Below are 56,852 nucleotides of genomic sequence, written 5' to 3'. Positions count from 1 at the left end.
GCCCGCAGCGCCGCCGTCCACTCCGGTGGCACGGGCCGGCCGAGGCGGTGCCGCACCTGTGTCACGAGCCGCTCGGCCGCCGCGTTCCCGTGCCCGCCACGGCCCGGCCGGTGCCCGTCGCCACCGATCGGCGACCTGTGTTCCTGCTGCCGCTGCGCGGCCGGCTCTGGCATTGGGAAGCTCCCCCGACTCGACTGAACTGGACGCTACCCATCACTTTGTGTGTTCAAAACGATGCGCAGAGTCGCCGGGTGGGCGCCCCTCCGGGCTGAATCGTTGCTGCACCGGCCGGTGGCGACCCGCACGGGGGCAAGGCCGGGAAGGGGGGACAATGGGGCCATGACCGCACCGCTGCTGCGGATCGGGCCGCACACCGTCGATCCGCCCGTCGTCCTCGCCCCCATGGCCGGGATCACCAACGCGCCCTTCCGCACGCTCTGCCGCGACTTCGCGGGCGGGCGCGGCCTGTTCGTCAGCGAGATGATCACCTCGCGCGCCCTGGTGGAGCGCAACGACAAGACGATGCGGCTCATCCACTTCGACGACGCGGAGAAGCCCCGCTCGATCCAGCTGTACGGCGTGGACCCGGAGACGGTCGGGCGCGCCGTGCGCATGATCGCGGACGAGGACCTGGCCGACCACGTGGACCTCAACTTCGGCTGCCCCGTCCCCAAGGTCACGCGGCGCGGCGGCGGTTCGGCCCTCCCGTACAAGCGGCCCCTGCTGCGCGCCATCCTGCGCGCCGCCGTGGGCAACGCGGGGAACCTGCCCGTCACCATGAAGATGCGCAAGGGCATCGACGACGACCACCTCACGTACCTCGACGCGGGCCGCATCGCCGTGGACGAGGGCGTGACGGCGATCGCGCTGCACGGCAGGACCGCCGCGCAGCACTACGGGGGCGAGGCGGACTGGTCGGCGATCGCCCGGCTGAAGGAGGCCGTGCCCGAGATCCCGGTGCTGGGCAACGGGGACATCTGGTCGGCCGACGACGCCGTCCGCATGGTCCGCGAGACCGGCTGCGACGGGGTCGTCGTGGGGCGCGGCTGCCTGGGGCGGCCGTGGCTGTTCGGCGACCTGGTGGCGGCGTTCGACGGGCGGGGCGCGGACGGGTACGCGCGGCCGTCGCTGCGGGAGGTCGCGGAGGTGATGGTGCGGCACGCGCGGCTGCTGGGGGAGTGGCTGGAGGACGAGTCGCGCGGCGTCATCGACTTCCGCAAGCACGTCGCCTGGTACACGAAGGGCTTCTCGGCCGGTTCCGAGCTGCGCCGGAGGCTGGCCGTCGCCGCGTCGCTGGACGAACTGGCCGCGCTGCTCGGCGAACTGGACCTCGACCAGCCGTGGCCGGCCGGCGCGGACGGCCCCCGGGGGCGTACGTCGGGCCGCAACCGCGTCGCGCTGCCGGACGGCTGGCTGGACGACCCGCAGGCGTGCCCCCTGCCGGGCGAGGGCGCCGAGGACGACACCTCGGGCGGCTGAGCACGACGCCACCGACCGCCGCTCGACACCCACGGGGCTCCGGCATGTGGCGGCGCGCCACGGCGTGGGCGCGGCCGACGGCGGACGGTGTCCCAGCCGGCTCCCTGCCGGTACCGGAGCGTCGCCCGGCCGTGTCCCGTGGACGAGCGGTTCTCAGGACCGGCGCCGGGGCTGTCGGGTCAACGTCCTGCCGGGGGCACGGCGCTCCTTGGGGCAACAGGTCTGTGGCATGCGGTGGTTCGGGCTATGGGTGAGGAGGTGATCCCTCTTGTCCTGGCATCGGACGGGCCCGGCCGTATCCAGGGGGTGACGGGGCTGTGGCTCGTGCCCGGTGCTCCGGGGTGGTGTCCGCCGGGATCAGAGGCGGTCGGCGCGTCCCCGCCCCCGGTGGGGCGGGGGAGAGGCGGTTGCCGTGACCTTTCTGCGCCGTTGCCCGTGCGTCCGTCAGGTCGCGTCCCCGCCGGTCAGCGCCGTCGCCAGGGCGAAGGGCGACGCCGCCGCCCACGCCTGCGGCCGGCACGCGTGCGGGTACGGCACGGGCTGCGCGTGCTCCGCCCGCGAGTAGCCCGCGATCAGCTCCGGCAGCCGGTAGCCCGTCCGCGCCGCCAGGTCGAGCAGGCCGCCGACGACCGTCTCCGCCTCCTCCCGCAGCCCGTACCGCGCAAGACCCAGCGCCGCCACCGCGCTGTCGTGCGGCCACACCGTGCCCCGGTGGTACGCGAGCGGGTGGTACGCGGGCTGGTCCGCCGCCAGCGTGCGGATGCCCCAGCCGGTGAAGAAGTCGGGCTCCAGCAGGCGCCGCCCCACGCGCGCGCCGCGCTCGGGGTCCAGGATGCCCGTCCACAGCAGGTGCCCCGCGTCCGAGGCGAGGGCGTCCACCGGCGTGCCCGAGCCGTCCAGCGCGAGCGCCGGGAAGTCCGCCTCGGGCAGCCAGAAGTCGCGGGCGAAGCGTGCCGCGAGGCCGTCCGCCGCGCCGTCGAGCCGGTCGGCGTACGCGGCGTCGCCCCACGCCGTGCGCGCCAGGCGTGCCGTACGGCGCAGCGCCGCGTACGCGTAACCCTGCGCGGCGGCGGCCGTGATGAGGCCCTTCGCGGTGCTGCCGTCGCGGAAGCAGATGGCGTCGGGCGAGTCCTTCCAGCTCTGGTTCGCGAGGCCGCCCTCGTCCGCGTGGTAGAGGAGGTAGCCGCGCGCGTCGAGGCCGCCGTAGGCGAACATCCAGTCCACGGCCGCCCGCGCCTGGCGCTCCAGGCGGCGCGCCGGTTTCTCGTCGCCGGTGCGCGCGGTGTAGGCGCCCAGCAGCATGAGGAACAGCGGCGTGCTGTCCACCGAGCCGTAGTACCGCCCGTACGGCACCTGGTCGAAGTGCGCCAGCTCGCCGGAGCGCAGCTCGTGCACGATCTTGCCCGGCTCGCCGATCCTGGCGGGCTCCTCGTCCGTGGCCTGCGCGGCGGCGAGCGCGAGGAGCGTCGCGGCGGCCTGCTCCGGGTGGCTGTCCAGGGTGAACAGGGAGGTGATCAGCGCGTGCCGCCCGAGGAGGGTGACGAACCAGGGGACGCCCGCCGCCGGTACGCGCAGCGCCTCGCCGTCGGGGCCGGTGGCGGGGACGAGGAGGGAGAGCAGGTCGGCGTGGCCGCGTTCGCAGGCGAGGGCCAGCTCGGGGCGGTCCGCCGGGGCGGGAAGGACCGGGGGCGTGGCGGGGCGGTCGCCCGCCGGGGCGGGGGCGCCGTGCGGCACGGCGGTCACGCGCAGCGTCAGCTCGGCCGAGCCGTGGGGCGGCAGCGCGACGCGCCAGCACAGGCGGCGGGCGCCGCTGCCCGTCTCCTGCACCGCGTCGGGCGCGGGCTCGGCGCTCACGGCGGTCCGCGCCCGCCACTCGCGCCGCCGGTAGCCGAACTCCACGCCGTCCTCACGGGTGGCGCGGGTCCGTACGGCGTGCGGCTTGTCGTACCAGCGGTGGTCGGCGCGCAGCTGGAACTGGTCGGCGAAGTCGGCGTCGGCGGTCAGGGCGACGAGGACCTCGGCGGCGTCCCCGGTGTTGCTGCTGAGCACCAGCCGCTCGGTCAGGCCCGCGCCCGTCACGGTCTGGGCGCGGAAGACGGTGAGCGCCGGGGCGTCCGTGCGTCCGCCGGGGGGCGTGAGGACGGCGGTCGCCGTGTCCGCGCCAGGGCCTTCCGGCGTGGCGGGCACCAGCACGGCGGGCGTGCCGCCGTCGAGCGTGAGCTGCCAGCGGCTGAGGTGGCGCGCGTCGCGGGCGAACAGCCCGTACGGCCACGCCCCGCGCTCGCCGGTGATGTCGCCCGCCGGCCCCACCGCGACGAAGGTCCCGTCGCGGACGAGCAGACACTCCTGGTTGGTCGTCACTGCGTCTCCCCTGTTCACCCTGTTCACTTTTTCTGCCCCCCGGCGCGGCTCCCGGCCGCTCAGCGCGACCGGACGGCCAGGTCCATAACCAACGCGGCGGTCCAGCTGAAGTCACGGCTGCCGCGCGCCTCACCCGAGACCGGATCGACGTACTCGGCGAAGCCGGAGGACACCGCCGTCGCCAGCATCGTGTCCGCGAGCGCGTCCGCCGCCGCCGTCGCGCCGTGCTGCCGCAGGCCGCGCTCCAGCAGCCAGTTCACGTTGAACCAGGCGGGTCCGCGCCAGTACCTGGCCGGGTCGAACGCGGCGCCCCGCAGGTCGTAGCTCGGCGCCATCCGGGTCGTCGTGCCCAGGCCGAAGTGCTCCCCGCCGAGGGTGGTGACGAGCGACGACACCACCTCGTCCGGCAGTCCCGGCAGGATCAGCGGCAGCAGGCCGCAGGCGCCGCGTTCGCGGATCGGCTCGTTGCTGATCACGTCCTGGCACAGGAAGAGGCCGGCGTCCTCGTTCCACAGGCGCTTGATGAACGCGGTGGTGAGCTGCTCGCCGCGCACGAGGTGGTCGGAGGGGTCGGCGCCGATGGCCGTGGCGATTCCGGCGAGCGCGTGCTCCGAGGCGATCAGCAGGGCGTTGAACGCCGGGTCCTCGACGGCGAACAGCGCGGTGTCGGGGCCGTCGGCGTAGCCCTGGTCGCGGTAGGCCGCGGCCAGGCGGACGTAGCGGCAGTAGTCCAGGTCGGTGGGCCGGTCGGCGGGGCAGCCGTGGTCGAGGTCGGCGCGCTGGAACGTGCCCCTGGCGGCCGGTTCGACACGGGACAGCGGCGCGTCCCAGCACGGGCTGTTGTCCATGCCGGACTCCCACGGGTGGACGATCGACGCGAGGCCGCGCCCGCCGAGGTCGCGGCGCTCGGTGAGGTACCGCTGCCAGGCGACCAGACGTGGGTAGACATGGGGGAGGAAACCGCGGCGTTCGGACTCGGCGGGGTCCGCCTCGTGCACCAGCAGTGCGGCGAGCGCGTGCACGGGGGGCTGGACGATGCCGGACGTCTCCACGGCGGTGGGCGCTCCGGCCAGGTCACCGGCGGAGGAGGAGCGCCAGAAGTCGGGGCTCGGGAAGTAGGCACCGAGGGGGACTGTGGGATTGAACACGATGTGCGGGATACGGCCGTCCGCCCACTGGGCGGTCAGCAGCGTCTCCAGCTCGCGCTGGGCGCGGACCGGCGCGTGGTGCCGCAGGCCGATGGCGATGAACGCCGAGTCCCAGCTCCACTGGTGGGGGTAGAGGGCGCGGGACGGGACGGTGGAGGAGCCCGTCCAGTTGCCGTCGAGCACGCGCCGGGCGCCGTTGTATGCAGCGTTGGAGGAAAGTTCGTGCGTACTGGGGGGTTGATCAGCGCTTTCCACGTCAGCTCCGAGTGGACGTCTGCCTTGTCGCCGCACCGCCACGGCGCCGTTTGTTTTGTCGAAGGTACCGCAGGGTTACGTCTGCTTAACACGCAAAACTACCGCTGTAATATCTACCGCACAAGCTGAAGGAGGCGTGAAATCCGGCACCGGGAAGGCGAGTCGGCATGAACCAGGCGAGCGCGGGACACCTGCTGTCGCTGATCAGGAGCGGTCAGGCCGGCACCCGGGGCGAGCTCCAGCGTGTGACCGGTCTCTCCCGTTCCACGGTGGGCCACCGCCTCGACCAGCTCTTCCGCGCGGGCTGGGTCCGCGAGACCTCGCCCGACCCGGTGGAGGCCACCACCGGCGGCCGGCCGCCCGTACGGCTGGAATTCGACGCGGCGCACGCCGTCGTGCTGTGCGCCGACCTGGAGACACGGCACGCCCGCGCCGCCGTCCTCGACCTCGACGGCACGCTGCTCGCCGAGCACAGCGGCTCCCTGCTGATCAACCAGGGCCCCGACCAGGCGCTCGACCGGCTCGGGCAGTGGTTCGCGCTGCTGCTGGAGAAGGCGGACGTGCCCGTGTCGGCCGTGTGCGGCATCGGCCTGTCCGTGCCGGGCCCGGTGGACGCGCCGACCGGCATCGTCGTGCAGCCGCCGATGATGCCCGGCTGGGACCGCTACCCCATACCGGAGGGCATGCGGCGGGCGTTCGCCGCGCATGTGAGCCATGACACGTCGGCCCCGCCCGTGCCGGTGCTGGTGGAGAACGACGCGAACCTCATGGCGTACGCCGAGCAGCGCGACGGGTTCGCCGGCTGCCCGGCGTTCCTCCTCGTCAAGGTGTCCACCGGCATAGGGGCCGGGGTGGTCGTCAACGGGGAGATGTACCGGGGCTTCGACGGCGCGGCGGGTGACATAGGGCACATCCGGCTCAGCGGGCACCCGCACGCGCTGTGCCGCTGCGGCTCGTACGGCTGCCTGGCGGCCGTCGCCAGCGGGCGGGCGCTCGCGGAGCAGCTGACGGCGGCGGGCGTGCCGACCGCGTCGGGCTCGGGCGTGCGCGACCAGTTGTCGATCGGGCAGCCGGACGCGGTGCGGCTCGCGCGCGAGGCGGGGCGGCTCGTCGGCGAGGTGCTCGCCACCGTCGTCACGCTGCTCAACCCCGGGGTCCTGATGATCGCGGGCGACCTCACCGGGCCGCCGTTCCTCACCGGGGTGCGGGAGCTGCTCTACCAGCGGGCGATGCCGCGCACCACCGCGTACCTCCAGGTCGTCTCCTCGCGCCTCGGGGACCACGCCGGGCTGCGGGGGGCGGCGGCGATGGTGGTCGAGTCGCTGTACGCGCCGGAGCACGCGGACGCGCGGCTCGCCGCCGCCGTGGCGGGCGCGGCGCACGCCTGACGGAGGGGGCGCGGGGTGCGGGCTAAGTACGGGCGCGCGGGGGCGCGTTCGCGGGTGCCGGCCGGGGTGGGGCGGGGAAACATGCGTTTCAGGACGTTTTGCGGCGCTCTGTGCGCGTGACGCCTGCCACCAATGATGCGTGGAATGCTCAGATGAGCGATCGGCGGGGTAGTCTCACTGCCGCAGCGGACTTCCCGCCGCCCGGCCACCCGTGGCACGGGCGGCAGCGGCGGTGCCGGGTCCCACCCGGCCACCGCCGCCTGGCCGCCGGGGTCTCCCCCACCCCGACCCTCACCGGGGGAGTACCCAGGCCGCCAGGGGACACCGAAGGGGCGGCGCCTTGTGCGGAGGCGCCGCCCCTCTTGCGCGTCCACGGCGCGCCGCCGGTCAGTCGTACTGCCACTCGCCGCGCGCGTACTCCAGCACCGCCGGGTCCATCAGCGTGCTCGCCCGCACGTCCTCGTGCCGCCGGTCGAGCGGGAAGACCGTCGCCGCGTCGAGCACCGCGTCATCCAGGAAGCGCAGCGGCGGCACGTCCGCCGGCAGCCGCAGGGCCGGCGGCGCGTCGCCGGCGGCGGCCAGCACGAAGCCCCAGTTGCCGAAGCTCGGCACGTCCACCTGGTACGGCGTCGTCGCGAAGCCCGCCTCCGCGAGCGACGCGTCCACCGACCAGTACGTGCGCGGCGCGAAGAACGGCGACCCCGACTGGACGACCAGCCGCCCGTCGGATGCCAGCACGTTCGCCAGCATCGCGTACATCTCGACCGAGTAGAGCTTCGCCGTCGCCGTGTCCTCCGGGTCGGGGAAGTCCACGATCACCGCGTCGTACGGGCCCGGCGCGTCCCGCAGCCACGTGAACGCGTCGGCGTTGACCACGTCCACGCGCGGGTCGCCGAACGCGCCGTCGTTCAGGTCGCGCAGCGGGCCGTACGTCCTGCCCAGGTCGGTCATCGCCGGGTCCAGCTCGACCAGCGTCACGTCCGCCACGTCCGGGTAGCGCAGCACCTCGCGCAGCGCCAGGCCGTCGCCGCCGCCCAGGATCAGCACGTGCTCCCTGCTCCCCGCCAGCACCGGGTGCACCAGCGCCTCGTGGTAGCGGTACTCGTCGATCGACGAGAACTGGAGATCGCCGTTGAGGAAGAGCCGCAGGTCCGTCTCCGAGGTGAAGCCGATCGACTCCGTGAGCACGATCTCCTGGTACGGCGTGCGCTCCGCGTGCACGATCGGGTCGCGGTAGAGCCGCTGCCGCGCGGAGATCTCGATGTCGTCGGCCAGCACGTACGCGCCGACCAGCACCGTCAGCACCGCCGCCAGGCCCAGGGCGAGGCCGCCCGCCACCAGCCTCCGCATCCTGCCCCGGAAGATCCACAGCACGCTGACCACACCGGCCACCGCGTTCACCACGCCGACGACCAGCACGCCCTTCAGCTGCCCGAACGTCGGCAGCAGCAGGAGTGGGAAGCACAACCCGCCCACCAGCGCGCCCAGGTAGTCCACCGCGAACACGTCGGCGACCGCCCCGCCCGCCTCCTGCCTGCGGATGCGCTGGAGCATCGTCATCAGCAGCGGGATCTCCGCGCCGATCAGCAGGCCGACGGCGAACGCGATCACCGTCATCGCGGGCGTGTACACACCCACCCACGCGAACAGCACGTACAGCACGAGCACCGAGAGCCCGCCGACCAGCGCCAGCAGCCCCTCCACCACGGCGAACGCGCCCACGGCGCGCCGCTGGAGGGGCTTGGCCGCCAGCGAGCCGATGCCCATCGCGAAGACCATGATGGCCAGCACGAGGGACGTCTGCGTGATGGTGTTGCCGATCAGATAGCCGCCGAGCGCGACCAGCGCCAACTCGTACACCAGACCGCAGGCCGCGCACAGGAAGACGGTCAGGAGCAGGAGGAAGCGGGCCAGCCGGGGGCGGTGGATCACGAGAGTGCCGCGCCGACCATCAGTGCGGTGCCGACGTACATCGTGCCCTGCACCCAGGCGATCGGGTGCGGACGGCCGTCCTCGTCGTCCTCCAGCACCGCCGCGCCCATCCTGCCCGGCGTGACGATGCCGACGATCGCGAAGACCACCGTCATCACCACGACACCGGCCAGCCCGTACACGCCGGTGCTCACCAGCCCGTAGCCGAGGCCGTCCTCGGACTCGCTGGCCAGGATCGCCTGCTGGATCACGATGCCGACGCCGAGCATCTGCCCGGCGAGCACGATGGCCGCGCCCTTGTTGCGCCGCGCCACGATCTTGGCGAGGTGGCCGGGCGTCACCAGGTCGAGCGCGCCGAACGCGACGGCCATCACCAGGAGGCCGACGCCCCCGTAGGCCAGCGTCTGCCCGGCCGATTCGAATATGTCCCCCACGCCGAAGTCCTCTCGCTCTGATCTGGGTTGTCGGTACGGTCGCCGCGGACGGCGGTGGTGTGGTGCGCCCGGCTCACTTGCCGGAGCCGGGGCCGCCGCCCCGGAAGTCGCTGCCGCTGCGGCTCTGGGCCGCGGGCCAGTGGGAGCCGACGTACGAGCTGTACCGGGACCGGCCGGACGCGTACGTGTCCACGTCGATCCGGCTGCCGTGGTCGGGCGCGGTGCGCGGCTCTATGGCGACGAGGTGGTTGTCGTAGCGCAGGAAGACCATGGAGTCGCTGACCAGGCGGTCCATGGCGGCGCGTTCGCCCTCGATCTCGTCGGCGACGATGGACGGGGTGTCCCGCTCGTCGATGTAGTAGTCGGGCGACCGGTCCGGGTCCTCCGGGTAGTGGTCCTTGATCCACGACATGGGCAGGTCGGGGTCGCTGTCGCCGCCGCAGCCGGTGGCCAGCAGCGCGCCGGCCAGCAGGGCGGCGGCGGCCCGTACGCGGGTACGGGCGCTCACGCGTCACCGCCCGGGTAGATGGTGAGCGTGCCGTTGGGGACGCGTTCGCCGAGCGACGCCTCCCAGGAGCCCGCCGCGCCGCCCGCGCCGGGGAAGCGCTCGAAGGAGAGGGAACGGCCGTGCGGGCCCTCATAGTCGGCGTACTCGACGCGGCCGGTGGCGGCGAGACCGGTGGTGCCCTCGGAGCGGTATGTCGCGGTGCCGTGCTCGGTGCGGTGGTACGTGACGCCCTCGACGGTCAGGGTGCGCTCGCTCGGCCTGAGGCCGGCGCCGGTGTACTCGGTCCAGAGCACGACCTCCAGGTCCGGGTCCTCCTCGACGGAGATCCAGCGGCGCCCCGCGCCGGTCCCGTTCATGGCGTCCACGAAGTGCTCCGACCAGCTGAAGCCGCCCTCCGACAGCCGCAGCGAGCCGCGGACGAAGAGCTGTTCGCCGAGGTACTCCACCATGTCGCCCGCCTTCAGCGTGCGCGGGTCGCCGCCGGTGTCCTGGTCGGGGGCGAAGGGGTCGCGCGGTGGCGGCGGCGCCTTCGGGGCGGCTCTGCGGCGTGACCGCAGCAGCACGACGACGGCCGCGGCGAGCGCGGCCAGCCCGACTATGGCGAGGGCAAGCGCCATGAAAATCCCCCCGGTTGTACGGATCTCAGCGAACGGCGCAGAGTATTGCACGCGTCGGGGAGATCCGGCCCCGGGGGGAGGAAGTCCGTGCCGGGCCGCCCGTGACGGCCCGGACGCGGTGTCAGAACGGGGGCGGCGGCGAGGCCGGGGGCTGCTGCCCCGGCTGCTGCTGGGGCTGGTGCTGCGGCTGGGACTGCTGCGGGAAGCCCGGGTACGCGCCCGGCCGCGGCCCGGCGGGCGGGCCCGCGTACATCCCGGGCGTCTGCGTCCAGGGCTGCGGCCCCTGCGCGTACTTGACCAGCTGCCGCTGCGTCATCTGCCGCACGACGATGATGGCCAGGATCGCCGCGGCGACGCCGACCAGCCCGTTGACGATCGTGATGATCGCGTCGACGCGGATGTCGTCGTACTCGTCCGGGTCGATGCGGCCGTCGTCGTCCGGGGAGAACGTCGAGAAGCCGGTGACCCAGGTCGCCACCCACAGGAGCCACCACGCGGTGAGCACGCCGAGCCGCGCGTGCCCGCCCCAGGGGGTGCTGGAGCGCCAGGCGTCGTTCGCGATCTGCTTGGGGAACCAGAAGAAGATCACCGGCACGAACCAGGAGCCGATCGCCCAGCCGCGGCTCAGGCGCTGCCCGGCCGGGTCGAACAGCTCGGCGTTCACCCGCACCCGGTGGAACCAGATGACGAACACGATGCCGATCGCGATCGTCAGCAGGAGGCGGAGGACGCCCACGGCCTGCCAGCCGTCCAGCGTGTCCTGCGCGTCCTGGAAGTCGATGAAGAGCGCGTTCGGGCTCTCCAGGTCGTCCAGCGTGCTGAGCATCCCGGCGCCCGTGCCGAAGCCCGCGAACCAGATGACGATCGCGACGCCGAAGAGGGCGTACAGGGCGATGGCCAGGCCGCGCGGGCTGCCGAACTGCGGCGGCAGCTGCGGGATGCCACCCGGCTGGCCGGGGAACGGGGCCGGCCGGCCCGGGTACCCGTAGCCGGGCGCGGGCGGCGCGGCGAACGGCTGCGTCCCCGGGTGCGCCCCTGGGTATGACCCCGGCTGCGCTGCCGGCTGCGCTGTCGGCTGTGCTGTCGGCTGTGCCCCCGGCGGCGGCCCGGGGGCGGCCGGGGGCGGTGCCAGCGGCCGCCCGTCGGCCATGGTCGGCTGAGCGGCCACCGCGCCGCTCACGCACTCCCGGCACCTGCCGTCGGGCGCGGTGGCCGGCCGCTGACGGCAGCTCCAGCACTGCGCACTCATGTCGCCCCCCAGGGAAGTCATCCATCCGATCCGCTGACGATAACAGCGGGCGGGGGGTGGCGCGCCGGGCCCGTCAAGGGGAGGAGGGGGGCGCCGGGAAGTCGTAGGTCACCTGGGTCAGTTCCCCGGAGACCGTCCACAGGCGCGCGGTCATGGCGTCGTTCGTCGTCCAGGGGGCGCGCCAGGTCCTCCCCGCGCCGCCCCGGGTGGCCGCGCGCGGCCCGACGTACCCGTCGGGTGCGACGTCCGGCGCGGTCGCCGCGTGGAGTACCGGCGCGGCGCCCGCCTCGGGGGCGGAGCCGACGAGCGCGTTGAGGGCGCGGGCGGCACGTTCCTGCACGGCGCTGCCCGCCATCCGGGGGCCCTTGGTCTGGAGTTCGGTGGCGGCCCAGCCGGGGTGCGCGGCGGCGGCGACGAGGGCGGTGTGCCGGGCGCGGCGGGCCAGTTCGTGGGTGAACATCAGATTGGCCGACTTGGACCGGGCGTACGCGACCCAGCGCAGGTAGCGGCGTTCGGCGTGCGGGTCGGACAAGTCCACGTTCGCGGCGAGGTGCGCCATGCTGGAGACCGACACGACGCGCGGCGCCGGGGCGGCCAGCAGGGACGGCAGGAGCAGCCCGGTCAGCGCGAAGTGGCCGAGGTGGTTGACGCCGAACTGCGTCTCGAAGCCGTCCTCCGTCGTGCCGCGCGGCACCGCCATCAGCCCCGCGTTGTTCACCAGCAGGTCGAGCCGCTCGCCGCGCCACTGGGTGGCGAACGCGCGGACCGAGGAGAGGTCGGCCAGGTCGAGCAGCCGCAGTTCGGCGCGTGCCTCGGGGACCTCGCCGCGCAGCCGTTCCAGCGCCGCCCTGCCGCGCTCCCGGCTGCGGCAGGCGAGCACGGTTCCCGCGCCGCGGCGCGCCAGTTCGCGCGCGACGACGTAGCCGAGGCCGCTGTTGGCGCCGGTCACGACCGCCGTGCGGCCCTTGAGGTCGGGGATGTCGCGCACCGTCCAGGCCATGCTGCCCAGGGTAGCCCCGTCGGGCGCCGTCCGGCGGGGAACGGCGTGCGGCGGGGCCCCGGTACGCCGTTGTACCGGGGCGGTGGGCCTGCTCAGCCGTGCGGGTCCGCCGGGAGGGGGCTGACGTCCGTCTCCGTGCGCATCCTGCGGTCGTCGCCCGCCGTACGGGCGGGTCCCACGAGGGTGAGCGGCACGGTGCGCAGGATCGAGCCGCCGGAGGGGCCGAGGCGCAGTTCGACCGCCCCCGCGTCCACGACGCGACGGCCCGGCGCGAGGGTGTACGCGGTCAGGTCGGTGTGGAAACCGAACCGCACCTCGGCGGACGCGCCGGCTTCGAGGGGAACGCGGGCGTAGCCGATGAGGCGGTGCACGGGCCGCGTGGTGCGGGCGACCGGGTCGTGCAGGTACAGCTGGACGACCTCTGTGCCCGCGCGGTCACCGGTGTTGGTCACGGTCAGCCGTACCGTGGTGCCGCCGTCGGTGGGGACGGTGTCGTGCTCGGCCACGGCGTCGCCCCATGTGAACTCGGTGTAGGACAGGCCGTGCCCGAAGCTGTACAGCGGGGTGGGGTCGATGTTGCTGGCATCGCCCAGCTGGCCGAGCGGCGGAGCGAGGTACGGCGCGGGCTGGCCGCCGGGGTGGCGCGGCACGCCGACCGGCAGCCGCCCCGACGGGTTGACGCGTCCGGACAGTACGCCCGCGACGGCGCCGCCGCCCTCCTCGCCGGGGAAGAACGCCTGCACGCACCCGGCCAGCCGGTCCGCCCAGCGGCCCAGCGCGTATGGCCTGCCGGTGAGCAGCACCAGGACGACGGGCGTTCCGGTGGCCAGGGCCTCGTCGATCAGCTCGCCCTGTGCGTCGGGCAGTTCGAGATCGGCGGCGTCGCAGCCCTCGCCCGACGTGCCGCGCCCGAACAGGCCGGAGCGGTCACCGGCGACGACCACGCACACGTCGGCCCCGGACGCCCCGGCGGGGGATGTGTGTTCGACGGTGGCGCCGGGGAGTTCGGCGCGCAGCGACTCCAGCAGCGTGGGCACGGCGATGCCGAGGGGGAGTTCGGGGTGCTGCACGCCGACGTGGCGCGGGAAGGTGTAGCAGCCGAGCATGGGCGCGGGGTTGTCCGCGAGGGGGCCGACGACGGCGATGCGGGACGTACCGGCCAGGGGAAGCGCGCCGTCGGGATTCGCCAGCAGGACGACGGACTCCTCCGCGAGCCTGCGGGCGACGGCGCGCATGTGCGGCGGGTCCAGGTCCACGGCCGGGTCTTCCGCCTCCAGCGCGGGCGGTACAGGACTCCAGCCGGGGTTCAGCAGGCCCAGCTCCGCCTTCTGCGTGAGGACGCGCAGCACCGAGCGGTCCACCACGTCCTCGGGGAACTCGCCGGAGCGCACCGCCTTCAGCAGCGGCTCGCCGTAGCAGCGCTGGGCGGGCAGTTCGACGTCGATCCCGGCGGTCAGGGCGAGGGCGGCGGCCTCGGCGGGGGAGTCGGCGACGCGGTGGGTCAGTTCGAGGAACGACACGGCGAAGTAGTCGGAGACGACGGTGCCGGTGAAGCCCCAGCGGTCGCGCAGCAGTTCCGTCAGCAGCCAGCCGTCGGCCGAGGCGGGCACGCCGTCGATGTCGTGGTAGGCGCTCATGACGGACCGCGCGCCGCCCTCGCGCAGCGCCATCTCGAACGGCGGGAGGATCACGTCGGCCAGCTCGCGCGGGCCGATGGAGACGGGCGCGTGGTTGCGGGCGCCGCGGGAGGCGGCGTGCCCGGCGAAGTGCTTGAGCGTGGCGATGATGCCCACGGACTCCAGGCCCCGCACGTACCCGGTGCCGATGGTGGCGACGAGGTACGGGTCCTCGCCGATGGACTCCTCGGTGCGGCCCCAGCGCGGGTCGCGCAGCACGTCGAGCACGGGGGAGAGACCCTGGTGGACGCCGACGTCGCGCATCGACGCGCCGATGAGCCGCGCCGCCTCCTCGACCAGCCCGGGGTCGAAGGAGGCGCCCCAGGCGAGCGGCGTGGGGAAGACCGTGGCGCGCCAGGCCGTGAAGCCGGTCAGGCACTCCTCGTGCACCAGCGCGGGGATGCCGAAGCGGCTGATGCCGGCGACGCGCCGCTGCTCGTCGGCGAGCGCGCGCGCCTTCTCCAGCGGATCGACCGGGGCGGTGCCGAACGGGCGGGTGAGCTGGCCGAGTCCGTGGGCGATCACCGTGTCGGGCGCGGGCGTCGAGGCGGTGAGTTCCCCCTGCATCGGGGCGACGTCGGCCCCCTCCTCGCCGCCCGGCTCCTGCGCCGCGGCGGCCTCCCCCGGGTCCGACTCCGAACCGGGCCACACGCTGCCGAGCTGGGCGAGCTTCTCCTCCAGCGTGAGACGGGCGAGCAGGTCCGCCGCCCGGGTCCCCGCGGGGAGTGACGTGTCCTGCCATGGGTGGTGCTGCATGAGGCTCCTTTGTCTGCGCGTGGGCGTCCGCGCGGGTCCGCGTGCGGTCCTGGCCGGGCCGTTCAGCGTCCGCCGACGCCCATCAGCCCGTTGATGAGCTGGCGGCGGGCGAACAGGTACGCGGTGAAGATCGGCACGATCGACAGGACCACGGCGGCGAGCAGCGCGGGGATGTCCACGCGGAACTCGCCGACGAAGTCGTACAGGCCGAGGGTCAGGACCCGGGACTCCCGGGACTGGGTGAGGATCAGCGGGAACAGGAAGCCGTTCCAGGCGTTCAGCGCCGCGAACACCCCGGCCGTGGAGATCCCGGCACGGGCGACGGGCACGACGAGCTGCACCAGCATCCGGGCCGGGCCCGCGCCGTCCAGCGCCATCGACTCGTACATCTCCTCGTCGATGTCCCGCATGGTGCCCACCAGGATCAGCACGCTCACCGGGAGCGAGAACGCGGCGGTGGGCAGGATGACGGCCAGCAGGGTGTCGTAGAGCTGGAGTTCGGTGATGATCCAGTAGACCGGGATGATCACCGCCTGGGACGGGATGGCGAGCCCGAGCAGGAAGAGCTGGAACGTGCGGCGGGACCACGGGCTGCGGTTGCGCACCACCACGTAACTGACCGTCACGGCCAGCGCGATGACGATCGCGGCGCAGGAAACGGTGACGATCGCGGTGTTGAGCAGGTAGCGCGGGAAGTCGCCCTCCAGCACCTGCCGGTAGCTGCCGAGCCCGGGGTCGGTGGGCAGGGCGAGCGGGCCGTTGTCCAGGTACTCGGGCCGTGTCTGGAGGGTGGAGCTGACCATGGAGTAGAGCGGCACGACGACGATGACCAGCCAGATCAGCGCGCCGAGCGTTCCCGCCCAGTTGAACCGGCGCCACCGCGCGGCGCGCCGGACCCGCGGGGGGCTCACGGATGCGGTCGGTGTCACATGCCCTCCCGGGTGCTGCGCATCCTGCTGAAGCCGGTCAGGCGCACCAGCAGCAGGGACGTGGCGGTGGCGACGACGACCAGGGCGGCCGCGATGGCGCTGGCGTAGCCGAGGTCGAACGCGCGGAAGCCCTCTTCGTACATCAGGTACGGCACGATGGCCGTGGCGTCGCCGGGCCCGCCGCGCGTGAGGATGAGGACCGTGTCGAAGTACGTCAGCGCGCCGACGACCATCAGCACCGAGGACGTCACGACGGTGTTGCGCAGCTGCGGCAGCGTGATGCTGAAGAACTGCCGCACGGTGCCCGCGCCGTCGATGGACGCCGCGTCGTAGAGCGAGCGCGGGATCTGCCGTGCGCCGCCCTGGTAGATCAGCATGTGCAGCGGCACGAACTGCCAGCTCGTGACGAACAGGACGGCCGCGAACGCGCCGCGCGACGTGCCCAGCAGGTCGGCCGTGTCCAGGTCGAACCACTCGGCGACGTCGGCGGCGAGCCCGAGGTTCGGGTCGAACAGCGTGCGCCACAGCAGCGCGAGGGCGACGGACGAGGCCAGCAGCGGCAGGAAGAAGATCGCCGACATGACGGCCCTGTGCCGCTGGCGCCCGGCCGACCACACGCCGAGCAGCAGGGCGATCGGCGTCTGGATCAGCCAGGTCAGGGCGGTGAGCAGCAGGCTGAGCCAGACGGCGTTGCGCATCCCGTCGTCGTCCCACAGCCGCGACCAGTTGTCGAGGCCGGTCCACGACGGGTCGCTCAGGCCGTCCCAGTCGGTGAACGACAGGTAGGCCACCATCACCAGCGGCACGACGGCGAAGAACGCGAAGAACAGCACACCGGGGATCGCCCAGGCGAGGCCTGGGCGACCCGTACGGGGTGGGAGGGACGTACTCTCCTTCACCGGCTCCGCCTACAGTTCCTGCATCGCCGCGACGAACTCCTCGGGGCTGAGCTGCCCGCCGAAGAGCTGCTCGATCGCGTCGAGCATCGGGGTGGCCTGCCGGGCGGGGAGCGCCTGGTCCCAGGAGAGCGTGAAGCTGGGGGCGTTCTCGACCATGTCGTACTGGAAGCGCGCGTACTCGGGCTCGGGCGCCTCGTCCAGGAGCGCCTCGGCTCCGGTGGTGGTGGGGATGTCGCCGTTCGCGACGAGGGAACGGGCGTAGTCCTCGCCGCCGTGCAGCTTCAGGAACTCGATGGCCGCGTCGAGCCGTTCGCCCTCGACGTCCGCGTTGACCGACCAGTAGTTGGTGGGGTTGCCGACCAGGGACGCCGGGTCGCCCGCGCCGTCCGCGATGGCGGGGAACGGCGCCCAGGCGAGGTCGTCGGCGGCGAACTCCGGCTGGTTCGCGAGCTGGTTGGCGAACTCCCAGCTGCCCATCAGGTGCATGGCGGCGCCGCCCTGGGCGAAGAAGGTGGAGACGCCGTCGTTCGTGTACGCGACGGAGCGGAAGTTGTTGCCGAACGCGCCGTCGTCCACCAGCGAGGCGATCTCCTGCGCGGCGGTGAGGACGGCCGGGTCGCCCCAGGCCGCCGGGTCGCCGTTCCTGATGGCGTCGAACACCTCGGCGCCGCCGAAGCGGTCGAGCAGGTACTCCAGCCACATCAGCTCGGTCCACGTGTCGGCGCCGCCGAGGGCCACGGGGGTGATGTCGCGGTCGGCGAAGGTGCCGACGAGGGAGCGGAAGTCGTCCCAGTCCTGCGGGGCCTCGACGCCGGCCTCCTCGAACAGCGTGCGGTTCCAGAAGAGGATGACCGGCTGCACACCGCGCATCGGTACGCCGTAGTGCCGGCCGTCCACCGCGCCCGCGTCGAGGATGGCGGGGATGAACGCGCCGCCGAACTCCGGGTCGTCCGCGAGCACGTCGGTCAGGTCGACCAGCATGTCCTCGGCCACGAAGTCGCTGATGCTGCCGCCGCCCCAGTTGAAGAAGATGTCGGGGGCGTTCGGGCTGCCCATGGCGGTGCGCATGCGCTCCTGGTAGTTCTCGCCCGGGATCTGCGTCAGGTTGATGTCGATGTCCGACGTCTCGTTGAACTGCTCCACCAGCTCTTCCTGGAGCCGCGTCGAGCCGTCCTGGTAGACCCACACCTCCAGCGTGTCGCCGCCGCGGCCGCCGGGTCCGTCGCTGCCGCACGCCGCGAGGCCCGAGGCCGCGAGGACGCACGCGACGGCGCTGGTCAGGGTCGCGCGGAACCTGCGGCTCGCGCCGCCGGGCCGCAGGGATTCGAGGCTTTGCATCGTCGCATACCTTCCGGAAGATCACCGATAATTATCGGACCAGTGCCGAAGCAAAGTACGTCCGGGCGCGGTGCGCGTCAACGGTGTGCGCGGCAACAAGACGGTCACGGGCGTCCGTTGCCGCCGGGGCCGTCCGCGTGCGGGCAGGGCGGAGCGGGCCCCGCGCGGGGCCGTGACCTGGGAGGAGGCGGGCGCGTGCCGGACGAACCGGTGGGGGCGGCGGCGCGTGGGCGCGTACCGCCGCGGGGGCCCCGGTGTTGCGGATGCTTTCGGAAGAACGCTCTTTCGCCGGTGCCGGTGCCGGTGTGAGGGCGGGGGCGGGGGCGGGGACGGCCGGGGTCAGCGTGCGGCGGGCGGCGCCGTGGAGGCACGCACCACCAGCTCGGTCGCCAGCTCAAGGCGGGGCGAGTCGAGTTCCTCGCCGCGCGCCTGCCGCAGCACCGTGCGCGCGGCCACCTTCCCCATCTCCGCGAGCGGTTGCCGCACCGTCGTCAGCGGCGGCGCGGACCAGCGCATCTCCGGCAGGTCGTCGAAGCCGACGACGCTCACGTCCTGCGGCACCCGCAGCCCGCGCTGCCGCAGCGCCTCGATCGCGCCCATCGCCATCTGGTCGCTGGCCGCGAAGACGGCGGTCGGCGGCTCGTCCAGGTCCATCAGCCGTCCGCAGCCGTGGAAACCCGACTCATGGTAGAAGTCGCCCGGCACGGTGAGGCGTTCGTCCACCGGCACGCCCGCCGACTCCAGCGCGGCCCGGTAGCCGTCGAGCCGCGCCCGGCTGCACAGCAGGCGCGGCGGCCCCGCGATGAAGCCGATCCGCCGGTGGCCGAGGCCGAGCAGGTGCTCGGTCGCCGCCAGGCCGCCCGCCCAGTTGGTCGCGCCCACGGTCGGCGCGTCCAGCGCGGGCGACCCGGCCGGGTCCACGACGACCAGCGGCACCCCGAGGCGGTGCAGCTCCTTGTGCAGGCCGGGTTCGAGCACCGACGTCACCATGATCACGCCGTCCGACGCGCGCGCCCGCAGGTTGGTCATCCACTGCTGCGCCGCGCCCGCGCGGTCGTGGATGGCCGAGACGACCGTGCCCACGCCCGCGTCGTGCGCGACCTCCTCGACGCCCCGGATGATCTCGACCGCCCACGGGCTGTCGAGGTCGTTGAACACCAGGTCGAGCAGGGCGGCCCGGTCGCCGGGCGCGTGGGCGCGCCGCCGGTAGCCGTACTGCCGCAGCAGCTCCTCGACCTTGGCGCGGGTCTCAGGTGCCACGTCCGACCGGCCGTTGACCACCCGGGAGACCGTGGGCACCGAGACCCCGGCCTCCCGCGCGATGGCCGTGATCGTGACCTTGCGCTCCGCACTCATCCAAAACCCTCATCTTTCGCACCCGAAGACCCGGAAGTTTTTCAACATTATTCCGGAAGGGTTGACGGTGCCCAGGGGCGACCGTAGAACGGTCCCGTCAGCCTGCGGGGGCATGACAAACGAGAGGGGCACCACGATGATTCCCCTGGTGCGCAGAGCCGCGGTCGTCCTCGCGACCTCGGCGGCGCTGCTCTCCGGTTCCCTGGTGACCGGCGCCGCACAGGCCGCCCAGCCGCCGGCCGCCGAGCCGGGCGCCGCGGCCGCCACCCTGCGCGACGCGGCCGAGGAGCAGGGCCGTTTCGTCGGCACGGCCGTCGCGGACGGCCGGCTCGGCAACGGCACGTACACCGGCATCGCGAGCCGCGAGTTCAGCAGCGTCACCGCCGAGAACGTCATGAAGTGGGACGCGATCGAGCCGTCGCGCGGTTCCTTCAACTTCGCGCCGGGCGACCGCCTGGTCGACTTCGCGCAGGCGGGCGGCCAGCAGGTCTGGGGCCACACGCTCGTCTGGCACAGCCAGCTGCCCGGCTGGGTCGCCAACGGCGGCTTCAACCAGACACAGCTGACCCAGGTCATGAACAACCACATCACCACCGTCATGGACCACTACGAGGGCGACGTCGCGTACTGGGACGTGGTGAACGAGGCGTTCAACGAGGACGGGACGCTGCGCTCCTCGGTCTTCTCGGACACCCTCGGCTCCGGCTTCATCGGCACCGCGTTCAGGACCGCGCGCGCGGCCGACCCGGACGCCAAGCTGTGCATCAACGACTACAACACCGAGGGCGTCGGCGCGAAGAGCAACGGGCTGTACAACCTCGTCTCCTCGCTGTTGTCGCAGGGCGTGCCCATCGACTGCGTCGGCTTCCAGTCGCACTTCATCCTCGACCAGATCCCGTCCACCTTCCAGACCAACCTCCAGCGGTTCGCCGACCTGGGCCTCGAAGTGGTCATCACGGAGCTGGACATCCGGATGAACCTGCCGGCGGACAGCGCCAAGCTCCAGCGGCAGGCGGCGCAGTTCGCCTCCGTCACGCGGACCTGCCTCGCCGTCTCCGCCTGCCGGGGCATCACCGTGTGGGGCTTCAGCGACGCCGACTCGTGGGTCCCCGGCGTCTTCGACGGACAGGGCGCGGCCTGCCTGTACGACCAGAACTACCAGGCCAAGCCCGCGTTCGGCGCCATGCTCACCGCCCTCGGCGGCGAGCCGGGCGGCGGCGACCCCGGCGACCCGGACCCGCCCGCCGGGCCCTGCCAGGTCACCTGGCGGGTGACCAGCCGCTGGAACGCCGGCTCCGTCGTCGAGGTCGGCATCCGCACGACGGCGGCCGTCAACGGCTGGTCGGCCACCTTCGCCCTGCCGTCGGGGCACCGCGTCACCAGCGGGTGGAACGCCGTGTTCAGCCAGTCCGGCGCGACCGTCACCGCCGCCAACGCCCCGTACAACGGGAACGTCGGCGCGGGCGGCACGATCGGATTCGGCTTCCAGACGGACAACGGCGGTCAGTACACGCCGCCGACCGTCAGCCTGAACGGCACCGCCTGCACGGCGGCATAGGCACCCGCCCGCCCGGCCGTACGCCCCTCCCTCCGCCCCTTCGAAGGCGACGGGGGAGGGGCGTACCGCTCACGCCACCGTCCTCAGGCTGCCGCGCTCACTCCTCGGGGACCCCGCCGCGCGTGCTCGCCAGCCCGATGTCCGCGCCCAGGCGCCCCACCGCGTGCGCGAAGAACTCGTCGCGCGCCGTCACCACGCCCGTGTACTGCCCGAACACCTCGAAGCTCACCAGCCCCACCAGCTGCGCCCAGGCCGCCACCACCGCCGCCATCACCGGCGCGGGCAGCCCCGGCGCGTACTCCTCCGCCAGCTGCTCCGCCTCCGCCCGCACGTCCCGCGGCAGCGGGTCCCACGACGGCGGCGCGAGCAGCGCGTCCGCGTGCGCGTCCAGCGCCAGCGCGAGCAGGGCGAGCGGTACGCGGGAGCCCGCCGCCGATGTCGTCTGCGGCGCCGCGTAGCCGGGCACGGGGGTGCCGTGCACCAGCGCGAACTCGTGCGGGTGCGCGAGGGCCCACTCCCGTACGGCCGCGCACACGGCCACCCAGCGCGCCGCCGGGTCCTCGCGCGGCGCGGCGGCGAGGGCGCCCTCGGCCGCCCCGCCCATCGCGTCGTAGGCGTCCGTGATCAGCGCGGTCAGCAGGTCGTCCCGGCTCGGGAAGTAGCGGTACAGCGCGGACGACGCCATGCCCAGCTCCCGCGCGACCGCGCGCAGCGACAGCTTCGTGGGCCCCTCGGCGGCGAGTCCGCGCCGCGCCTCCTCCTTGATGGCCGTGCTGATCTCACGCCTGGCCCTCGCCCTGGCTCCTTCGATGGCACTCATGGCGGCCAGTCTGCCACCGCGCGGAGCGGTGCACCAAGACGTGAGCACTGCTCTTGCATTCGCGCCGCGCATGTGTCACTGTTGCTCCAGACCGAGAGCAGTGCTCACGAGAACAGTCACCGAGAGGCGTCCACCATGAGCGGCGAAGCCACCCCCCACCTGCGCAAGCCCGGCTGGTTCACCGTCCACGTGCTCAACCGCGCCGTCTCCTGGCTCACCCGCAGGGGCCTGAGCGTCTGGGGCTCCCGCGTCCTCGCCGTCAAGGGCCGCAAGAGCGGCACCTGGCGCCGCACGCCGGTCAACCTCCTGACGGTGGACGGCGCGCAGTACCTCGTCGCCCCGCGCGGCCACGTCCAGTGGACCCACAACATGCGCGCGGCGGGCGGCGGACAGCTCATCCTCGGCAAGCGCGCCACCGACTTCACCGCCACCGAGGTCGCCGACGACGACAAGCCGGAACTGCTGCGCGCCTACCTCACGCGCTGGAAGGCCGAGGTCGGCGTCTTCTTCGACGGTGTCGGCCCCAAGTCCTCCGACGAGGAGCTGCGCCGCATCGCCCCGAACCACCCGGTGTTCCGCGTCACCACCCCGTGAGGGCCGCGCGGCGTCAGTGCGGGATGGCGTCGATGACGTCCCGCGCCCCCTGCCGCAGCAGCGCCACCGCCACCGACATGCCCAGCGCCTCCGGGTCGAGCGGCCCCGCCCACTCGTGCGCGTCCAGCACCGTCTTGCCGTCGGGCGAGAACACCCGCCCCCACAGTTGCAGCCGCCCGTCGCGCTCCGCCCGCGCGTAGCCCGCGATCGGGCTGTTGCAGTGCCCGCGCAGCACATGCAGGAACGTCCGCTCCGCCGTCATCTCCCGCCACGCGCCCGGGTCGCCGAGACCCGACACCATCTCCAGCACCCGGTCGTCGTCCGCCCTGCACTGGAGGCCGAGCACCCCCGCGCCCAGCGGCGGGCACATCTCCTCGACGCCCAGCACCTGCGACGCCACCCCGGACCGCCCGATCCGCGCCAGTCCCGAGACGGCGAGCAGCAGCGCGTCGGCCGCACCGGCGGCGAGCTTCTCCAGGCGGCGGTTGACGTTCCCCCGCAGCGGCACGCACACCAGCCCGGGGTACGACGCCGCGAGCTGCGCGCGCCGCCGCACCGACGACGTGCCGATCCTGCTGCCGTCCGGCAGCTCCCCGAGGGCCAGCCCGCCGGGGTGGACCAGGGCGTCGCGGATGTCGTCGCGCCGCAGGTAGGCGGCGAACACGGTGCCCGGCGGCAGTGGCCGGTCGGCGGGCACGTCCTTCATGCAGTGCACCGCGAGGTCCGCCCCGCCCGCCAGGAGCGCGGCGTCCACCTCCTTGGTGAACGCGCCCTTGCCGCCCAGCGCGCCCAGATCGCCCGTCCACCGGTCGCCCGAGGTGGTCACCGGCACGACCTCCGTGCGCACCCCGGGGCGCAGCGCGGCCAGTTCGGCGCGCACACGCTCGACCTGCGCCAGGGCCATGGGAGAGGAACGGGACACGATGCGGAGGAGATCACCGGACATGGCGGTCACCCTAGCCGCGCAGCCACCGCCCCCTTGCGGAGTCGAACGGGTGGACGGATACGTTGCCCCCATGGCTGACGACTCCGTTCTGCTGGCCCGGATCGAGAACGACGCGGCGCTGTCCGCGTACCTGGAGGGCCCCTGCGCCTTCGACGTGACGCGCCGGCAGCCCGCCGAGGACCTGCACCTCTCGTCCGGCGGGCCCCTCACGCCGATCGCCGGCTGCGCCACGGGCGGCACGTACTTCCTGTGCGGTGATCGGGACGCGGCCGAACGCCCGGTCCTCTACACCTCCCCGGAAGGCCAGAGCGGGCTGATCGCGGACAACCTCCGCGAGGCCCTGGAACTGCTCGCCCGGGTCCCCTACTGGCAGGACTGCCTGCGCTACCTGCGGCCCGGCGCCCCGGCGACCCCGGGGGAGACCGAACTCGACGTGCTGGAGGACGACTTCCGCGATGTCGTGACCGGCTTCGACCCGGCGCGGCAGCGGGCCGCCGTGCGCGCCCTCGGCATCGATCCGCCGGACCGCGCGACGGTGCTGCGCCGCCTGCGCGACGCGACCGTGCGCACCCGGCCCGACTACGTCGTCCACACGACGGACGGCTGGCCGTACGACACGTTCTGACCACCCCGCCCCGCCCCGCCTCCCGCCCTCGCCGTTCACGCGCCGGGCGGCGGGAGGCACGACCACGCGTACGCGCCCTCACCCGTACGAGTTCACCCGCACGGGGGAACGCCGGAGGGGCCGGGCAGACCCTAGGCCGGGGGCAGCGGGCGCGTGGTGTCGCCGCCCTTGGCGCGGCGGTCCGCGCGGCTGAGGGCGTTCGCCTCGCGCAGCAGGTCCTCCAGCTCGGGACGGCGGTCGGGGTTGCGCTGCGTGGGGGACTGCTCGGTGTCGCTCATCGCCCGCACTCCCGCCGGGGACGCGCGGCCGGAGCGGCAGCGCGGTCGACGGTCCTGGTGTCCGCGCACGGCGTCGCTGTCGTGTTCACGTGACCTCACCTCTCATCATGGCTCTCATCACATGGTGTGGTGATCTCCCGTCATAGCGTGACCGCATGGCGTCCGAGGGCACAGTGGAAACGGGCCACAACCTTGGTGTGCGCCCAGCGCGTCCGGGGGGCGCACGGCCGGAAACTGACGGTGGATCACGCGCATGGCACCGCCGCGCCGGGGCAGCCGGACCCCGGGAACGCGCACGGTCCCGGCCGCCCGGCGCACGGGCGGGCCGGCCGACCGCGCAGTTCCCGGCACCTCGCCGCCCGCACCGCCGGGACGGGCGGCGGGTGGCCGTGCGGCACGGGCACCACCGGGGCGCCGCCGTCCCCATGGGTCCCCCGGGAATGGCTGACATTGCTCCGGGGCACTTGACAACCGCACGCGCCACCAGCACGGGACGCGCCCCGGCGCGCGTGTCCCGCGAGCCGGGTGAAGGCTGGGAGGAGCGCCGGTCGTCGGGCCGGCCGGGGGCGCCGGTCACGGAGCGGAGAGGTGGTCACCATGGCAGGCCGCGCAAGGCACGCACAGGGTACGGCGCACGGCGGCACGGGCACGGGTACGGGTACGCGCACCCACCGCGGTGACGTCGGCCGCCGCGTCGCCATGCGCCGCGAGGAACTCGGCCTCAGCCGCGAGGACGTGGCCCACCGCGCCCGCGTCGCGCCCCAGTACCTCCGCTACCTGGAGGAAAGCCCGGCGTCGCCGACACTCGACTCGCTCACCCGCGTCGCCCGCGCGCTCGACACGACCGTGGCCGACCTGCGCGGCGCCCGCCCCCTCGCCGGGGCCGCGCCGCACCCGGCGGGCGCCGTCGAGCTCGTCGCCCTCGACAGCGACGAGTGCTACGACCTCGTCGCCCGCCACTCCGTCGGCAGGGTCGCCGTCACGACCCCGGACGGCCCCGCCATCGTCCCCGCCGGCTACCGCCTGATCGAGGGCGCCGTCGTCTTCCGCACGAGCACCGACGCGCCGCCCTCCCTCGACAGCGACATCGCGTTCGAGGTGGACATGCTGGACGGCGCCGAGGGCGTCGGCTGGAGCGTCCAGATCCTCGGCCGCGCCACCCCGGTCACCGACGAGGACGAGACGGCCCGCCTCGCCGCCGCGACCGGCGGGCGCCGCTGGGTGCGCGGCGAGCGCGAGCTGTGGGTCAGGCTGCGCCCGGTCAGCGTGACCGGCCACCGGCTGCGGCTCGCGACCGGTTGCTGAGCCGTCGCCCGTTTGCGGGACGGCCGTGCCCGGGGTCCCATGGAACGAAGGCGACAGACCGACGTCCGGGAGGCGGTGTGGTGGCTGTGCCGGAGCTTTGGGACTGCCGGGCCGTGGTGTTCGACACCGATGGAGTGATCACCGATTCGGCGCGCGCGCACGCGACCGCCTGGAAGGAGGCGTTCGACACCGTACCGGGCGTCGATCCGCCGTTCGACCAGGAGGACGACTACCGGCGGTACGTCGACGGCAAGTCACGCCTCGACGGCGCCGCCGCCTTCTTCGCCGCGCGGGACATGGACCTGCCCTACGGGGAGCCGGACGACGAACCGGGCACGGACACTGTCTGCGCCGTCGCCGCGATGAAGGACCGGATCTTCATGCGCGTGCTCGACGAGGGCGTCCTGGAGGCGTACCCGGGCACCGTACGGCTGCTGCTCGCGCTGCACAGCGCCCGTGTGCGCTGCGCCGCCATCTCCTCCTCACGCCACGCGCGCGACCTGATCGCCCACGCCGGTGTCCGCTCCATGCTGGAGACCGTCGTGGACGGCAATGACGTGGCGCGCCTCGGCCTCGCGGGCAAGCCGGACCCGGCGCTCTTCCTGGAGGCGGCGCGCCGCCTGTCGGTCCCGGCCGGGGAGGCCGCCATCGTGGAGGACGCGCTGTCCGGCGTCGAGGCGGGCCGCCGCGGCGGCTTCGGCCTGGTCGTCGGCGTGGACCGCACGCGGAGCGCGACCAGCGCGGACGACCTGCGCGAGCACGGCGCCGACATCGTCGTCCGCGACCTCGGCGAACTCGTCGGCGCCGACGCGGGAGGTGGCGGCGGATGACGGACTCCGCGTGGGAATGGGCGTACGACGGCTACGACCCGGAGGCCGAGCCTCTGCGCGAGGCCCTGTGCACCCTGGGCAACGGCTATCTCGCCACCCGTGGCGCCGCCCCCGAGACGATCGCCGACGGCGTCCACTACCCCGGCACGTACGCCGCCGGGCTCTACAACCGGGCCCCCACCCTCCTCGCCGGCCGCAGGCTGGAGCACGAGGACATGGTGAACCTGCCCAACTGGCTGGTCCTGCGCTTCCGCGTCCGCCCCGAGGACGGCCCGGACGGCGACTGGTTCACCCCGGACGGCGCGGCCGGGGGCGAACTGCTGGAGTACCGGCAGTGGCTCGACCTGCGCAGCGGCACGCTGGAGCGCCGCTTCCGCTACCGCGACGCCCACGGCCGCCACACCCGCGTCGAGCAGTCCCGCCTCGTCCACATGGGCGACCCCCATCTCGCCGCGCTGCGCACCGCGTTCGTCGCCGAGGACTGGACGGGCGCGATCCAGATCGAGTCGGCGATCGACGGCTCGATCGGCAACACCGGCGTCCCCCGCTACAGCGACCTCGCCGACCACCACCTCACCTCGCTGCACACCGGCGGCGACGAGACCGACCCCGCGACCGTCTGGCTGCGCTGCCGCACGAACGAGTCGGACATCCGCGTCGTGGTCGCCGCCCGCACCCGCGTCGAGCCCGAGATCCGCCGGGAGGACATCAGGACCCACCGCTCCGACTTCCGCGTCGGACAGGTGATGGACCTGCCCATCGCGCCGGACCGGCCCGCCGCCGTCGAGAAGACCGTCGCGCTGCACACGTCCCGCGACCCCGCGATCAGCAGCCCGCAGTCCGCGGCGCTCCAGCGCGTACGCCGCGCCCCCGCGTACGCCGACCTGCTCGGCTCGCACCGCATGGCGTGGGACCGGCTGTGGCGGCACGCCGCGCTCGACGTGCCCGGCGAGCCGGGCCACATCCTGCGCGTCCACCTCTTCCACCTGCTCGCCACGCTCTCGCCCGCGCACACGGCCGAGCTGGACGTCGGCGTGCCCGCGCGCGGTCTGCACGGCGAGGCGTACCGGGGCCATGTCTTCTGGGACGAGCTGTTCGTCCTGCCGTATCTGAACCTCCACTTCCCCGACCTGTCGAAGGCGCTGATCAACTACCGCTACCGGCGGCTGCCCGAGGCGTGCCGCTCGGCGCACGCGATCGGCCGGGCGGGCGCGATGTACCCCTGGCAGAGCGGCAGCGACGGCCGCGAGGAGACGCCCGAGGTCCACCTCAACCCGCGCTCCGGCCGCTGGCTGCCCGACAACTCGCGGCTCCAGCACCACGTCGGCTCGGCGGTCGCCTACAACGTGTGGCGGTACGGGCAGGTGACGGGCGACGTCGAGTTCGCGCACTCGCGCGGCGCCGAGATGCTGCTCCAGATCGCCCGCTTCTGGGCCGACTCGGCCGTCTACGACCGGCAGCACGAGCGCTACCGCATCCTCGGTGTCCTCGGCCCCGACGAGTACCACGACGGCTATCCCGACCGGGACACGTCGGGCCTGGACGACAACGCGTACACCAACGTCACCGCGTCCTGGGTGCTGGCGCACGCCGTCCGCGTCGCCAGGACCCTGCCGGTGTCGCGGCGCGGCGAGGTGTTCGAGCGCATCGGCATGGCCGAGGGCGAACCGGACGAGTGGGACGAGATCTCGCGCCGCCTGTACGTGCCGTTCCACGAGGGCGTGATCAGCCAGTTCGATGGCTATGGCGACCTGGAGGAGCTGGACTGGGAGGGCTACCGCAAGAAGTACGGCGACATCCGCCGCCTGGACCGCATCCTGGAGTCCGAGCACGACACGGTCAACCGCTACAAGGCGTCCAAGCAGGCGGACACCGTCATGCTCGGCTACCTCTTCCAGCCGCGCGAACTCGTCGCCGTCTTCCACCATCTCGGTTACACCTCCTTCGACGAGGACACCTGGCGGGACACCGTCGCGTACTACCTGGACCGCACCAGCCACGGCTCGACGCTGAGCGGCGTCGTGCACGCCTGGGTCCTGGGCCGGTCCCGGCACGCGAAGGCGTGGTCCTATATGCAAGACGCGCTGGCGAGCGATGTTTGTGACATCCAGGGCGGCACCACCTCCGAGGGCATCCACCTCGGCGCGATGGCGGGCACCCTCGACCTCGTGCAGCGCGGGCTGACCGGCCTGGAGACGCGCAAGGGCGCGCTGTGGCTCGACCCGGCTCCGCTGCCCGAGCTGTCGGAGTACGCGTTCTCGGTGCGCTTCCGGGGCGTCGAGGTCCGGCTGCACATGCGCCCCGGCGAGGTGAAGGTGTCCGTCCCCGAGTGGGAGGAGGCACCGGCCAGGGTGCGGCTCGGCGAGCGGACGGTCGAGGTCGAGCCGGGCGAGGAGACGGTGCTGCCCCTGCCGGAGTGACCGCCGCGTCCCGGGGACCGCCCGCCGGCCCCGCCCCACCGGCCGGCACGCGGCCACGCCCCGGGCGTAGGCTCGCCGCGTGGGTGTGTGCATCGAGGTCCTGATCGCCGACTTCGCCCACCTGCGGGCGGCGCCCGCCGACCGCAGGGGCGAGCTGCTCGGCGTGGCGGCCTTCGGCGACCCGGACGACCCCGACTTCGATCCCCCCGAGGGGTGGAGCCGCCCCGAAGGGGCCACGTGGTACGAGCGCTACGAGTTCCGGGGCACGCTCACCTCGTACAAGCCGCACTTCTGGGCGGGGGAGCGCTGGGACAGGATGCGCCACGCCGTGGCACCCGGACTGCGCCTCGCCTTCGACGAGTTCAGCGCCCACCTGTTCTGGGGCGAGCACAACTGGGACGGCGAGGGGGCCGACCCGCCCTTCACCCCGTCCGTGCCGCCTCGGGCGGAGCGCTGGGGCACGGACACGCTGCTCTCGTGCCCACCCGGGGACGTGGCCGTGTTCCGCCGCCACTGGACCCGCGTCGAGCCGGAACTGCCCTCCCTGCGGCCCGCCTTCGACACGTACGCCGACGCCGATCCCGCGGGCTGGATACCCGACTTCGCCGCGTTCGAGGCACTGGTCGCCGCATGGGGCGACGTCGTCACCCGGGCCGCGGGGCGCGGCTGGGGCATCATCGGCCTGCGGTGCTGACCCCCGGCAACGGGCCCTACCCGCCGTGCCGCTCGTACGGCACCACGGCGACCGGCGACGGGGCGTGGTGCAGCGCCGCGTGCGCCACCGACCCGACGCGCATGCTCAGCAGCGACCGGTTCGTGCGCCGCCCCACCACCAGCAGCGCCGCGCTCACCGAGGCGGCGCGCAGCAGCTCCTCCGCCGCGTTCCCGAAGCGCACGTCCTCGATCAGCGGCACGTCCGGGTACTGGAGGCGCCACGGCGCGAGCGCCTCCACCAGCGCCGCCGTCTCCCGCGCCTCCGCGTCGGCGTACGCGTCGCGGTCCTCCAGGTTCTCCGGCAGGTCGGAGCCGAACAGCGACGGCGCCCCGCCCCACACGCGCACCGCCCGCACGGCCGCGCCGCGCGGCACGGCCGAGGCGAACGCGAGCCCGAGCAGCGCGTCCCCCGGCGGCCCGAGGTCCCGCAGGCCGACGACGACCTCGTCCCCCTCGTCGTCCGTCCCGGCGCGCACCAGGACGACGGGCCGCTTGCTGTGCGCCACCACGGGCAGCCCGACCGAGCCGAGCAGGAAGCCCATCACGGGCGTACGGCCGCGCGAGCCGAGCACCATCACCTCGGCGCCGTCCGCCTTCTCGATCAGCCCCGCCGTCGCGGTCTCCGCCAGCAGCTCGGTCGTGACGGCCAGGTCCGGGTGGCGCGCGCAGACCTCGCGCGCCACCTCCGCGAGCAGCCGCTCACCGTCCCCGCCGTCCGGCACCGTCCCCATGTACAGGGACTCGTCCACCCAGGCGTGCACCAGGTGCAGGCCGAGACCGCGCCGCCCTGCTTCGCGCGCGGCCCACTCGACGGCGGCAGCGCTCTGCGGACTGCCGTCCGCCCCCACCGTGATCGGCCGGACCATGGGCGCACCTCCCTCTCGTGACCGCTGACCGCTGACTGCTGACCGCTAGAACCACTGTGGCGCGGTTCGGCCCCGGGGGCGACCGGTGGTGCGCCCCCGGGGCGTACGGCTCAGGACCAGCCGTTGAGGACCAGCGGCTGCTGTATCCAGGGTGTCTCCGCGTCCGCCGTGGCGCCCACCACCGTGAGCCGCCCGTCGGGGTCGGCCGAGATGCCGTTGAACCAGCGGTGGCCGGGCCCGGCCGGCGGGAGGGCGGGCGTGCTCCAGCTGTCGCCCCGCAGCCGCAGCAGGAAGCCGCTGTGGTTGTCGTACCGCTCGCCCACGGCGGTGATGCCGCCGGCGGTCACCACGATGTCGTCGACGCGCCCGGCGGACGCGGGGGTGGCGACCCGTTCCCACGTACCGCCGGTGCGGCGCAGGACGAGGGCGCGGTCGCCGTTGTCGTCCGGCTGCCAGTCCACGTCGTAGGCGAAGCTGCGGCCGGTGGCCCACAGCGTCCCGTCGGGGCCCGCCGTCAGTCCGTACAGCTCGCCGTACTCGCCCGGCAGGTCGGGCAGGTCGGCGGACGTCCAGGCGCCGTCCTCCAGGTGCCGCACCGCGGGGTCGCCGTCGGCGTCCCAGCCGCCGATCCACAGCTCGCCGGGGGCGGGCGTGAGCAGGCTGCTCACGGTGAGGCCGGCGGCGTCCGGCAGGTCCGCCAGCCGCCAGGCGGTGCCGTCCCAGTGTTCGAGGACGGCCTCGACGTGCGAGGTGACGATCTCGCCGCCCGGCTTGCGCGGGTCGGGTACGCGGCTGTCGACGATCTCGGCCCAGCCGACCGCCCACACGTCGTCGGCGGCGAGCGCGGACACCGCCGAGAAGCCGCCGGACTCGGCCTTCGGCGGCAGTGGCGCGCGCAGAGTCTGCCAGGTGCCGCCGGACAGGTGCATGGTCAGGACGTCGGCGTCCGCGCCGAGGTCGGCGAGGCCCACGAGCCAGGCGTCCTCACCCGCGGAACCGGGGACGACGGCGGCGTCGTTGATCTCGTTGTTGCTGTCGCGGCCGCCGGCCGGAGGCAGCGCGACCTCCTCCCAGCCCTTTTCGGAGCGGGCGTCGTAACTGTAGAGGAGCGGGGTGTCGCGCGTACCTTCGCTGCGGTGCATGCCGAACGCCCAGGTGGTCCACGGGCCGACCTGCTCCGAGCCGAGCAACTGGCCGCCGTCGCCGGGCGGCAGGGGGGAGTCGGTGAAGACCGGGTCGATGCCCGTGGAGACGGCGGTGGCCGTCGCGGCGCCGGCGGCCGGGGCGTTCGCGACGGCCACGGCGGCGCCGGTCGCGAGGGCCGCCAGGGCAAGGGGTATGCGCATGTGCGTGTTTCTCCAGGGGGAGAGGGACGAACCTGAGGCTCCGCGATCCTAGGCCGCTGTGTCGCACAAGTGATCATTCGCAAAGCGAAGTTGTCGGAATGTTGGCCGAAGTGGGGAGAGGGTGTTCGCCGCGTCAGGTGACGGTCAGTCGGGTCGGGTACGCCGTGACGGCGCGGTCGGGCGCCGGGTCGTCCAGGCAGGCGCCCGTCGTCAGGTCGAAGCGCTGTTTGAGCAGCGGCGAGGCGACGAACGGGCCGCCGGACCCGCCCGTCGAGCCGAGCAGCCCGCGCGCCAGCACCCGCGCGCCGGTGAACGGGTCGCGGTTGTCGACGGCGTACGTCGCGCCGCCGCTGTCGCGGAAGACGGCGGCCTGCGTCCCGTCCGGCAGCAGCGCCGCGACGCCGCGTCCCGGCGTGAGGTCGGCGAGGGCGCAGACCGGGAGCCAGGAGCCGTCGGGCAGGCCGAGTTCGACGGTGGTGGTCGTGGCGGTGCCGGTCGTGGCCGTGATCGTCATGCGGTCACCTCCGGAGTGGAATGTGCGGAGAGAACGGTCAGGTCGGGTCGGATCTGGTCGCGTTCCGGTGTGAACGCGACCGTGGGGTCCGGGGTGTCCGGGGCGTTCACGAACGAGACGAAACGCCGCAGCCGCTCCGGGTCGTCCAGCGTCGCGGCCCACTCGTCGCGGTAGCCCGCCACATGGGCCGCCATCAGCGATTCGAGTTCGCCGCAGATGCCGAGCGAGTCGTGCACCACGACGTCCCGCACATGGTCGAGGCCCATGCGCTCCAGCCAGACCGAGGTCCGTTCGAGGCGGTCGGCCGTGCGGACGTAGAAGATCAGGAAGCGGTCGATCAGCCGGACGAGTTCGGCGTCGGAGAGGTCCTGGGCGAGCAGGTCGGCGTGGCGCGGCGTCGCGCCGCCGTTGCCGCCGACGTACAGGTTCCAGCCGTTGGCGGTGGCGATGACGCCGAAGTCCTTGCCCATCGCCTCCGCGCACTCGCGCGCGCAGCCGGAGACCGCCGACTTCAGCTTGTGCGGCGAGCGCAGCCCCCGGTAGCGCAGCTCCAGGTCGATCGCCATGCGCACGCTGTCCTGCACCCCGAAGCGGCACCACGTCGAGCCCACGCACGACTTCACCGTCCGCAGCGCCTTGCCGTACGCGTGCCCCGACTCGAAACCGGCCGCCACCAGCCGCGCCCAGATGCGCGGCAGCTGGTCCACGCGCGCCCCGAACATGTCGATCCGCTGGCCGCCGGTGATCTTGGTGTAGAGCCCGAAGTCGCGCGCCACCTCGCCGATCACGATCAGCTTCTCCGGCGTGATCTCGCCGCCCGGGACGCGCGGCACGATCGAATACGACCCGTTGCGCTGCATGTTGGCCAGGAAATGGTCGTTCGTGTCCTGGAGGGCGGCCTGTTCGCCCGCCAGGACATAGCCGTCCGCGCCGATCACCGGCGCCAGGGACGCGAGGACGGACGCGACCACGGGCTTGCACACCTCGCAGCCCTCGCCGCCGCGCGCCTCCGTGCGGCCGTACCCGTCGAGCAGCGCCCGGAACGTGGTGATCCGCAGGGCGCGCACGATCTCGTACAGCTCCTGCCTGGTCTGCGTGAAGCAGCCGCACAGGCCGCCGTCCACCAAGACCCCGGCCGCCGCCAGCTCCTCGTTCACCAGCTGCCCGAGCACCTTCACGCAGCTCCCGCAGCCGGTGCCCGCCCGCGTGCAGCCTTTCACCTCGGCCACCGACGCGCAGCCGCCGTCCGTGACGGCCGCCCTGACCGCGCCCTTGGTGACGTTGTGGCAGCTGCACACCACCGCCCCGTCCGGCAGCGCGGACGGGCCGAGGGCGGTGGGCGGCGCCAGCCCGGCGGGCAGCACGAGTTGCTCGGGCGCGGCGGGCGGCACGGAGCCGGTCAGCGGGCGCAGCATGCCGTACGACTCGGCGTCGCCGACGAGGACGCCGCCGAGCAGCGTCCCGTCGGCGCCGACGACGAGCTTGCGGTAGATCCCGGCGCGGGAGTCGGCGTACACGACGTCGAGGCAGCCGTCGGCGCGGCCGTGCGCGTCGCCGAAGGAGGCCACGTCCACGCCGAGCAGCTTGAGCTTGGTGGACGTGTCGGCGCCGGTGAACGGCGCGGCCCGCTCCGCCGCGCCGAGCGTCCCGGCGAGGTGGGCGGCGGCGGTGCCCGCCATCTCGTACCCGGGCGCCACCAGCCCGTACACCACGCCGTCCGCCGCGCGGGCGCACTCGCCGATCGCGTAGACGGCCGGGTCCGACGTGCGGCAGTGGCCGTCCACGACGATCCCGCCGCGCTCGCCGACGTCCAGACCGGCCTCGCGGGCGAGCGCGTCACGCGGCCGCACCCCTGCGGAGAAGACGACGAGCCCCGCCGCGACCGACGAGCCGTCCGACAGGGCGATGCCGGTGACGGCGCCCGCCGTGTCCGTGGTGATCTCCTGCCCGCCGACGCCCGTGTGCACGACGACGCCCAGGCCCTCCACGGCCCGGCGCAGCGCCGCGCCGCCGCCCTCGTCCACCTGCACCGCCATCAGGCGCGGGGCGAACTCGACCACATGCGTCTCCAGGCCGAGTCCGGTCAGCGCGCCCGCCGCCTCCAGGCCGAGCAGCCCGCCGCCGACGACCACCCCGGCCCGTACCGTGCGGGCGCGTTCCGAGATGGCCCGCACGTCCTCGACGGTCCGGTACACGAAGCAGCCGTCCGCGTCCCGGCCGGGTACCGGGGGGACGAAGGCGTACGAGCCGGTGGCCAGCACCAGCGTGTCGTACGCGACGGCCAGGCCGGACGCCGTGGTGACCGTGCGCGCGGCGCGGTCGATCGCCGTCACCGGGTCGCCGGTGCGCGCCTCGATGCCGTGCGTGGCCATGAAGGCGTCGGGGACGAGGGACAGGTCCTCGGGGGTGGCGCCGGCGAAGCAGGAGGTGAGGTGCACCCGGTCGTACGCCTGGCGGGGCTCCTCGCCCAGGACGACGACCCGGGCGGTGCGTGTGACGCCGAGGTCGGCGAGCCGTTCGAGGAAACGCTGGCCGACCATGCCGTGACCGACCAGCACGATGGTGGGTTCGCGTGCGGGGGACATGCTCCGGGGCCTCCGTGAGGGGTGTGCGGGTGCGGGTGCGGGTGGTCGTACGGCGGGGGGTCAGGGGGTCTCCGGACCCAGCAGGTGCAGGAGGGGGCCCGCGGGCAGGGGGTCGTCCGTCTGCCAGGCGCGTGCCAGGTGGCCGACGCCGCCCAGGTCGCCCACCAGGACCCCGCCGCGCAGGCGGTCGTCCCGGACGACGAGGGAGCGGTACGTGCCGCGCGTCGCGTCGGCGAGCCGCAGGGTGTCGTCCGGCGGGGCGGGCACGGGCAGTCCGAAGGCCGCCAGGTCGAACGGCACGGGACCGTCGGGCAGGGTGAGGCGTACCAGGGCGCGGGTCCCCGTGTAGCGGGCGGTGCGGTCGCCGTTCAGTGCGGCGGCCAGGGTGTCCGCCTGGTCCAGCGCGGCGCCCGCCAGGCCGTAGGCGACACCGGAGTGTTCGGCGCAGTCGCCGATGGCGTGGACGTGCGGGTCGGCGGTGGTCAGCAGGTCGTCCACCACGATGCCGCCCGCGTTCCCGATGGGCAGTCCGGCGTCCCGGGCGAGCGCGACCCGGGGGCGGACGCCGCAGGCCAGGACGACCACGCGGGCCTCTGCCTCGTAGCCGTCCGCGGGCCGCACGGCCCGGACGGCGCCGGTGCCGGGCTCGGTGCGCAGCGCGCTCACGGCGCACTCGGTGTGCACCTCCACGCCCAGCGCGGCCAGGTGCGCGCGCAGCAGGGCGGCGGCGGCCGGGTCGAGGTGGCGGTCGAGGAGGTGCGCGGCGCGCTGGGCCAGCAGGACGCGTGCGCCGCGCCGCGCGAGAGCGGCGGCGGCCAGGACGCCCAGCAGCCCGCCGCCGACGACCACGGCGGGCGCTGAGGGTGTGACGGCGGCGCTCAGCGTGTCGCAGTCGGCGAGCGTACGCAGCGCCCGTACGCCTGGCGGCAGGGCGGCGCCGGGGGAGTGCGGCCCGCGCAGGGGAGGCAGCAGGGGGTTGGCGCCGGTGGCGAGGACGAGGGTGTCGTACGGGTGGGAGCTGCCGTCGTGGCACAGCACGCGGCGTGCGGCGCGGTCGATGCGCACGGCCCGCAGTCCGGCGTGCCAGCGCACGGCGTCCGGGGGCCGGGGCAGCTCCATCACCTCGGCCGGGTAGCGCCCCGCGAGCACGTCGGCCAGCAGCACGCGGTTGTACGCCGGCCGCGGCTCCTCGGCCAGCACCGTCACGGACCGCGCCGCCGCCGGGCCGACGCGGCGCGCCAGGCGGGAGGCCGCGGGGCCGCCGCCGACGATCACCAGGCGGCGGTCCGCCGCCGCGCCGTTCGTTCGCATGCCCCGAGCGTGCGCGGGCGCTGTTACCCGGCCGCATCACGCCCGTTTCCCGGGGGGAACGCTGCCCTCCCCGTCCGCCGCGGCCCGCTGTGAGCAGCCCCACCACCCGGGAACATACGGCACTCATATAAGCGAGTGATATAAATGAATGATGGATTTCCCCCGGGAGGCAGTGTCCTCGCTCGAACGGCTCCTCCGGCTCTTCCGCCGCATGAGCACCCCGAGCGACCTGTCGCTGACCGCCGTCGCCACCCTCTCCACCCTGGAGCGGACCGGCCCACGCCGGCTCACCGAGCTGGCCGCCGCCGAGGGCGTCACCCAGCCCGCGATGACACAGCTCGTCTCCCGCCTCCAGGACGCGGGCCTCGCCGCGCGCGCCCCCGACCCCACCGACGGCCGGGTCGTCCTCGTCGGCATCACCGACGAGGGACGCGCCTTCCTCACCCGCCGCCGCGCACTGCGCGCCGAACGCCTCCTCGGCCTGCTCGACCAGCTGACCCCGGAAGACCGGGCGGCCCTCGAAGCCGCGCTCCCGGCCATCGACGCGCTCACCCGCCTGGCACTGGAGGAGCCCCGCCTCGTCCCCGACTCCCCGCACACCCCTGGAGCACGCTGATGACCGGCCCCGCCACAGGGCACACGGCGGCACCCGCCGCCAACCCGTTCAAGCAGCCGAAGGCCGTCTTCGCGGTCGCCTTCGCCTGCGTCGTCTCCTTCATGGGCATCGGCCTCGTCGACCCGATCCTGCCCGCCATCTCCGAGGACCTCGACGCCACCCCGAGCCAGGTCTCGCTGCTCTTCACGAGCTACCTGGTCGTCACCGCCCTCGCCATGCTCGTCACCGGCTGGGTCTCCAGCCGCATCGGCGCCAAGCGCACCCTGATCGTCGGCCTCGCCGTCATCGTCGTCTTCAGCGCGCTCGCCGGTGCCTCCGGCAGCATCAACGGCATCGTCGGCTTCCGCGCCGGCTGGGGCGTCGGCAACGCCCTGTTCATCGCCACCTCGCTCGCCGTGATCGTCGCCTCCGCCAGCGGCGGCTTCGTCGGCGCCATCGTGCTGTACGAGACGGCGCTCGGCCTCGGCATCGCCGTCGGCCCGCTGCTCGGCGGCCTGCTCGGCGACATCAGCTGGCGCGGCCCGTTCTACGGCGTCGCCGTCCTGATGGCCATCGCCCTGCTCGCCACCGTCGTCCTCGTCGAACCGCTGCCACTACCCGCACGGAAGACCCGCCTCAGCGAGCCCCTGCGCGCCCTGCGCCACCGCGGCCTGCTCACGCTGTCGCTGACCGCGCTCTGCTACAACTGGGCGTTCTTCACCATGCTCGGCTACGCGCCGTTCCCCATGGAGCTGAGCGCTGTGAAGCTCGGCCTGGTCTTCACCGGCTGGGGCCTGCTCGTCGCACTCTTCGCAGTGGTGGGCGCCCCGTGGCTCCAGCGCCGCCTCGGACTGGCCCGCACGCTCTACGCCAACCTCGCGCTGTTCGCGGTCGTCATGGCCGTCATCGCCCTGGGCGTGGACCACAGGGCGGTGCTCATCACGGCCGTCATCGCCTCCGGCATCTTCATCGGTGTCAACAACACCGTCACCACCCAGGCCGTCATGACGGTCTCGTCGGTGGAACGCCCGGTGGCGTCGGCCGCGTACGGTTTCGTCCGTTTCATCGGCGGCGGCCTCGCCCCCTACTTCGCGGGCAAGATGGTCGAGGCCAGCAACATCCACGTCCCGTTCTGGGTCGGCGCGGGCGCCCTGCTCGTCGGCATAGCCATCCTCGCCACGGCCCACGACCTGCTGGGCCAGGCCGAACGCGCCCAGCAGGAGGAGCCCGCCCCCGAGGCCGCCCCGCTGACGGTCGGCCCCGGCATCACCGCCACCACCGGACCCGCCCCGGCCGCCGGGGACGGCGTGATCGTCGCCGCCGTGGACAGCGGCCCGCTCGCCGCCGAGGTCACCAGGACCGCCGGACGCCTCGCCACCCTCAACGGCCGCGCCGTCCACGTCCTGCACGCCCACGAACTGGGCCTGGGCGACGGCACGGCGGCCGAGGCCGAGGACCCCGCCGCGGCGCGCGCGGTCGTCCAGCGCCACGTGGACGCCCTCGTCGGCCGCCACGTACCCGCCACGGGCCACGTCCTGGGCGAGGCCACCGACCACGGCGCGGTCGGCCGGATGATCGCCGCCTACGCGGAACGCACGTCGGCCCGCGCCATCGTCATCGGCGCCCCGACCCACGGCGGCCTCCCGGCCCTGATGGACGCGAGCGCGAGCCGCGAACTGTGGCGCACAGCGAACTGCCACATCATGATCGTGAACCCGTCACTCCCCGCACTCCCCACTCCCTGACACACCACACCCCCTCCCCTCGCGGCCCGCGCACAAGCACCACGCGCGGGCCGCTGGTTCACGCAGACCCGGGGTTCTTCCGGGGGAGGCGGAGGTGGGGGAAGAGGTGGGTCGCGTTGGTGGTGGTCAGGGAGCGCCATGTTGTGCCGGGGGGTTGGTCGGCCGTGTCCAGGGAGGCGAGTTGTGCGGCGACCGCCTCTGGGGGTGTCCAGCAGGAGTCGCTGCCGTAGAGCAGCCGTTCGCTGCCGAACGCGCGGACCAATGCCGGGATCTGGTGCGGGAACGGGGTGCCTGCCATGTCGAACCACACGCCGGACAGCTGCTCGGTGACGGTGGGGCCCTCGGGGCCCGTGCGGCTGAGGCGGGGGCGGAAGAGTTCGAGCCGGTCCGCGAGGAGCGGCAGGGCGCCGCCGCCGTGGGTGAAGATCCAGCGGATGCCGGGGTGGTGCAGCAGGACGCCGCTGAACACCAGGTCGGACGCGGTGCGGGCCGAGTCGAAGATGAACTCGGCCATGGGGCGTGGGCGGCGCAGTGACACCGCGTCGGCGCAGGGCGGTGAGGTGGGGTGGACGAAGACGATGGCGCGGCGCCGGGCGAGTTCGGCCCACAGCGGTTCGTAGCGCTCGTCACCCAGATAGACGCCGTGGGCGTTGGACTCGACGGTCAGTCCGTCGCTGCCCAGGACGTCCAGTGCGTGGGCGGCCTCGGCGAGGGAGCCTTCGGCGTCGGGCAGCGGCAGGGAGGCGAAGTGGCCGAAGCGGTCGGAGTGGGCACGGCGCAGTGCGGCGCCCGCCTCGTTCACCTCGCGGGACAGCGTGCGGGCGGCGTGGTCGTCGCCGAAGTGCGTGCCGGGGGAGGAGATCGAGAGCATGGCGGTGGCGATGCCGCCCTCGTCCATCCGCCGCAGCTGGTCGACGGGGTCGAAGGAGGGCCAGCCCGGCATGCCGTCGGGGTGCGTGTGGCCCGCGGCCTTCGCCGCCGTGACGTACGCGTCGGTGAGGAAGTGCGCGTGCGCGTCTACCAGGGGCGTGGGGGCGGGGGTGGGGGAGTCGTTCACGCGGGGCCTCCTGGGGCAGCCGTGTCCGGCTCCCACCATCGGCGCGGCACGTCAGGTCGGCAACCGGAGACCGTTACTGATCCGTGATCGAACTTTCTTGATCGCCCGATGATCAGACAAGGTGAGAGCGCGGAGAGGTCGTGGCCGGAGAGTGCATGGGTGACACACAGGACTTCGAGGAGTACGCGCGGGCGCGCCAGCACTGGCTGTACCGCACCGCCGTGCTGCTCTGCGGCGACCCGTACCGCGCGCAGGACCTGACGCAGACCACCCTCGTGAAACTCCTCCAGCACTGGGGCAAGGCGGCCCGCGCGGACAGCGTGGACGCGTACGCGCGCACCGTGCTGACCCGCACGTTCCTCGCCGAACAGCGGCGCGGACTCCTCGGGCGCCGCCTCCAGGCCGTGGAGGACAACCCCACCTCGCCCGGCGACCCCGCCCTCCGCGTCACCCTGTTCGCCGCGCTGCGCAGCCTGCCGCCCCGGGCGCGGGCCATGGTCGTCCTGCGCTACTGGGAGGACCTGAGCATCGAGCACGTCGCCGTCTCCCTCGGATGCAGTCCCGGCACCGTCAAGAGCCAGTGCTCGCGGGCGCTCGCCATGCTGCGCGAACGCCTCAAGGCCGACGAACGCATCACCGCCGAGTGCTGAACCGCCCGCCGCGCCGCGTGCCGGACCGAGTGCCCGAGGAGCACCGTGGACACCAACGAAACGCTTGACGCCGCCCGGCTGAGGGAGGCGATGGGCCGCGCGGTCGGGGACCTGGAGGCCGCGCCCGAACTGGTCACGGCCGCCCTCGTCCTCGGCCCGCGCCGCCGCGCCAGGGCGCGCGCCCTCAGGGCGGGCGGCGCGGTCGCCGCGACCGCCGCCGCGGTCGTCGCCGTCGCCCTCGTCACCGGCGCGGGCCCGCGCCCGGCCGCCGGCGGCGGCACGGACGTCGCCGCCGTCCCGCCGGCGGTCGCCTCGCCGACCAGCACGCCGTCCCCGGCGGACACGTCCGCGGAGACCGTGCCCCCCGACGCGTCCGCCGGCGCCGGGCAGCCGCGCTTCCCCGTCGTGCCCGGCAGCACGGAGACACCGGAGGACGCCGCCTTGACCACCGCGGAACGCGCCCGCGTGGACGACTTCCGGCAAGGCGTGGCGCGCGCGCTGGAGATCACGCTGCGCGGGAAGGCGGGCGCCATCCAGATCGTCAGCCAGCCCGTGGAGCTGTACCAGGGCGTCACCGAGGACGGGCACACGTTCGACCTGGTCTTCTCCGTCCGGCCGCTCACCGGCGGCGCGGACGTCGCGGGTGACCTCGGCGTCTGCCGGGCGGACGAAACCGCCGACGTCTGCCGGGAGACCCAGCTGCCGGACGGCACGTCCGCCGCCGTGCGCGGCCTGAACGCCGAAGCCCTGCGCACGCACGGTGCCAGCGTCTCGTTCCGCGTCGGCGACAGCGCCGTGCTCCTGGCCGCGCCGCCCGACGCGGCCGGGAGCACCGACAGCCCGGTCAGGACCGAGGACCTGCTGCGTCTCGCCGAGGACCCGCGCGCGACCGAACTGTTCCATGAGGCGGACGCACAGCCCGTCCAAGACCCGGCGTAACACCCACACCACCGGACCGTTCCTCCCAGGAGAGCCCCACTCCATGCCCCGCCGTGCCCCCCTGCCCCCACTCGCCCCGACCCAGCGGCGGCGCCGCAGGAGAGCGCGCCGGTCCCGGCGTGCCGTGCCGCTGCGCGCCCTGACCGTGACCGTGCTGACAGCCGGCCTCGCCGTCGCCGCTGTGGTCTTCCTCCGAGGCGGCAACGCCCCGGCCCGCGCCCAGGACACCGCCACCCCCGCCGCCGTCCTCACCACCGAGCCGCCCGCGCGGGCCGAGGAAGCCCCGCCGCCGGAGGAGCCCGCCCCGGAGGACGAGACGCCGTCAGAGGAGCCCTCGTCCGACCCGGCGGCCGACCAGGCCGCCGAGATCCCGGAGAACGGCCCCGGCACGTTCACCACCGCGCCGGGCGTCGGAGACCCGGTCGGCGGGCGGGCCGTCCTCGCCTACCGCCTGGAGATCGAGGACGGCATCGTGCTCGACCCCGCCGGGACGGCGGCCGAGGTGCACGACGTCCTGGGCAACCCGCGCGGCTGGACGAACGAGGGCGACACCGGCTTCGACACCGCCCCCGACGGCGCCACGCCCGACTTCACGGTGCGCATCGCCACACCCGGCACGGTGGACGCCCTCTGCGGCGAGTACGGGCTGAACACACGCGGCGAGACGAACTGTTCCATCGGGCAGGTCGTCGTCGTCAACCTGCGCCGCTGGATGCAGGGTTCCCCGCAGTTCGACGGGCCGATCGAGGAGTACCGGGCGCTGATCATCAACCACGAGGTCGGCCACTTCCTCGGCCACGGGCACGAGACCTGCCCCGCCGAGGGCGCCCCGGCCCCCGCCATGCAGCAGCAGATCATGGGGCTGCACGGCTGCGTCGCCAACGCGTGGCCCTACGACGAGGACGGCGCGTACATCAGCGGCCCCCAGGTGCCCTGACCGGCCGCGCTTTTCCCGCCGTCATCCCGCGGGCGCGGGCCCCTGGGGGCCCACCGCCCCGTCAGGGACACCCAGGCCGCCTGGCCGCGCCGCGCCACCCGACAGGTCACGCTGCATCAGCAGCGTGTCCAGCCACTGCCCGCGCTTGTGGCCCACGGCTGACAGACGGCCCGCGTCACGGAAGCCAAGACGCCTGTGCAGCGCGGGCGACGCCTCGTTGCCGCAGTCGGCGATCACCGCGACGACCTGGCGCACGCCCGCCGCCTCGCACGCGTCGAGCAGCTCCGCCAGCAGCGTCCGCCCCAGGCCCCGCCCGGTGCGCCCCGGCGCGAGGTAGACGCTGTTCTCCACCGTGTAGCGGTACGCCTCCTGCGCCCGCCACGGACTGGCGTACGCGAAGCCGACGATCTCGCCGTCCTCCTCGGCCACCAGGAACGGCAGTCCCCGTTCCGCGATGCCCTCCCGTTTGCGCTGCCACTCGGCCGTGGTGGGCGCCGTCTCCATGAAGGTGATCAGCGTGGACGCGACGTAGTGGGCGAAGATCGTGGCCACCTGGAAGAGGTCGTCCGGACCGGCCGGACGCACCACCGCACGTGACCCGGTGCCGGCCACGACCGGGGCCTCGCTGTGCTCAAGCATGCCCCGACGCTACCGTGCCGCCCCTGCGCTCACCCTCACGCGTTACGCTCCGGATCCATGGACAACGCGCTGGGCAGCCTTCTCGACGGCCCTCGGGCTCGTGGGGCGTTCGTGATCAAAGCGGTGCTGGCACCGCCGTGGAGCGTGCGGGTGCGGGACGAGGCGCCGCTGACCGCCGTCTGCGTCGCCAGGGGCGACGCCTGGCTCGTCCCCGGCGACGAGGGCGACACGGCGGACGCCATACGGCTCGCGGCGGGCGACCTCGCACTCGTGCGCGGCCCCGACCCGTACACCGTCGCGGACGATCCCTTGACCCCGCCGCAGGCCGTCATCCGCCCCGGCGGGTGCAGCGTCGCGGCGGACGGCACCGACCTGTGCGAGGAGATGGACCTCGGTGTCCGCACCTGGGGCAACGCCCCCGACGGCCCCACCACCCTGATCATCGGCACCTACCAGCTGCGCGGCGAGATCACCGGCCGCCTCCTGCACGCCCTGCCGCCCGTCCTCACGCTGCGGCGCGGCGAGTGGGACTCCCCGCTCGTCCCGCTGCTCGATGCCGAGATCGCCCGCGACGAGCCGGGCCAGGAGGTCATCCTCGACCGGCTGCTCGACCTGCTGGTGATCGACGCCCTGCGCACCTGGTACGCCCGCCCCGACGCCACCGCCCCCGCCTGGTATCGGGCGCACGGTGACCCCGCCGTGGCGCACGCGCTGCGCCTGATCCACGACCACCCCGCGCACCCGTGGACCGTGGCCGGCCTCGCCGCCAAGGCGGGGGTGTCCCGCGCGGCGCTGGCGCGGCGGTTCGGCGCGCTGATGGGCGAGCCCCCCATGACGTACCTGACCGCGCGGCGCCTCGACCTCGCGGCCGACCTGCTGCGCGAGCCGGACGCGACCCTGGAGTCCGTCGCGCGCCGGGTCGGCTACGGCAGCGCGTTCGCGCTGAGCACGGCGTTCAAGCGTGAACGCGGCGTGAGCCCGAGCGCGCACCGCGTCCTCGGGCGGGACGGCGGGGGGCACTGAGCCCGGTCACGCAGGGTTGGCTTCGCGGCGCGTGTCGTATACGACCAGCGGCTCGGGCGTCGCGGTCACGGACGTCAGGATGATCACCGCGTCGTGCACGGCCGTCAGCGCGTGCCTGCTGTGCGGGACCCGCATCACGTGCCCCGCCTCCAGGTCCGCCGCCACCCCGTCCGACGCGACCAGCCGCACCCGCCCGCGCAGCACCTGGATGCTGGCGGCGGGCGGCGCGTTGTGCTCCTCCAGCACGCAGCCGGCGGTCAGCGCGATGACGCTCTGCCGCAGCGGCCCGTCGTGCAGGAACAGGTGCGCGCTGCGCCCGTGGTCCGCCTCGCGCGCCAGCGCCATGTGCGTGTCGGCCAGCTGGGTGATGTCGTCCATCCCTCCATGCTGACCCGCGCCCCGTGATGCGCAACTCGGGCCGCCCAGCCCTGTGCGCCCAGCCCTGTGCGCCCAGTCCTGTGCGCCCAGTCCCTTCCGCTCAGTCCTCCCCGCCCACTCTGGTCACCCGTACGGCGCACACCTTGAACTCCGGCATCCGTGACGTGGGGTCGAGCGCGGGGTTCGTCACCGTGTTCGCCCGCCCCGCGCCCGGCCAGTGGAACGGCATGAACACGGTGTCCTCCCTGATGCCCGCCCCGATCCGCGCCGGTGCCACCGCACGCCCCCGCCTCGACTCCACGGCCAGCCGGTTCCCCTCCGACACCCCCAGCCGCGCCGCCAGCCGGGGGTGGAGCTGCACGAACGGGCCGGGGGACGCCGCGTTCAGCTCCGGTACGCGCCGCGTCTGCGCCCCCGACTGGTACTGCGCCAGCACCCGGCCCGTCGTCAGCAGCAGCGGGTACTCGGCGCAGGGCTCCTCCGCCGAGGGCCGGTGCTCCACCCCGGCGAACCGCGCCCGCCCGTCCGGCGTCGCGAAGCGGTCGAGGAACAGCCGGGGCGTCCCCGGGTGCTGCGGGGAGGGGCACGGCCAGAACACCCCGTCCTCCGCCGCAATCCGTGCGTGGCTGATGCCCGCGTAGTCCGCCCTGCCGCCCGCGGACGCCCGCCGCAGCTCCTCGAACACCTCGGCCGCGTCCACCGGGAAGCCCGTCGTGTGGCCAAGGCGCGCCGCCAGCCCGTTCAGCACCGCGAGGTCGCTGCGGCAGCCTGGCGGTGGGTCCACGGCCTTGCGGCGCAGCAGGACGCGGCCTTCCAGACTGGTCAGCGTCCCCGTCTCCTCCGCCCACTGCGTGACGGGCAGGACGACGTCCGCCAGCAGGGCGGTCTCCGAGGCGACGACGTCGCAGACGGCGAGGAAGTCCAGCGCCCGTATGCGTGCCTCCACATGCGCGGCGCGCGGGGCGGAGACGACCGGGTTCGAGCCCATCAGCAACAGCGCCCGTACGCCGTCGGGTGTGTCGCGGCCGAGCGCGTCCAGCAACTCGTAGGCACTGCGGCCGGGCCCTGGCAGGTCCGCCGGGTCGACGCCCCACACGGCCGCGACATGGGCGCGGGCCGCCGGGTCGGTGAGGGAGCGGTAGCCGGGCAGCTGGTCGGCCTTCTGGCCGTGCTCGCGCCCGCCCTGCCCGTTGCCCTGGCCGGTCAGGCAGCCGTAGCCGGAGTACGGGCGCCCGGGGCGGCCGGTGGCCAGGCACAGGTCGATCCACGCGCCGACGGTGTCCGTGCCCTTGGACTGCTGCTCGGGGCCGCGCGCGGTGAGGACCATCGCGGCCTCGGGGGCGCAGAACAGCCGGACGGCCTCCCGCAGCGCGGGCAGCGGCACCCCGGTGACGCGTTCCGCCAGCTCGGGCCAGTGCGCCATGGCGGCGGCGCGGGCGGCGGGCCAGCCGGACGTGCGCTGCGCGATGTACGCCTCGTCGGCGCGCCCCTCGGCGACCACGAGGTGCAGCAGCCCGAGCGCCAGGGCGAGATCGGTGCCGGGGCGGGGCGCGAGATGCAGGTCGGCCAGCTCGGCGGTACGGGTGCGGCGGGGATCGACGACGATCAGCGTGCCGCCGTTCGCGCGCAGCTCGGTGAGGTGGCGCACGAACGGCGGCATCGTCTCGGCCGGGTTGGCGCCGACCAGGATCAGACAGCCCGTGCGCGGGATGTCGGCGAGCGGGAAGGGCAGGCCCCGGTCCAGGCCGAACGCCCGGGTGCCGGCCGCCGCGGCGGACGACATGCAGAAGCGCCCGTTGTAGTCGATCTGCGAGGTGCGCAGCACGACGCGGGCGAACTTGCCCAGCGCGTACGCCTTCTCGTTGGTGAGTCCGCCCCCGCCGAAGACGCCCACGGCGTCGGGCCCGTGCCGGTCACGCGCGGCGGCCAGCCCGGCGGCCACGCGGTCAAGCGCCTCCGGCCAGGAGGCGGGCCGCAGCGGGCCGCCCCTGGTGTCGCGGACCAGCGGGGCGGTCAGGCGGGCGGCCGGGTCCAGGACGGCGGGCGCGTTCTGGCCCTTGCCGCACAGGGCGCCCCGGTTGACGGGGAACGTCTCGCGCGGCACCACCTCAAGGCCACCGCCCGCGCCGGGGCCGCGCCGCAGTCCCATGCCGCACTGGAGGGCGCAGTACGGGCAGTGGGTGTCGGTGATACTGCTCACTGTCCCGGTGGCGTCGGCGTTCATGGGCGCAATGGTGGGTCGCGCCCGTTACGGCTGGTACAGGCCGGAGTTACGCGGCGGGGGCGGCGTGCTCAGCGGCGCGCGGACCGCGCGGTGAGCCGATGGCGCGGCCATTCGTGACATGTCCGCAATGCGTTCGCAACCGGTCGGGCGCACCCTGGGCGGCATGAGCACCGTCCGCCAGAGCACCCCACCGACGCTCGTCGCCGTCGCGCACGGCTCCCCGGACCCCCGCGCACGCCAGACCGTACGCACCCTCGTGCGGCTCGTCGGCGCCATGCGGAAGGGACTGCGCGTCGAGCTGGGGCACCTGGACCGCGACGAGCCGCTGCTCGCCGACACGCTCGCGCGGCTGCGCGGCGACGTGGTGCTCGTCCCGCTGCTCTTCAGCCGCGGCTACCACGTCAAGCACGACATCCCCGCGATCGCCGCCGCTGCCCCGCACCTGTCCGTGACCACGGCCGGGTCCCTGGGACCGCACCCGCTGCTCGCCGACGCCCTGCACAGCCGCCTGATGGAGGCCGGGTACCGCAGAGGAAGCGCGGTGGTGCTCGCCGCGGCCGGTTCGCACGACCCCGAATCCGCAGCCGGCACGCAGTACACCGCGCAGATGCTGTCGGCACGTCTGGGCGGCGTCCCCGTGCTGCCCGCGTACGCCTCGGCCGCCACACCGACCGTCGCCGACGCGATCGAGACGCTGCGGTCCCAGGGCCACCGCGACATCGCCGTGTCCTCCTGCTTCACCGCGCCCGGTGTGTTCGCCACGCGCTGCGCCGAGGCCGCCCCCGGCCTGCCGGTGGCCAGGCCGCTCGGCAGCCACCCCGCGCTCGCCCGCCTGTTGCTGCACCGCTACGACCGCGCCAGGGGCGCCGTCGGCGCGGACACTCCGCTCGCGGCGACTGCCTGACCCGGTCCGCGTCCGCGCCTGCGCACGGCCCCGACACCGGGGGCCCACGGGGCACCGCAGCGCCGCCGCGCCGGGTGCCCGTACAGAGCCGCCGGTGGCCAGGCCGCTCGGCAGCCACCCAGCGCTGGCCCACCCGCCGCTGCGCCGCTGCGACCGCACCGGGGGTGCGCGGACATTCCACTCGCCGCGATGCCCTGGCCCATCTCCGACCGCGCCTCGCTCGCGGGACATCCGCGCCACCTCAGCGATCGCACCCGCGCCGGAGGCCCTTGCCGTTGGCCAGTCACTCGACGCCGGCCCGCCCGCCGCTGCACCGCCACGGCCCCGTCAGGAGCGTCCCCGGCGCGGACACTCGCTCGCGGCGATGACCTGGCGCCGCCGCGCCGGGTGCCCGCACCGAGCCGCCGGTGGTGAGGCCGCTCGGCAGCCAGCCCCGCGCTGGCCCGCCTGCCGCTGCGCCGCCACGGCCGTGCCAGGGGCGCGCGGGCACCCCGCTTGCGGTGATCGCCTGACCCGGTCGCCGCTGCGCCGCGATGCCGGGGGCCGTGGTCAGCCTGGCGCCGCCGCGCCGAGGCCGCCCCCGGGCTGCCGTGGTCAGGCCGTCCGGCAGTCATTCCGTGTCGTTGCGCCTGCTGTTACGCCGCTACGGCCTTGCGCGCACCGCGCTCGCCGCGCCCTGCCCAGCCCGCGCCCGCTACCGTCGGGACCATGCAGCCCGCCCGCCCCGCCCCCCGCGCCGACGCGTACGTCCCCTACGACGAGACAGCCGCCGCCCGCTTCGACCCCGAGCCGGACAAGCGGCCGGGCCGTACCGCCTTCCAGCGCGACCGGGCGCGCGTGCAGCACTCCGCCGCCCTGCGCCGCCTGGCGGGCAAAACGCAGATCGTCACCCCCGACACCGGCGACCCCGCCCCGCCCGCGTGGGACATCACGCCCCGCACCCGCCTCACGCACTCGCTGGAGTGCGCGCAGATCGGCCGCGACCTCGGCGCCGCGTTCGGCTGCGACCCGGACATCGTCGAGGCCGCCTGCCTCGCCCACGACCTCGGGCACCCCCCGTTCGGCCACAACGGGGAACGCGCCCTCGACCGCATCGCCGCGCCCTGCGGCGGCTTCGAGGGGAACGCCCAGTCGCTGCGGCTGCTGACCCGCCTGGAGCCGAAACGGTTCACCGGTCCCGGCGGCGACCGCCCCGTCGGCCTCAACCTCACCCGCGCCGTCCTCGACGCCGCCACCAAGTACCCCTGGCCACGCGGCGCGCACCCCACCGACCCCGGCTCGCCCAAGTACGGCGTCTACACCGACGACCTCCCCGTCTTCACCTGGCTGCGCGAGAACGCCCCGCCCGCCGAGCGTTGCTTCGAGGCCCAGGTCATGGACTGGTCCGACGACATCGCCTACTCCGTGCACGACCTGGAGGACGGCATCCACGCGGGCCACCTCGCCCCGGGGCTCCTGCACTCCGCCCCCGAGCGCGAGACCGTCTTCGAGGTCGCCGCCCGCCGCTACGCCCCCGCCGGCACGGAACGCGGCGCGCTCGCCGCCGCCCTCGACCGGCTCCTCGCCCAGGACTGGTGGCCCGCCTCCTACGACGGCACCGCCCCCGCCCAGGCCCGGCTGAAGGACGCCACCAGCCAGCTCATCGGCCGCTTCTGTCTCGCCGCCGAGGGCGCCACCCGCGCGCGCTTCGGCACCGGCCCGCTGCGCCGTTACGCCGCCACGCTCGTCGTCCCCGAGGACGCCCGCCTCGAATGCGCGGTCCTCAAGGCGGTCGCCGACGCCCACGTGATGCAGCGCCCCGAGTTCGAACGGCAGCGCGCACGGCAGCGCGCCCTGCTCACCGAACTGGGCGAGGCCCTCCAGACCCGCGCCCCCGAAGGACTCGACCCCCAGTACCGCGCGCTGTACCTCGCCGCAGGGGACGACGCGGCCCGGCTGCGCGTACTGGTGGACCAGATCGCCGCCCTCACCGACGCGTCCGCCCGCTCCCTCCACGCACGCCTCACCCGCCGCTGACACCCGTGAACGACGGGTGAACGACGGGTGAGCCGCGCCGCCCCCCGCGCCGGGGCACGCTCCGGCGCACGTGCCCCCGCCGCCCCCTTCCCGTGAACACCCCAGGTGAGGCAGGCTCCTTGAGCCACACCGCGGTTCACCACCTGAACCGCCACACCTGAGCTGGAGGCAAGTGCGTGGACGGAACACACCGGACGTTCCTCATCGTCGGCGGCGGCCTGGCCGGCGCCAAGGCGGCGCAGACGCTGCGGGACGAGGGCTTCACCGGGCGCGTCATCCTGATCGGGGACGAGCACGAGCAGCCCTACGAACGGCCGCCGCTCTCCAAGGACTACCTCCTCGGCAAGGCTCCCCGCGGCAGCGTCCACGTCCACGAACCCGCCTGGTACGTCCACCACCGCGTGGAACTCCACCTCGGCGAGCCCGTCGTCGCCGTCGACCGCGCCGCCCGCGAGGTCAGGCTCGGCGACGGCACCCGGCTGCCGTACGACGCGCTGCTGCTCGCCACCGGAGCCGAGCCGCGCCGCCTCGGCATCCCCGGCACCGACCTCGCCGGCGTCCACCACCTGCGCCGCCTGTCGCACGCCGACCACCTGCGCGGCGTCCTCACCAGCCGCGCCGCGCGCACCGGCGTGCCGCTGGTCATCGCGGGCGCCGGGTGGATCGGCCTCGAAGTGGCCGCCGCCGCGCGTGCCCTGGGCGTGGAGGTGACGGTGGTCGAGCCCGCGCCGACCCCGCTGCACGGCGTCCTCGGGCCGGAGCTGGGCGAGGTTTTCGCCGCCCTGCACCGCGACCACGGCGTGACGTTCCGCTTCGGCACGCGGCTCGCCGCCGTCACCGGGCACGACGGCATGGTCGCCGGTGTCCGCACCGAGGACGGCGAGGAGCTGCCCGCGCGCGCCGTCCTCGCCGCCATCGGCGCCGCGCCCCGCACCGCGCTCGCCGCCTCCGCCGGGCTCGACCTCGCGGCGGACGGCACGGGCGGCGTCCTCGTGGACCGCTCGCTGCGCACCAGCGATCCCCGGATCTTCGCGGCGGGCGACGTGGCGGCCGTCCCCGGCACCCCGCCGGGCGACGGCACCACCCCGCCCCGCCGCGTCGAGCACTGGGCCAACGCGCTCAACTCCGGGCCCGCCGCCGCCCGCGCGATGCTCGGCCAGGACGTGACGTACGACCGGGTGCCGTACTTCTTCTCCGACCAGTACGACGCCGGCCTGGAGTACTCCGGCTGGGCCCCGCCGGGCAGCTACGACCGCGTGGTGTGGCGCGGCGACGTGGCCAAGCGCGCGTTCATCGCCTTCTGGCTGCGCGGGAACCGCGTCCTGGCCGGGCTGAACATGAACGTGTGGGACGTCACCGGCGACATCCAGGCGCTGATCCGCTCCGGCGCCCCCGTGGACGCCGACGCCCTCGCCGACCCGGACACCCCGCTCACCGCCCTCGTCCCGGCGGGCTGACGCGGCACGCCCCCGGCCGTCCGCGCCACGGTGCGGCCGGGGGCGCGAAAAAGGCGCGAACGGCGCGAACAGGGATAAGTTGCTCATGCTGCCCGTTCGTCCGGAAGAGGTGCGTGAGCGATGGCCAAGCAGACCGTGGCGGAACAGTTCGTCGAGATCCTCGCCCGCTCCGGCGTACGCCGCCTCTACGGCGTGGTCGGCGACAGCCTCAACCCCGTCGTGGACGCCATCCGCAGGACCTCCGGCATCGACTGGGTCCAGGTCAGGCACGAGGAGACGGCCGCCTTCGCGGCGGGCGCCGAGGCCCAGCTCACCGGCTCCCTCGCGGCCTGCGCCGGCTCCTGCGGCCCCGGCAACCTCCACCTCATCAACGGGCTCTACGACGCGCACCGCTCCATGGCGCCCGTTCTCGCCCTCGCCTCCCAGATCCCCAGCTCCGAGATCGGCACCAGCTACTTCCAGGAGACGCACCCGGACCATCTCTTCCGCGAGTGCAGCCACTACTGCGAGCTGATCTCCAGCCGCCGCCAGATGCCCCGCGTCCTCCAGACCGCGATCCAGCACGCGGTCGGGCGCGGCGGCGTCAGCGTCGTCGCGCTCCCCGGCGACATCGCGGCCGAGCAGGTCCCCGAGCGCGCCGAGGAGCACGCCCTCGTCACGTCGCGCCCGACCGTGCGCCCGGCGGACGCGCAGCTCGGCGAGCTGGCCCGCATGGTGGACGAGGCGCGGCGCGTCACGCTCTTCTGCGGCAGCGGCACGGCGGGGGCGCACGCCGAGGTGATGCGCTTCGCCGAACGCGTCAAGGCGCCGGTCGGGCACGCCCTGCGCGGCAAGGAGTGGATCCAGTACGACAACCCGTTCGACGTCGGGATGAGCGGCCTCCTCGGCTACGGCGCGGCGTACGAGGCGACCCACGAGTGCGACCTGCTGCTCCTCCTCGGCACCGACTTCCCGTACAACGCCTTCCTGCCCGACGACGTCCGCATCGTCCAGGTGGACGTGCGCGCCGAGCACCTGGGCCGCCGCTCCCAGCTCGACCTGGCCGTGTGGGGCGACGTCAGGGAGACGCTGGAGTGCCTGACGCCGCGCGTGCAGGAGAAGAGGGACCGCCGCTTCCTCGACCGCATGCTGAAGAAGCACGCCGACGCGCTGGAGGGCGTGGTCCACGCCTACACCAGGAAGGTCGAGAAGCACACGCCGATCCACCCCGAGTACGTCGCGGCCGTGCTGGACGAGGAGGCGGCGGACGACGCCGTGTTCACCGTGGACACCGGCATGTGCAACGTCTGGGCGGCCCGCTACCTCACGCCGAACGGGCGGCGGCGCGTCATCGGCTCGTTCAGCCACGGCTCGATGGCGAACGCGCTGCCGCAGGCGATCGGCGCCCAGTTCCTCGACCCGCGCCGCCAGGTCGTCACGCTGTCGGGCGACGGCGGCTTCACCATGCTGATGGGCGACTTCCTGACCCTCGTCCAGTACGGCCTGCCGGTGAAGGTCGTGCTGTTCAACAACTCGTCGCTCGGCATGGTCGAGCTGGAGATGATGGTCTCCGGGCTGCCCGCGTACGGCACCTCCTACCGCAACCCCGACTTCGCCGCCGTCGCCCGCGCGGCCGGGGTGCACGCGGAGCGCGTCGAGAAGCCGAAGGACGTGCGCGGCGCGCTGCGCTCGGCGTTCCGCCACAAGGGCCCGGCGCTGGTGGAGGTCGTCACCGACCCGAACGCGCTGTCCATCCCGCCGAAGATCAGGGCGGAGATGGTCACCGGCTTCGCCCTGTCGGCGAGCAAGGTCGTGCTGGGCGGCGGCGTGGGCAGCATGCTCAAGCTGGCCCGCTCCAACCTGCGCAACATCCCGCGCCCGTGACCCCGCCGCCGGGCCGCGCCCCGCCGGGTGTCCGAGGGGCGCCGTAGACTTCTGGCGTGGCGGGCAGGATCAACGACGAGGACGTGAAGACGGTGCGGGACGCGGTCCCGATCGACGCCGTCGTCTCCGAGTACCTCCAGCTCAGGCCCGCGGGCGGCGGGAACCTCAAGGGCCTGTGCCCCTTCCACGACGAGAAGTCCCCCTCGTTCCACGTCAGTCCGAGCAAGGGCCTCTACCACTGCTTCGGCTGCCAGGAGGGCGGGGACACCCTCGCCTTCGTGATGAAGATCGAGCACCTGTCGTTCTCCGAGTCCGTCGAGCGGCTCGCCGCCCAGGCCGGGATCACGCTGCGGTACGAGCAGGGCGGCTACAGCCCCGGCCGCCAGCAGGGCGAGCGCACGCGCCTGGTCGAGGCGCACAGGGCCGCCGCCCAGTACTACACCGAGCAGCTCGCCTCACCCGAGGCGGAGATCGGGCGGCGCTTCCTCGGCGACCGCGGCTTCGACGAGGCGGCGGCGGCCCACTTCGGCGTCGGCTACGCCCCGGCGGGCTGGGACCACCTGGTCCGCTTCCTGCGCGGGCGCGGCTTCACCGACCGCGAGCTGCTGGTCTCCGGGCTCGCCCAGGACGGCAGGCGCGGCCCGATCGACCGGTTCAGGGGACGCCTGATCTGGCCCATCCGCGACATCACCGGCGAGGTCATCGGCTTCGGCGCGCGCAAGCTCCGCGACGACGACAACGGGCCGAAGTACCTCAACACGCCGGACACCCCGATCTACCACAAGTCGCAGGTCCTGTACGGCATCGACCTCGCCAAGCGCGACATCGCCAAGACCAACAGCGCGGTCGTCGTCGAGGGCTACACCGACGTCATGGCCTGCCACCTCGCCGGGGTCACCACCGCGATCGCCACCTGCGGCACGGCCTTCGGCGGCGACCACGTGAAGATCCTCCGCCGCCTGCTGATGGACAGCTCGACCGCCCACAGCGCGGGCGAGGTCGTCTTCACCTTCGACGGCGACGCCGCCGGGCAGAAGGCGGCGCTGCGCGCGTTCGAGGACGACCAGAAGTTCGCCGCCCGCACCTCCATCGCCGTCTCGCCCGGCGGCATGGACCCGTGCGAGCTGCGCCTCGCCGAGGGCGACGAGGCCGTGCAGCAGCTGATCGAACGACGGTCGCCGCTGTTCGAGTTCGCCATCAGGTCGATCGTCGCGCAGCACAATCTGGACACGGCGGAGGGCCGTTCCGCCGCCCTGGAGTTCGCCGGGCCGATCGTCGCGCAGATCAAGGACCCCGCGATCCAGCACCAGTACGCCGTCCGGCTCGCCGGGCTCGTCGGCATCCCGGACGAGAAGTTCGTCCTCCGGCGCGTCGGCCAGCTCGCCCGCTGGAACCGGCAGCGCGCGGCGGGCGGCGGCGGCACCCGTACGGCGACGCGCGCCCCCGTACGGGGCCAGCAGCCCGCCGCCACCGTGCCGCCCGGACCGCGCACACCGTCAGGACCCCCGCTCAACCTGCGCAGCCCCGCCCTGCTCGAAGAGCGCGAACTGCTGAAGGTCGCCCTCCAGTTCCCCGCCCTCGTCGCTCCCGCCTTCGACGCGTACGGCGAGGACGAGTTCACCGCCGCGCCATACGTCGCCGTGCGCCGCGCCGTCATGGAGGCGGGCGGCGTCAGCGGCGCCGACGACGCGTTCCTCGAACGGGTCCGCGAGGCCGCGCCCGACGACTCCGTCCGCACCCTCGTCAGGGAACTGGCCGTCGAACCGCTGACCATGCCGCGCCGCCGCCGCGCCGAGACCGACGTCTACGCGGGCCGCCGCCTCGTCCAGGTCAGGCTCGCCGCCGTGGACCGGAAGCTCCGCGACCTGGAGTCCGCCGCACGTCGCGCCGAGGCCCAGGCGGGCAACGCGCAGGCCGCGGCCGACCTGCGCGGCGAGCTGTGGACCCTGGAGCAGTACCGCACCGCCCTGCGCGAACGGGGCGTCGCGGCGCTCTGACCGGGCGCGTCCCGCCGCCGCGAGCCCGGCGTGTGCTCCGGCCCGCGCAAAAAGTACCCGCACGACCCTCGTGGCCGGAGTGTGTCGTGGCGCACACTGAGAGCGGCGCCCGTCCACACACCGTGTCCCCGCGTTCCCCACCGCTTCCGCGCACGCCCGCCCGGCACCGCCGGTCACCGACGCCGTCCTCCCGCACGGCGTTCCGCGTCACCGATCCTCGCTGTTTCCGCACTGCCGCGATCACCGGAGGTTCGTTCCCGTGCAGTCCCAGACGCTCACCATCGAGGCCCCGGCCGCCCCTGCCCCGCGGACGGAGACCGCGGGCGGCGCCGGCGACCTCTTCCGCCAGTATCTGCGCGAGATCGGCCGCATACCGCTGCTCACCGCGTCCGAGGAGGTCGAGCTGGCGCGCAGGGTGGAGGCGGGGCTGTTCGCGGAGGAGCGGCTGCTGACCGTCACCGGGCTCGACGAGCGGACGGCGCTCGACCTCGACCGGCTCGTGGTGCGGGGGCGGCTGGCGAAACGGCAGCTGATCGAGGCCAACCTGCGGCTCGTCGTCTCGGTGGCGAAACGGTACATCGGGCGCGGCATGACGATGCTCGACCTCGTGCAGGAGGGCAACCTCGGCCTGATCAGGGCGGTCGAGAAGTTCGACTACGCGCGGGGCTTCAAGTTCTCCACGTACGCGACCTGGTGGATACGCCAGGCCATGTCCCGCGCCATCGCCGACCAGGCGCGCACCATCCGCATGCCGGTGCACGTCGTGGAGCTGATCAACCGCGTCATCCGCATCCAGCGCAGCGTCCTCCAGGAGCAGGGGTACGAGCCGACCGTCGAGGAGGTCGCCGTCCTGCTCGGCCTCACCCCGGCGCGGGTCGGCGAGATCCTGCGCCTCGCCCAGGACCCGGTGTCGCTCCAGGCGCCGATAGGGGACGAGGACGACGTCAACCTCGGCGACCTCATCGAGGACGCCGACATGCCCTCGCCCGCCGAGACCGCCGCGTTCATGCTGCTGCGCGAGCAGCTGGAGGCCGTGCTGTCCACGCTCGCCGACCGCGAGCGGCGCGTCGTGGAGCTGCGGTACGGGCTGGTGGACGGCAGGCCGCGCACGCTGGAGGAGATCGGCCGCCTCTTCGGCGTGACGCGCGAGCGTATCCGGCAGATCGAGCACAAGACGCTCTCCAAGCTGCGGGACCACACGTACGCGGAGCAGTTGCGCGGCTACCTGGATTGAGGGGCCTGAGGGGCTTGAGAGGGCTGGTGGACCGGACGCGCCATGACGTCGCCGACCGGCTCCTCGGCCTCCGGCACGAACCCGTGCCGCTCGTGGAGGCGGCGGGCCGCGCTGCCCCGCAGGACGTACAGGACCACGCGCACGCCGTCCGCGTCGGCCCGCGCCGGCACGCCGCGCAGCACGGCGGTGCCGATGCCGCGGCCCTGGTGGCGCGGGGCGAGGGAGAAGTTCTCCAGCCACCGCCTGCCGTCGTCGGCGGGCCTGACCGTGACGCAGCCGGCCAGTTCGCGGCCGACCGCGACGACCGACGTGTGCCGGGGGTCGAACGCGTCGCGCAGCCGCTGCCGCACGCGGTGCCCGTCGTAGCGCCCGAGGCGTTCGAGGTCCGCGCGCAGCACGGTGGCGCGCAGCTCGGCGATGGCCTCCACGTCCGCCGCGACGGCGGGGCGCAGCCGCCAGGGCGCGGTGTGCGGGGGCGTTCCGGGTCGCTCGTCCAGGGAGCGAGTCTCCCCGACCCCTCCCCCGGCGGGGACCGGGGGAGGGGGACAATGGTGGTGGCCACCACCATCTCCCGAGGAGCGCGTCCCTTGTCGCGGCAGGTCCGTCAGTCCCCGCAGCAGCCCGTACGCGCCATGCCGGACGGCCCGCCGCCCGAGGCGCGGCGCGAGCTGAGCGCGGACTGCGGCGAGTGCTTCGGACTGTGCTGCGTCGCGCTGCCGTTCACGGCGTCGGCGGACTTCCCCGTCAGCAAGGCGGCGGGCAAGGCGTGCGGGAACCTCACCGACGCGTTCCGCTGCGGCATCCACGACCGGCTGCGCGGCGAGGGGTACACCGGCTGCACGGTCTACGACTGCTTCGGCGCGGGGCAGCGCGTCTCGCAGGTCACCTTCGGCGGGCGCGACTGGCGGCGCGAACCGGGCACGGCGCGCGCGATGTTCGACGCCTTCGCCGTCATGCGGCAGCTCCACGAGCTGCTGTGGTACCTCACCGAGGCCGCCGCCCTGCCCGCCGCCCTGCCCGCCGCCCGCCCGCTGCGCGCCGACCTGCGCCGCGCGCTGGCCGACGTCGAGCGGCTGGCGGACGGCGACGCCGCGGCCCTGGCCGGGGCGGACGTCCCCGCGCTGCGCGCACGCGTCGGCGACCTGCTCTCCCGCACC

Annotated in this window: 48 protein-coding genes and 1 pseudogene (2 of these 49 running past the window's edge); 22 read left to right on the top strand and 27 right to left on the bottom strand. The window is 74.3% G+C overall.

Annotated features, from left to right (window positions below):
• A protein-coding gene (locus tag ACL02R_RS07395; protein WP_412796049.1) for a methyltransferase domain-containing protein crosses the window boundary here: on the bottom strand, positions 1 to 173 show its 5' end (the start). It extends 1,051 nt beyond the left edge of the window; the window shows 173 of its 1,224 coding nt (coding positions 1-173); the start codon lies at positions 171 to 173; its stop codon lies beyond the left edge, outside the window.
• 166 nt (positions 174 to 339) lie between these two features.
• On the opposite strand from ACL02R_RS07395, the gene dusB reads away from it, so the two are divergent.
• The gene (dusB, locus tag ACL02R_RS07390; RefSeq protein ID WP_412796048.1) at positions 340 to 1,479 is read left to right on the top strand and encodes a tRNA dihydrouridine synthase DusB; all 1,140 of its coding nucleotides are present in this window, start codon (positions 340 to 342) and stop codon (positions 1,477 to 1,479) included.
• A gap of 444 nt (positions 1,480 to 1,923) precedes the next feature.
• Here dusB and ACL02R_RS07385 read toward each other — a convergent pair whose 3' ends face one another.
• Positions 1,924 to 3,840, bottom strand: coding sequence for a glycogen debranching N-terminal domain-containing protein (locus ACL02R_RS07385; protein ID WP_412796047.1), 1,917 nt, complete (start codon positions 3,838 to 3,840; stop codon positions 1,924 to 1,926).
• Between the two features lie 59 nt (positions 3,841 to 3,899).
• Positions 3,900 to 5,279, bottom strand: a complete 1,380-nt coding sequence (locus tag ACL02R_RS07380; protein ID WP_412796186.1) for an MGH1-like glycoside hydrolase domain-containing protein — start codon at positions 5,277 to 5,279, stop codon at positions 3,900 to 3,902.
• Positions 5,280 to 5,410: 131 nt separating this feature from the next.
• Here ACL02R_RS07380 and ACL02R_RS07375 point away from each other — a divergent pair, with 131 nt between their 5' ends.
• Positions 5,411 to 6,631 carry an ROK family transcriptional regulator gene (locus ACL02R_RS07375; protein ID WP_412796046.1) on the top strand — a complete coding sequence of 407 codons (1,221 nt, stop codon included), beginning with the start codon at positions 5,411 to 5,413 and terminating at the stop codon, positions 6,629 to 6,631.
• Positions 6,632 to 7,018: 387 nt separating this feature from the next.
• Here the strand turns inward: ACL02R_RS07375 and ACL02R_RS07370 are convergent, their stop codons facing one another.
• The 11 genes from ACL02R_RS07370 to ACL02R_RS07320 form a co-directional block, all read right to left on the bottom strand.
• Positions 7,019 to 8,563, bottom strand: coding sequence for a polyamine aminopropyltransferase (locus ACL02R_RS07370; protein WP_412796045.1), 1,545 nt, complete (start codon positions 8,561 to 8,563; stop codon positions 7,019 to 7,021).
• Entirely contained in the window at positions 8,560 to 8,997 is a 438-nt protein-coding gene (locus ACL02R_RS07365; RefSeq protein WP_412796044.1) for a DUF350 domain-containing protein, read from the bottom strand. Before ACL02R_RS07365 ends, ACL02R_RS07370 begins: the two co-directional genes overlap by 4 nt.
• A 73-nt stretch (positions 8,998 to 9,070) precedes the next feature.
• Complete coding sequence (locus ACL02R_RS07360) at positions 9,071 to 9,505, bottom strand: DUF4247 domain-containing protein (protein WP_412796043.1); 435 nt, start codon at positions 9,503 to 9,505, stop codon at positions 9,071 to 9,073.
• Positions 9,502 to 10,122, bottom strand: a complete 621-nt coding sequence (locus ACL02R_RS07355; RefSeq protein WP_412796042.1) for a DUF4178 domain-containing protein — start codon at positions 10,120 to 10,122, stop codon at positions 9,502 to 9,504. The genes ACL02R_RS07360 and ACL02R_RS07355 overlap by 4 nt, the downstream gene beginning before the upstream one ends.
• Positions 10,123 to 10,243: 121 nt before the next feature.
• Complete coding sequence (locus ACL02R_RS07350) at positions 10,244 to 11,302, bottom strand: DUF4328 domain-containing protein (RefSeq protein ID WP_412796041.1); 1,059 nt, start codon at positions 11,300 to 11,302, stop codon at positions 10,244 to 10,246.
• Between the two features lie 142 nt (positions 11,303 to 11,444).
• Positions 11,445 to 12,371, bottom strand: coding sequence for an oxidoreductase (locus tag ACL02R_RS07345; RefSeq protein ID WP_412796040.1), 927 nt, complete (start codon positions 12,369 to 12,371; stop codon positions 11,445 to 11,447).
• A 92-nt stretch (positions 12,372 to 12,463) separates the two neighbouring features.
• Positions 12,464 to 14,803, bottom strand: coding sequence for a beta-glucosidase (locus ACL02R_RS07340; protein WP_412796039.1), 2,340 nt, complete (start codon positions 14,801 to 14,803; stop codon positions 12,464 to 12,466).
• Positions 14,804 to 14,865: 62 nt separating this feature from the next.
• A complete protein-coding gene (locus ACL02R_RS07335; protein WP_412796038.1) occupies positions 14,866 to 15,714 on the bottom strand; it encodes a carbohydrate ABC transporter permease in 849 nt (282 codons plus the stop codon).
• A gap of 14 nt (positions 15,715 to 15,728) precedes the next feature.
• Positions 15,729 to 16,631, bottom strand: a complete 903-nt coding sequence (locus ACL02R_RS07330) for a carbohydrate ABC transporter permease (protein ID WP_412796037.1) — start codon at positions 16,629 to 16,631, stop codon at positions 15,729 to 15,731.
• Positions 16,632 to 16,640: 9 nt separating this feature from the next.
• Entirely contained in the window at positions 16,641 to 17,969 is a 1,329-nt protein-coding gene (locus tag ACL02R_RS07325; RefSeq protein ID WP_412796036.1) for an extracellular solute-binding protein, read from the bottom strand.
• A 339-nt stretch (positions 17,970 to 18,308) separates the two neighbouring features.
• Positions 18,309 to 19,325, bottom strand: a complete 1,017-nt coding sequence (locus ACL02R_RS07320; RefSeq protein WP_362955906.1) for a LacI family DNA-binding transcriptional regulator — start codon at positions 19,323 to 19,325, stop codon at positions 18,309 to 18,311.
• A 112-nt stretch (positions 19,326 to 19,437) separates the two neighbouring features.
• On the opposite strand from ACL02R_RS07320, the gene ACL02R_RS07315 reads away from it, so the two are divergent.
• Positions 19,438 to 20,883 carry an endo-1,4-beta-xylanase gene (locus ACL02R_RS07315; protein ID WP_412796035.1) on the top strand — a complete coding sequence of 482 codons (1,446 nt, stop codon included), beginning with the start codon at positions 19,438 to 19,440 and terminating at the stop codon, positions 20,881 to 20,883.
• A gap of 97 nt (positions 20,884 to 20,980) precedes the next feature.
• Here the strand turns inward: ACL02R_RS07315 and ACL02R_RS07310 are convergent, their stop codons facing one another.
• The gene (locus tag ACL02R_RS07310; protein ID WP_412796034.1) at positions 20,981 to 21,703 is read right to left on the bottom strand and encodes a TetR/AcrR family transcriptional regulator; all 723 of its coding nucleotides are present in this window, start codon (positions 21,701 to 21,703) and stop codon (positions 20,981 to 20,983) included.
• Positions 21,704 to 21,838: 135 nt separating this feature from the next.
• Here ACL02R_RS07310 and ACL02R_RS07305 point away from each other — a divergent pair, with 135 nt between their 5' ends.
• On the top strand, positions 21,839 to 22,297 hold the full coding sequence (locus ACL02R_RS07305; protein ID WP_412796033.1) for a nitroreductase family deazaflavin-dependent oxidoreductase: 459 nt from the start codon (positions 21,839 to 21,841) through the stop codon (positions 22,295 to 22,297).
• A 13-nt stretch (positions 22,298 to 22,310) separates the two neighbouring features.
• Here ACL02R_RS07305 and hemC read toward each other — a convergent pair whose 3' ends face one another.
• On the bottom strand, positions 22,311 to 23,243 hold the full coding sequence (gene hemC, locus ACL02R_RS07300; protein WP_412796032.1) for a hydroxymethylbilane synthase: 933 nt from the start codon (positions 23,241 to 23,243) through the stop codon (positions 22,311 to 22,313).
• Positions 23,244 to 23,313: 70 nt separating this feature from the next.
• On the opposite strand from hemC, the gene ACL02R_RS07295 reads away from it, so the two are divergent.
• Positions 23,314 to 23,868, top strand: coding sequence for a hypothetical protein (locus tag ACL02R_RS07295; RefSeq protein ID WP_412796031.1), 555 nt, complete (start codon positions 23,314 to 23,316; stop codon positions 23,866 to 23,868).
• Positions 23,869 to 23,999: 131 nt separating this feature from the next.
• On the opposite strand, the gene ACL02R_RS07290 is transcribed toward ACL02R_RS07295, so the two are convergent.
• Positions 24,000 to 24,146: a hypothetical protein gene (locus ACL02R_RS07290; protein WP_412796030.1), complete on the bottom strand. Its 147-nt coding sequence runs from the start codon at positions 24,144 to 24,146 to the stop codon at positions 24,000 to 24,002.
• A gap of 597 nt (positions 24,147 to 24,743) precedes the next feature.
• On the opposite strand from ACL02R_RS07290, the gene ACL02R_RS07285 reads away from it, so the two are divergent.
• The 4 genes from ACL02R_RS07285 to ACL02R_RS07270 all read left to right on the top strand — a co-directional run bounded on the left by ACL02R_RS07285 (position 24,744) and on the right by ACL02R_RS07270 (position 29,395).
• Positions 24,744 to 25,451, top strand: a complete 708-nt coding sequence (locus ACL02R_RS07285; protein WP_412796029.1) for a helix-turn-helix domain-containing protein — start codon at positions 24,744 to 24,746, stop codon at positions 25,449 to 25,451.
• An 86-nt stretch (positions 25,452 to 25,537) separates the two neighbouring features.
• Positions 25,538 to 26,281 (top strand): HAD family hydrolase, encoded by a 744-nt coding sequence (locus tag ACL02R_RS07280; protein WP_412796028.1) that lies wholly within the window; start codon positions 25,538 to 25,540, stop codon positions 26,279 to 26,281.
• Positions 26,278 to 28,701: a glycoside hydrolase family 65 protein gene (locus ACL02R_RS07275; RefSeq protein ID WP_412796027.1), complete on the top strand. Its 2,424-nt coding sequence runs from the start codon at positions 26,278 to 26,280 to the stop codon at positions 28,699 to 28,701. The genes ACL02R_RS07280 and ACL02R_RS07275 overlap by 4 nt, the downstream gene beginning before the upstream one ends.
• A gap of 79 nt (positions 28,702 to 28,780) precedes the next feature.
• Positions 28,781 to 29,395, top strand: a complete 615-nt coding sequence (locus tag ACL02R_RS07270; protein ID WP_412796026.1) for a hypothetical protein — start codon at positions 28,781 to 28,783, stop codon at positions 29,393 to 29,395.
• 16 nt (positions 29,396 to 29,411) lie between these two features.
• Here ACL02R_RS07270 and ACL02R_RS07265 read toward each other — a convergent pair whose 3' ends face one another.
• The 5 genes from ACL02R_RS07265 to ACL02R_RS07245 all read right to left on the bottom strand — a co-directional run bounded on the left by ACL02R_RS07265 (position 29,412) and on the right by ACL02R_RS07245 (position 36,037).
• Positions 29,412 to 30,281, bottom strand: a complete 870-nt coding sequence (locus ACL02R_RS07265; protein ID WP_362955935.1) for a universal stress protein — start codon at positions 30,279 to 30,281, stop codon at positions 29,412 to 29,414.
• 110 nt (positions 30,282 to 30,391) lie between these two features.
• Complete coding sequence (locus ACL02R_RS07260) at positions 30,392 to 31,627, bottom strand: hypothetical protein (RefSeq protein ID WP_412796025.1); 1,236 nt, start codon at positions 31,625 to 31,627, stop codon at positions 30,392 to 30,394.
• 133 nt (positions 31,628 to 31,760) lie between these two features.
• Complete coding sequence (gene nirD, locus ACL02R_RS07255) at positions 31,761 to 32,141, bottom strand: nitrite reductase small subunit NirD (RefSeq protein ID WP_412796024.1); 381 nt, start codon at positions 32,139 to 32,141, stop codon at positions 31,761 to 31,763.
• Entirely contained in the window at positions 32,138 to 34,726 is a 2,589-nt protein-coding gene (nirB, locus tag ACL02R_RS07250) for a nitrite reductase large subunit NirB (protein ID WP_412796023.1), read from the bottom strand. Before nirB ends, nirD begins: the two co-directional genes overlap by 4 nt.
• 60 nt (positions 34,727 to 34,786) lie before the next feature.
• Complete coding sequence (locus ACL02R_RS07245) at positions 34,787 to 36,037, bottom strand: NAD(P)/FAD-dependent oxidoreductase (protein WP_412796022.1); 1,251 nt, start codon at positions 36,035 to 36,037, stop codon at positions 34,787 to 34,789.
• Positions 36,038 to 36,188: 151 nt separating this feature from the next.
• Between ACL02R_RS07245 and ACL02R_RS07240 the strand changes: the two genes are divergently transcribed.
• Positions 36,189 to 36,653 (top strand): MarR family winged helix-turn-helix transcriptional regulator, encoded by a 465-nt coding sequence (locus ACL02R_RS07240; RefSeq protein WP_412796021.1) that lies wholly within the window; start codon positions 36,189 to 36,191, stop codon positions 36,651 to 36,653.
• The gene (locus ACL02R_RS07235; RefSeq protein ID WP_412796020.1) at positions 36,653 to 38,377 is read left to right on the top strand and encodes an MFS transporter; all 1,725 of its coding nucleotides are present in this window, start codon (positions 36,653 to 36,655) and stop codon (positions 38,375 to 38,377) included. Before ACL02R_RS07240 ends, ACL02R_RS07235 begins: the two co-directional genes overlap by 1 nt.
• Positions 38,378 to 38,435: 58 nt before the next feature.
• Here the strand turns inward: ACL02R_RS07235 and ACL02R_RS07230 are convergent, their stop codons facing one another.
• The gene (locus ACL02R_RS07230) at positions 38,436 to 39,434 is read right to left on the bottom strand and encodes an amidohydrolase family protein (protein ID WP_412796019.1); all 999 of its coding nucleotides are present in this window, start codon (positions 39,432 to 39,434) and stop codon (positions 38,436 to 38,438) included.
• A 155-nt stretch (positions 39,435 to 39,589) separates the two neighbouring features.
• On the opposite strand from ACL02R_RS07230, the gene ACL02R_RS07225 reads away from it, so the two are divergent.
• From ACL02R_RS07225 to ACL02R_RS07215, 3 genes are read left to right on the top strand one after another with little or no spacing between them, the layout of a single operon-like run.
• Entirely contained in the window at positions 39,590 to 40,084 is a 495-nt protein-coding gene (locus tag ACL02R_RS07225; protein WP_412796018.1) for a SigE family RNA polymerase sigma factor, read from the top strand.
• Positions 40,085 to 40,129: 45 nt separating this feature from the next.
• Positions 40,130 to 41,023 carry a hypothetical protein gene (locus tag ACL02R_RS07220; RefSeq protein ID WP_412796017.1) on the top strand — a complete coding sequence of 298 codons (894 nt, stop codon included), beginning with the start codon at positions 40,130 to 40,132 and terminating at the stop codon, positions 41,021 to 41,023.
• Between the two features lie 43 nt (positions 41,024 to 41,066).
• A complete protein-coding gene (locus ACL02R_RS07215; protein WP_412796016.1) occupies positions 41,067 to 41,960 on the top strand; it encodes a DUF3152 domain-containing protein in 894 nt (297 codons plus the stop codon).
• Between the two features lie 21 nt (positions 41,961 to 41,981).
• Here ACL02R_RS07215 and ACL02R_RS07210 read toward each other — a convergent pair whose 3' ends face one another.
• Positions 41,982 to 42,599 carry an N-acetyltransferase family protein gene (locus tag ACL02R_RS07210; RefSeq protein WP_412796015.1) on the bottom strand — a complete coding sequence of 206 codons (618 nt, stop codon included), beginning with the start codon at positions 42,597 to 42,599 and terminating at the stop codon, positions 41,982 to 41,984.
• 57 nt (positions 42,600 to 42,656) lie between these two features.
• Between ACL02R_RS07210 and ACL02R_RS07205 the strand changes: the two genes are divergently transcribed.
• Entirely contained in the window at positions 42,657 to 43,622 is a 966-nt protein-coding gene (locus ACL02R_RS07205) for a cupin domain-containing protein (protein ID WP_412796014.1), read from the top strand.
• A 6-nt stretch (positions 43,623 to 43,628) separates the two neighbouring features.
• Here ACL02R_RS07205 and ACL02R_RS07200 read toward each other — a convergent pair whose 3' ends face one another.
• Together ACL02R_RS07200 and ACL02R_RS07195 are read right to left on the bottom strand one after the other, a co-directional pair.
• A complete protein-coding gene (locus tag ACL02R_RS07200; RefSeq protein ID WP_412796013.1) occupies positions 43,629 to 44,000 on the bottom strand; it encodes a cupin in 372 nt (123 codons plus the stop codon).
• 100 nt (positions 44,001 to 44,100) lie between these two features.
• On the bottom strand, positions 44,101 to 46,224 hold the full coding sequence (locus ACL02R_RS07195; protein ID WP_412796012.1) for a molybdopterin oxidoreductase family protein: 2,124 nt from the start codon (positions 46,222 to 46,224) through the stop codon (positions 44,101 to 44,103).
• 163 nt (positions 46,225 to 46,387) lie between these two features.
• Here ACL02R_RS07195 and ACL02R_RS07190 point away from each other — a divergent pair, with 163 nt between their 5' ends.
• From ACL02R_RS07190 to ACL02R_RS07165, 6 genes and pseudogenes are all read left to right on the top strand, one after another.
• Entirely contained in the window at positions 46,388 to 47,128 is a 741-nt protein-coding gene (locus ACL02R_RS07190) for a sirohydrochlorin chelatase (RefSeq protein ID WP_412796011.1), read from the top strand.
• A gap of 708 nt (positions 47,129 to 47,836) precedes the next feature.
• Positions 47,837 to 49,144: a deoxyguanosinetriphosphate triphosphohydrolase gene (locus tag ACL02R_RS07185; protein ID WP_412796010.1), complete on the top strand. Its 1,308-nt coding sequence runs from the start codon at positions 47,837 to 47,839 to the stop codon at positions 49,142 to 49,144.
• Between the two features lie 176 nt (positions 49,145 to 49,320).
• Positions 49,321 to 50,601 carry an NAD(P)/FAD-dependent oxidoreductase gene (locus ACL02R_RS07180; protein WP_412796009.1) on the top strand — a complete coding sequence of 427 codons (1,281 nt, stop codon included), beginning with the start codon at positions 49,321 to 49,323 and terminating at the stop codon, positions 50,599 to 50,601.
• A gap of 120 nt (positions 50,602 to 50,721) precedes the next feature.
• Positions 50,722 to 52,464 (top strand): pyruvate dehydrogenase, encoded by a 1,743-nt coding sequence (locus ACL02R_RS07175; protein WP_412796008.1) that lies wholly within the window; start codon positions 50,722 to 50,724, stop codon positions 52,462 to 52,464.
• A 56-nt stretch (positions 52,465 to 52,520) separates the two neighbouring features.
• Positions 52,521 to 54,461 (top strand): DNA primase, encoded by a 1,941-nt coding sequence (gene dnaG, locus ACL02R_RS07170; RefSeq protein WP_412796007.1) that lies wholly within the window; start codon positions 52,521 to 52,523, stop codon positions 54,459 to 54,461.
• Positions 54,462 to 54,745: 284 nt separating this feature from the next.
• Positions 54,746 to 55,695, top strand: a pseudogene (locus tag ACL02R_RS07165) (RNA polymerase sigma factor); the annotation flags it as partial.
• Here ACL02R_RS07165 and ACL02R_RS07160 read toward each other — a convergent pair.
• The gene (locus ACL02R_RS07160) at positions 55,683 to 56,123 is read right to left on the bottom strand and encodes an N-acetyltransferase family protein (protein ID WP_412796006.1); all 441 of its coding nucleotides are present in this window, start codon (positions 56,121 to 56,123) and stop codon (positions 55,683 to 55,685) included. The pseudogene ACL02R_RS07165 and the gene ACL02R_RS07160 sit on opposite strands and share 13 nt — an antisense overlap.
• 204 nt (positions 56,124 to 56,327) lie before the next feature.
• On the opposite strand from ACL02R_RS07160, the gene ACL02R_RS07155 reads away from it, so the two are divergent.
• Positions 56,328 to 56,852, top strand: the 5' portion of a protein-coding gene (locus ACL02R_RS07155; RefSeq protein ID WP_412796185.1) for a pentapeptide repeat-containing protein. The gene runs 318 nt beyond the window's last position; the window shows 525 of its 843 coding nt (coding positions 1-525); the start codon lies at positions 56,328 to 56,330; the stop codon falls past the right edge of the window.

The sequence above is a fragment of the Streptomyces sp. MS19 genome, from assembly GCF_047200595.1.
Classification (GTDB): Bacteria; Actinomycetota; Actinomycetes; order Streptomycetales; family Streptomycetaceae; genus Streptomyces.
The sequence above is the reverse complement of the archived record's forward strand: the minus strand, read 5'-3'. Positions and strand labels throughout refer to the sequence as shown.

Bases quoted from the DNA above. Each gene is read 5' to 3' on its own strand.
- ACL02R_RS07320 (WP_362955906.1), bottom strand. From the start codon at position 19,325: ATGAGTGCGGAGCGCAAGGTCACGATCACGGCCATCGCGCGGGAGGCC.
- ACL02R_RS07195 (WP_412796012.1), bottom strand. From the start codon at position 46,224: ATGAACGCCGACGCCACCGGGACAGTGAGCAGTATCACCGACACCCAC.
- ACL02R_RS07345 (WP_412796040.1), bottom strand. From the start codon at position 12,371: ATGGCCTGGACGGTGCGCGACATCCCCGACCTCAAGGGCCGCACGGCG.
- ACL02R_RS07185 (WP_412796010.1), top strand. From the start codon at position 47,837: ATGCAGCCCGCCCGCCCCGCCCCCCGCGCCGACGCGTACGTCCCCTAC.
- ACL02R_RS07275 (WP_412796027.1), top strand. From the start codon at position 26,278: ATGACGGACTCCGCGTGGGAATGGGCGTACGACGGCTACGACCCGGAG.
- ACL02R_RS07225 (WP_412796018.1), top strand. From the start codon at position 39,590: ATGGGTGACACACAGGACTTCGAGGAGTACGCGCGGGCGCGCCAGCAC.
- ACL02R_RS07295 (WP_412796031.1), top strand. From the start codon at position 23,314: ATGGCTGACGACTCCGTTCTGCTGGCCCGGATCGAGAACGACGCGGCG.
- ACL02R_RS07355 (WP_412796042.1), bottom strand. From the start codon at position 10,122: ATGGCGCTTGCCCTCGCCATAGTCGGGCTGGCCGCGCTCGCCGCGGCC.
- ACL02R_RS07310 (WP_412796034.1), bottom strand. From the start codon at position 21,703: ATGAGTGCCATCGAAGGAGCCAGGGCGAGGGCCAGGCGTGAGATCAGC.
- nirB (WP_412796023.1), bottom strand. From the start codon at position 34,726: ATGTCCCCCGCACGCGAACCCACCATCGTGCTGGTCGGTCACGGCATG.
- ACL02R_RS07240 (WP_412796021.1), top strand. From the start codon at position 36,189: ATGGATTTCCCCCGGGAGGCAGTGTCCTCGCTCGAACGGCTCCTCCGG.
- ACL02R_RS07210 (WP_412796015.1), bottom strand. From the start codon at position 42,599: ATGCTTGAGCACAGCGAGGCCCCGGTCGTGGCCGGCACCGGGTCACGT.
- ACL02R_RS07315 (WP_412796035.1), top strand. From the start codon at position 19,438: ATGACAAACGAGAGGGGCACCACGATGATTCCCCTGGTGCGCAGAGCC.
- ACL02R_RS07205 (WP_412796014.1), top strand. From the start codon at position 42,657: ATGGACAACGCGCTGGGCAGCCTTCTCGACGGCCCTCGGGCTCGTGGG.
- ACL02R_RS07175 (WP_412796008.1), top strand. From the start codon at position 50,722: ATGGCCAAGCAGACCGTGGCGGAACAGTTCGTCGAGATCCTCGCCCGC.
- dusB (WP_412796048.1), top strand. From the start codon at position 340: ATGACCGCACCGCTGCTGCGGATCGGGCCGCACACCGTCGATCCGCCC.
- ACL02R_RS07325 (WP_412796036.1), bottom strand. From the start codon at position 17,969: ATGCAAAGCCTCGAATCCCTGCGGCCCGGCGGCGCGAGCCGCAGGTTC.
- ACL02R_RS07200 (WP_412796013.1), bottom strand. From the start codon at position 44,000: ATGGACGACATCACCCAGCTGGCCGACACGCACATGGCGCTGGCGCGC.
- ACL02R_RS07285 (WP_412796029.1), top strand. From the start codon at position 24,744: ATGGCAGGCCGCGCAAGGCACGCACAGGGTACGGCGCACGGCGGCACG.
- ACL02R_RS07265 (WP_362955935.1), bottom strand. From the start codon at position 30,281: ATGGTCCGGCCGATCACGGTGGGGGCGGACGGCAGTCCGCAGAGCGCT.
- ACL02R_RS07235 (WP_412796020.1), top strand. From the start codon at position 36,653: ATGACCGGCCCCGCCACAGGGCACACGGCGGCACCCGCCGCCAACCCG.
- ACL02R_RS07260 (WP_412796025.1), bottom strand. From the start codon at position 31,627: ATGCGCATACCCCTTGCCCTGGCGGCCCTCGCGACCGGCGCCGCCGTG.
- ACL02R_RS07340 (WP_412796039.1), bottom strand. From the start codon at position 14,803: ATGCAGCACCACCCATGGCAGGACACGTCACTCCCCGCGGGGACCCGG.
- hemC (WP_412796032.1), bottom strand. From the start codon at position 23,243: ATGTCCGGTGATCTCCTCCGCATCGTGTCCCGTTCCTCTCCCATGGCC.
- ACL02R_RS07190 (WP_412796011.1), top strand. From the start codon at position 46,388: ATGAGCACCGTCCGCCAGAGCACCCCACCGACGCTCGTCGCCGTCGCG.
- ACL02R_RS07375 (WP_412796046.1), top strand. From the start codon at position 5,411: ATGAACCAGGCGAGCGCGGGACACCTGCTGTCGCTGATCAGGAGCGGT.
- nirD (WP_412796024.1), bottom strand. From the start codon at position 32,141: ATGACGATCACGGCCACGACCGGCACCGCCACGACCACCACCGTCGAA.
- ACL02R_RS07245 (WP_412796022.1), bottom strand. From the start codon at position 36,037: ATGCGAACGAACGGCGCGGCGGCGGACCGCCGCCTGGTGATCGTCGGC.
- ACL02R_RS07290 (WP_412796030.1), bottom strand. From the start codon at position 24,146: ATGAGCGACACCGAGCAGTCCCCCACGCAGCGCAACCCCGACCGCCGT.
- ACL02R_RS07215 (WP_412796016.1), top strand. From the start codon at position 41,067: ATGCCCCGCCGTGCCCCCCTGCCCCCACTCGCCCCGACCCAGCGGCGG.
- ACL02R_RS07305 (WP_412796033.1), top strand. From the start codon at position 21,839: ATGAGCGGCGAAGCCACCCCCCACCTGCGCAAGCCCGGCTGGTTCACC.